Origin of the sequence: Paenibacillus sp. OSY-SE (genome assembly GCF_000283315.1) — a bacterium.
Lineage (GTDB): Bacteria > Bacillota > Bacilli > Paenibacillales > Paenibacillaceae > Paenibacillus_B > Paenibacillus_B profundus.
Genome location: NZ_ALKF01000177.1, coordinates 1 through 57,671, shown reverse-complemented (window position 1 = coordinate 57,671; position 57,671 = coordinate 1). Strand labels below are relative to the sequence as shown.

Below are 57,671 nucleotides of genomic sequence, written 5' to 3'. Positions count from 1 at the left end.
GGAAAAATTGAAATGAGAGGCTCGCATGCTGATTTAATGGAGCGTGTTCCGCGTTACCGGAAGCTGTACCATCTCGATCGTCCGGGCGGGGGTTCCGTGTAGACTAGCAGAGCGTCGCAATGAACGAATACAGGAGGAGCGCCACGACGATATTAACGCCGCGGCGCTTCTTTTTATTGCGCGCAACATACTGCTTATTAAGTATTTTCCATCCCAGCACATTGGATTCTGATTGTATCCTTAATTGCCCGTGCGTCTAAACCATGATTTAAGGCTTGTGTTGATGCTGGAATAATCAATGCTTGATTATCATTCTCGTTGTAACTATAATAGTTACATTGGGGTTTAGGATGAAATAAACATATCACTTGCGCGTATTTGCATGCTAGCTCGTGTTTCAGGGGAATATAATTCAGATTTTTACTTACGAGAGGAATGATGGATGATGGCTAATCAAATGGAAAGCCGCACTTTAGTCGAAGCCATTCAAGGCAGACGTTCGATTCGCGCTGTAACGAATAGCCCGAAGGTGGAGAAGGAGCGCATTGATGAGATTGTTACATTGGCTCTTCATGCGCCATCTGCATTCAATATGCAGAGTGGTCGGCTGGTCGTGCTCATGGATGAGAGTCATGAACAATTGTGGGATCTCGTGAAAGAAACGTTGCGGGCTATCGTGCCTGCTGATAGTTTTGCAGCTACGGAAGCGCGCTTGCAAGGGTTTAAGGATGGATTAGGGACCGTGTTGTTCTTCGAGGATCAAGCGACGGTGGATACTATGAAAGAGAAAGCCCCTCTCTATAAGGAGCACTTCAACAATTGGTCGCAGCAAGGCAGCGGCATGCTGCAATATGCAGTATGGCTAGCGCTCTCTGCGGAAGGCTTCGGCGTCTCGCTGCAGCATTACAATCCGCTCATTGATAATCAGGTGAAAGAGAAATGGAGCATTCCGCAGCAGTGGACCTTGATCGGGCAAATGCCGTTCGGATGGCCTGCGGAGCAGCCGGGGGAACGTTCCTTCTTGCCTCATGATGAAGTAGTGAAGTTCTACTAAAAGTGCATGTTCAAAATTGGTCACGGGGGCCTATTGAACAACCTCTAACAGACACAATATAACGCTCTGCAGCCAGACTTATGTAATGAACGGGGTGACTTCAATGGCTGAAGCCACCCTTTTTATATGATGAAAAGATTTAATGTTATAATGAAAATCAACAGCTAGACTGTATGAAAGAAAGGTGGAAAGCCGGAAATGAACATACGCACGAATCGTCTGGATACTCCCGGGCCTTCTTCCACGCGTTCCACGCGCAAGCAACGGTTGTCCATGGCTATGATTCTCGGGTCGATGACGGCTATCGGCCCGCTCTCCATTGATATGTACTTGCCGTCGTTGCCAATGCTCGCGAATGATTTGAATACGAGCACATCGCTGGTTCAGCTCAGTCTGACAGCATGCTTGCTCGGGTTAGCAGTGGGGCAGCTGTTTCTCGGTCCGCTCAGTGACGCACGCGGTCGTCGAATTCCGCTCATTATTTCACTAATCGTTTATGCGATCGCGTCGTTCCTTTGTGCTGTCGTGCCTTCTATCTGGGGACTTATCGTTCTGCGCTTTGTTCAAGGAATGGCTGGATCCGGCGGGATCGTCATCGCACGCGCGATGGTGCGTGATATGTATTCCGGGACGGAGCTGACGAAGTTCTTTTCCTTGCTGATGCTCATTAACGGGCTTGCGCCCATTCTTGCGCCGATCGCAGGCGGACAGCTGCTTAAGGTGACTTCATGGCACGGTGTGTTCGTCGTGCTCGGACTGCTAAGCATTGTGATGATTATATCAGCTGCGCTTGGTCTTCCAGAAACGCTGACTCACGAGCGCCGTTCAAAGGGTGGAATGAAGTCAACTTTATCGACGTTCCGCGGCCTGATCGGTGACCGCGTGTTTATGGGTTATGCTTGCACGCAGGGCCTCGTAACGGCCGCAATGTTCGGCTATATTTCAGGCTCTCCGTTCGTCTTGCAGGATATTTATGGCGCATCGCCGCAAGCGTTCAGCATGTTCTTTGCGATAAATGGCTTCGGCCTCATTCTCGCTACCCAAGTGACGGGTCGGCTGGCTGCAAGGTTCCACGAGTCCAGACTGTTCCTGACCGGAATTTTGCTAGCTGCCTCTAGCGGTGTGGCCTTGCTAGTGGTCATTTTACTGCAGGCTCCGCTAATTGCAGTCTTAATCTGCCTGTTCGTCATGTTATCCAGCACAGGGATGGTCAATACCGCCGGGTTCTCGCTGGCTATGCAAAATCAAGGAAAGACGGCAGGCAGCGCTTCGGCTATGCTCGGCCTGCTGCCGTTCATCGCTGGTTCTGCTGCGGCCCCTCTGGTCGGCATCGCGGGCAGTCAGACTGCCGTTCCGATGGGAGTGGTCATCGCTTGCTGCGGCATGGGTGCCGTCACGTGCTATTTCTTTATGATACGCCGCAGCCAAGCTCCTTCTGCATCAGCCGCAACGAGAGACACAGCCGGGTGAACGAAGCAGCAATAGCGCGATACAACGAACAAGAGCCTTCCGTCAGGAAGGCTCTTGAGCTTGTCCAGAAACCCAAAACAAAAAGAGCCTTTGCGCATCAATCAAGGGCTCTCCAATCAGAGTATTATCTGGGGACAATACAGTCCTCACACCCGTATTTGTTTCGTTTTCAGCCTTGCTAGGGTTACCCGGACAGCCTAGGTCTCCAGACTGTCTCTCTTCTTATAGAAATCAGCGAGTTGGCTCTGCTCGAAGGCATACCCGGTCCGGATAAGCTGATCCTCCCGGTACAAGCCAGCCACCAACTGCAAGCCGACGGGGAGCCCCTCGCTAGTAATGCCGCACGGGATGGACATCGCCGGCACCTCCGCCAAGCTGAAAATACCCGTATATCGAGTCATTGTATCGAATATCGTCTCAGTTACGGAGCCGAATTGCACTTCCTCCACGCCGATTTTCCGCGGCGGAATCGGCAGGGCAGGTGTGGCCAGCACGTCGATGCGTTCAAATACCCGTTGAAATTCCCGGATATAGCCTTCTTTCTTCTTCAGAGCCGCAATATACTGCACCGCCGTAATGTTCGCGGAGGATTCCAGTATCGCCCTTACGTCGGCACCGTACTGAGAGAGGCAGCACTCCATTCTGCTCTGGTGCACATACCCGCCTTCGGCCGTCGCAATGGTCAGTACGGCCTCCTGATTGCCTTCCAGAAAGGGAAGGTCGACATCGATGAGTATTGCGCCAAGGCTTGACAGTGCTGTAACGGCTTGCAAATACAACTTGTATGTCTCTGGATCGATGCGCTCATTGAAATAATTCGCAGGCACACCGATGCGCATTCCACGTATGTCTTCCACGAGGAACGAGGTATAGGCACGGTTCGTCAAAGCCTCCATCATGACCGCGAGATCGTTCATATTGGCTGTAATCGGTCCGACCGTATCGAGCGTCCACGAGATAGGGAATACTCCTTCCGTGGATATCGTTCCATAGGTCGGCTTGAGACCGATGACGCCGCAGGAGGCTGCCGGTATCCGCACCGAGCCCCCCGTATCCGAGCCGAGCGAAGCCACGCACATATTGGCTGCGACTGCCGCTCCTGATCCGCCGCTTGATCCGCCGGGCGTATACTGGGGATTCCATGGGTTGCGGACGGGGCCGTAATGCGGATTGTTAGACGTAATGCCGAACGCATACTCATGCATGTTCGTCTTTCCCAAAGTAATAGCATCTTCTGTGGCCATCTGCTGCACGACGGCGGCATTCTTGTCCGGAATGAAGTTCCGGTCGATGAAGGAACCACTTGTGGTAAGGATGCCTTTCGTTGCGAAATTATCTTTATAGGACAAGGGAACTCCGAACAGCTGTCCCGTCTGCTCGCCAGCCATCAGCTTCATTTCGAGCATTTGGGCTTGCCGAAGAGCGAGCTCCTTCGTAATGGTAATATACGCGTTGAGCTTCGGATTTTTCGCTTTAATCGTCTTCAAGTATTGTATCGTAATCTCTACCGGGGTGAACCGCTTCGCCTCATACCCGGACACAAGCTCCATCATTGTTCTTCTTTTCAACCCCACTCTCTCCCTATCAGAACATATAAGCCGTCGCAGGGCTCATATCTTCGTGCTATTCATATTAAGTGTAATGAACACCATTTATAAATATGACAGCAGAAACAATCGGCGTGGGGTTGTACAACTGGACAAAGGTCTGTTTTCACCAGTAAGGAATCAATCGATGTGTATTCGCTCGCAAATGGTCTGAGCTGTCTGCACGTGCCACTGTTGATACGCCATCAGGAAATATACAGAGCCGCCCCTCTCCAGTGTGCTTACCGGAAAGAGACGGCTTTTGTTGTTCATAACTCACATTTCATATGTGGATAAAGGGGGATAACTGTGTCTGAAAAAGTTGTCCACATGTGGATAGCGTTGCTACAAGTATTTAACTAACTTTGCTGCCATAGCGGCATAACCTTTACTTCGGATGCAGCTATCTATCCAGCCGCGATCGGCTGTGGGCGTTGCATGTTCTTCATCGCATTGCTGGAAGCAGCAGAGGTCGAAGCTGCGGTGCTCCGGCCCAATTCGTACGGCAGGCACAGAGGAACGCCAGTGCGCGGGTCAGGAATGATGTCCGCTTCAATCCCGAATACTTCCCGCAGTACATCATGGGTCATAACCTCTGCCGGTGATCCGCTGCAGACGACTTGACCGCGTTTGATGGCGACCATATGCTGGGCGTAGCGGGTAGCGTGATTGAGGTCGTGGACGACCATGACAATGGTGCGTTGCTGCTCCGAGTTGAGCTTTTGCAGCAATTTCAGCACTTCCAGCTGGTGAGCCATATCGAGAAATGTCGTCGGTTCATCCAGGAACAAGATGTTGGTTCCTTGCGCAAGCGCCATCGCAATCCAGGCGCGTTGTCGCTGTCCGCCGGACAGTTGATCGACGGGGCGGTCACAGAACTCGGCCATGCCTGTCATTTCAATGGCCCATTGCACAATCTCTTTATCTTCTTTCGTTAAAGAGCCGAAGCCCTTCTGATGCGGGAACCGCCCGTAGGTAATGAGCTCTGACACGGTTAATCCATCAGGAGCCACCGGATTCTGCGGCAAAATGGCCAACTGCTTGGCGACGTCTTTCGTCGATTGTTGATGAATCGATTTTCCGTCTAGAAAGACATTTCCGCCCTTTGGCTTCATAATACGCGCCATGGCCTTCAGAATGGTCGATTTGCCTGAGCCGTTAGCTCCGACCAGCGCTGTAATCTTTCCTGAAGGAATGCCAATATTCAGGTTTTTGACAATCGACAGTTCTCCATATGCGATATCGAGTTGCTCCGTGTATAAACGTTCCACGCGGGATTCCCCCTCTATATTCATAATACTCTATTAAATAGCGGTTACAGTAAGCCGCAATCACAATAACGGTATACAAGATGATAACAAATAGTTGATAAGGATTATCATTATCATTATAAAGGTGTGAATCATCCATTTCAACCCATACAAGTATCATTTTCTTCAAAAGTGTTAGGTGAAACGCATACATAAAGCAAGAAATTGGAAGTGTCTGTAATGGAATACATATGATTATATAAATTGGATGAAACTATAAATTGTAATTTAATTCCCTTTATGATTAAATGTTTGTAGTTTTGTGCAAAAAACGAACATCAGGAGCTGGGTACATCATGGGGAATGCTGTAACGCAACAACGGCAAGCGTCGGAGCCGACAGAAAGCAAGGGGCAGCGTTATAAGGCGCTCATCGGCTCTGTCCTAGGTTACGCCGCAGAAGGATTGGACATGCTGCTCCTGTCCTTCGTGCTTGTGTTTATTATTCGCGATTTTTCACTAAGCCCGGTGCAAGCCGGCAATTTGACATTGGCGACGACTATCGGAATGATGGTCGGTTCATATCTGTTCGGTTTTTTGGCTGATTTATTCGGCCGGATTCGCGTGATGACGGTGACCATTTTGCTGTTTTCCGTCGCCACGGCGCTCATTTATTTTGCGGATAGTTACTGGCAGCTTCTCGGCCTGCGCTTTCTGGTCGGCATGGGTGTCGGAGGTGAGTTCGGAGTGGGGATGGCCATCGTTACCGAAACCTGGTCGAAAAAAATGCGTGCAAAAGCAACATCTTGTGTCGCTCTCGGGTGGCAGCTGGGGGTGCTTGGCGCTTCCATCATCCCAGCGCTCGTCGTGCCGCAATTCGGCTGGAGAGCCGTATTCCTGTTCGGTCTCATACCAGCATTGCTGGCCGTGTTCGTACGAAAGAGCATTTCTGAACCGAAGCTGTGGGAACGGAAGCAGGAGATGAAGCGGAAACTGCAGCAGAAGGAAGCGGCAGGTACGATAACCGCTGAGGAACAACAGCAGCTGAATCAGGTCCGGAAATTCCCGTTGAAAAAATTGTTTGCCAACAAGAAGATTACGATGACGACCCTCGGTCTTATCATTATGTCCTTCATTCAGAATTTCGGATATTATGGGATATTTACATGGATGCCAACGATTTTATCGCAGAAATACGGTTATTCTCTGGCAAAAGCAAGTGGGTGGATGCTCATTTCTACGGTAGGGATGCTGGTTGGTATCGCCATCTTCGGCATTTTGGCGGACAAGATCGGCCGCCGCAAAACATTTACCATCTATTATATAGGCGGTACGGTATCTTGCCTTATTTATTTCTTTGTCCTTCAGAGTGAATCCGCCTTGCTGTGGGGAAGTGCGCTGCTCGGATTTTTCGCTAACGGAATGATGGGCGGCTTCGGCGCGATTCTGGCGGAGAATTACCCGTCGGAGGCCCGTTCCACGGCAGAGAACTTCATTTTCGGTACAGGGCGCGGCTTGGCGGGCTTTGGACCGACCATTATCGGCGCGTTGGCGGTCGGCGGCAATATTATGGGAGCGATGTCGCTTGTATTCATCATCTACCCGATTGGACTGCTCACCATGCTGCTGTTCGTGCCGGAGACGAAAGACAAAGTGTTGGATTAAAAGATTAAAATATACAGACGCCCGGACTGCTGTAAGAGCAATCCGGGCGTTTGTATTAGAACTCCAGACCGAGCACCGCTGGAATGCCTTCCTCATAATAATGCTTCACTGGCTGCATTTCCGTAACCAGATCGGCGATATCATTAATTTCTGGCAAGGCCGAACGTCCGGTGATGACGACATGCAGCTTCTCTGGACGCTGCTGAATCACATCGGTGATCTCAGCCAACGGCAGCACATCATCGATCGGAAAGCTGGTAATCGCCAGCGCATTGTTCAATTCGTCTAAGATGATCATATCGTAGCTTCCTGACGTGATTTCCCGTTTCGCCTCCGCCCAAGCTTTCGCGAAAGCTTCCCGGTGTTCCTCCGGGGTCTTGGTCCAAGTAAATCCGATGCCGAGCTGTCTGACCTCCACTCCGAGCTTCTCGAGGGCAATCTGCTCTCCATATGTGCGCTGCGGACTTTTAATGAATTGAAGAATGAGCACTTTAAAGCCACGGCCAACGGCCCGGACGCACAGGCCGATTGCGGCTGTCGTCTTCCCTTTCCCATCACCCGTATAGACGAGCGTCAATCCTTTTGAACGGTTTGCCATTATGATTTCCTCCTCGTACAGCCGGATCATCATCGTTCCGGGCGGTATGTCGCTGCGTGCCTATGTTTCCTGAACACGTATTTATACTATCACCGGAACGCAGCCGATGTCGACCGCGGCACTCCGTCACGACCGGGTAAGAGGGATGGCGTAATTACCAATTAATAACCTATTGAATATATACCTCTGAGCCTAATACATCGACGCTTAAGCCTAACGCGGTATGAAACAGCTCTGCATCGACCCAGACGCTTCCGTCTTGCTTCAGCACCGTATGGGAATACGGCTTGCCGTCTACGGCAACCGTGCCATCTGCAAGGGATACGATAGCTTCTGCATCATTCAGTTGAATGGCGAATTGCTGCTTCGCATCGTCCCACTTCACTTGGCCACCCATAAATTCCGTTACGCTGCGTACTGGCACTAACCACTCGCCGTTGCTGTTCCATACGGCCTGTTGGTTCCGCAGCTTGACTTGCTTCACATAAATCGACGGCAGCGAAGTGAATTGAACTTGTTGGTCGATAGCTTTGACGACTTCAACGGCGAATTCCGCCCCGTATTGACCTGCTGTCGTCAAATCTTCAATCGTATCTCCCGACACTTCTGAGTTCGAGATCGTTCGGAGCGACAAGTATGGAACGTGGAACGCCTGCGCCACTTGAGCTACCGCTGCTGCTTCCATCTCTTCTGCGCTTGTGCCGAGCTTATCATGGAACCACTGAATCCGGTCGACTTCCCGGTTCCACACATCGGCGCTGCCGATAAAGCCTTCTGTCACTTTGCCATGCTTGTACGAAGGAGCGGCGCTTAGAGCGGCCTTGACGAGCTCGGGATCACTAGAGAAGGTCTCATAGGACGTTTCTTGGTCATGCTCGCGTATCGAAGTCTCCTGAAAAATCCACGTTTCCGGCTTAATTCCTTGACCGTTGGCAAGGCGTTCGGTTCGATAGTTTCCGATATTCATCACTTTCGTGCCTACGACGGTATCGAAGACGTGCAGGTTCGGATCGTGTCCGCCCGCCGTGCCTTGGTTAACAATCGCTTTCGGATGATATTTCTCGATAAGCAGCGTTGTCGATGCGGCGGCATTGACCATGCCGACTTCGGTTCTCGATACGACGACAGGAACACTGTCGATGAAGCCAATATAATAGGTATAAGAGCCGTAGGTTTCCGTTCGATAGCTTCCCATTTGCTTGAGCAGCGCCGATACTTCTACATCCATAGCGCCTTGAACGGCGATTGGCTGGTCATCGCTGCTGGCCGCTGCCGCTCCGTAACTTGGCAATCCGATACATATCATCATCAACATGGATAATAGCATTACTACTTTTTTCATAAGCACACCCCTTGAGCGGATTCTAGTATGTCGTTGTGATTTACACGATTAACATAATAATTAATATTCGTGTTTTTGTCTATATATTTCTTTTTTAGAGCAATAATAAATCAATATTTTCAAAATTATAACTAGAAACACGATTGATACGGGTATTTTTAATATTAATATTCGTAATTGGGAAAGTGGAACTATTCGAATCAGTTATGATGGGGGCGGAAGTAAGACAGAAGAGAAATGGAAAGAATGCAATCGAAACTGACAAGTAAACTAATGGTGCAACGACATGACGCCGCTCATATCGCCCACATCGCGTACCTGCGGAGCCTGTTCATTTCGAGCTGTATCAAGCCATTCCCCATCGCCACATGAACCGGGGGCCCTATGATCAACATAGGCCGATTCCGCAAGACGTCCTTCAATCTCTCTATGGATTGAACCGGGAGTTGTCCTTGAACCTGACTCCTTATTTCGGAGATAAGCTGCGTGATATGATAGGCGAGCCCGGCTGGGACAGTGTTATACAATTCCGGATGGGTTACCCGAAGATGGAGGCGCTGCCGAGTCCAAGACGACCTGTCAATGAAGTGCTCATTTCTCGTATGTAAGAACAAGTAGAACGGATGACGCGAATTCAATTTCAGCCGTTCTACTTGTTGGTTTAGGTAACCGACAGAACCTCGATATATACGCCGCCTTCCTGCAGCTTTGCCCGCACTACATATTCTCCGCGCTCCACTGCGCCGAACAGATACAGGCCATCTTCTTGGGTCATTTGCACTTGAACGATTTCCTCGCCTTCCCCTTTTTTCCGGTATAAGAAGACGGGGATACTGGATGCAGGCGAATTATTGATTTTAATAACTCCGCTGATAGCCCCGGTTTCGACCATCGCTGCCGTTCGAAGACCCATATTGACTTGGATCCGATCATTCGGATGAAGCTCGACAGAGAACGTGTCAGAATCGAGGTGTCCTGTTGCCTTCGCAATGATGTCATAATGGCCGGGCGGTATATGGTAGAACAAGTATTCTCCGTTCTCATTGGTTATCGTTTCGGCATAAGCTGTCTCATCGGGATGTGATAGTACAATCGTACAATAAGACAATGGCACCCCTGTTTCTTGAGCGACTATTTTCCCATATATAATTCCATAAAAGGCCAAAGGATTGAATGCAAGTTTAAAGTTATCTGTGAGAGGCACTCTTTTTCGAATCGAGAAACTTCTGACTTCAGAGAGTAAATAGTTTTCCGCAACGGCCGCAACCTTGTATGTTCCGGGGGGAATGACGTTTACGAATGAATAATTTCCCTCTGCATCGGTCAGTGTGTGATAGAGCGGTTCCAGATCCGAACTGAATACTTTAATAGTGGCTCCTTCGATAGGCTCTCCGCCAGCTGCTTTGACTACTTTTCCGGATAGGAGGGTGTTTAAGCTGGGCGGCACTTTCGTCAGCAGGAGACTTATATCCTCTGTTTCTCTTGACTCTAATGAAAAAGGCGCACTTGCCGTCAGTGTGTAAAGGTCTCGTATTGTCATAGGAATCACTCCGACACCGCGTGAACGGTTGCCTTTACTTTATATTGCCCTTGCGGAAGATTTCCGAACATATATAATCCGGCCGCATTCGTTCTCGTAATTAACGTTAGCGTTTCGATAGAACCAGTCAGTTCATATAAAGCGACAATCGCATCGGCAATCGGTGCACCGCTTACCTTATCCTTTATCATCCCGCTGACGGTTCCAGTATTTACGTTCTCATCGACGTTCAGGTGGATGTTTACAGAGGCATACTCCTGTGCAGCTAGATGGATCTGATCGCTCTGGTTTGGCAAAAAGTCGGATTTCGTTGCTACGATATAATATTGTCCAATTGGTAAATCAGCAAATAAATACTGCCCTTCGGCATTGGTCACGACAAGCCCTTCACTGAGCGATTCGCAGCCTTGCACCCGGAACAGCTCGACCGTTGCATTATTGATAGGCAGGTTGGTTGAAGTATCTGCAACAATCCCGTACAGTGCATTCTGATTGACATTCGGGTCCGGATGCACCGTTATGTTCGTACGATCCGTTTGATTGCCGACGGCGCTGAGCCCCTCCATTTCCTCGTCCTGCCCAGCATTGAATTTAGGCTGGCTCTGCTGTAGGACATGTTCATCCTCAATAGCCATTCATCATTCCCCCATTAATAGAATTACCGCATGAAGAGACAATCTGAATTATTCTATGTACCGGAATAGGAAAGAGACTCGGGGATTGTCCGTGTAATCGTAAAAAGGCGCTTGCCGCCTGATCAAGCATTCATTGTTATGCCTCATCTAGCGGAAGCAAGGGGTGCGATGGTATTTTCGACGGAAGGTGCATTTTGTCCCTGACAAGCGGCATCTGCTCTGCATTAAATGTAGAGAATTCACCAGAGGGGGAGCGCCATGTTCTGGAATAGAGGAGGGGATGGAACGCATGAAATACATCCTTGGTATCTTTTACGTTAAGGTACCGGAGAGTGGGATTGGCAGGATATGAAACCATGTATACCGTCCTTGGAGTCACACACCATAACGACGGGGCGTCGACGGTGAAATCAGATCCGCTTCTCACCCATATTCATCAAGTTACGTTCCCTTTGTATTTTCGTTACTACGAGATGAAGTGGGGAGGCGTCTTGGGACAGGAGACCTATCTCGTACCTTTCGGTCACTATCCTCTCAATCCGGTGCAAGACTATCTCGGCATGTTTGCCGAAAGGACTGAACCGCAATGAGAGCTCATTTATCATTCTGCCCTTGCAGGCATGTCATGGGAGAGGTAGCAAAATGAAAAACTGTATTGTATTTGGGAACTGCCATGGATTTCCTATTCGCAGATATTTGGCGTCCTCCAGAACATTTCAGCAATCGTACCAGCTGGTTGATGTTCCTCCAATCCAAGCATGCAATCAGGCAATCGGTGTAGGCGATCACTTGTTGAATCAGTGCGATGTGTTCATCTATCAGAGAACGAGCAGTGCATTCGGCCCCTACTTGTCCACCGAGTATCTTTTAAGCAGGCTTCCCGAACGATGCAAGCGCATCAGCATTGGCAATGCTTACTTCATGCCTTATTATCCTCAGTTCACCCCGGACAACAAAGAACCGTTGTTCGGATACGGAGATCAGAATGTGATTCAATTACTGCAGGGCGGAGTGAGCAAAGAACGAATCGTTACTCTATTGTCAGACGAACAATTCTACTCTTCTCAGGATTTAAAGCAGATGTATGCGAACTTCATGGCGGATCTGCGAACCAGAGAAGTCGGCATCGACATCCCGCTTACCGATTTCATCGAGCGCCATTACCGGGAAAGCCATTTGTTCTGCACGGTATGTCACCCCAGATACCACATCATCCGATACTTGGCGATGAACATCTTGGAGCGGTTGGGCATCTCAGGCCAAGAGGTCGCTCACGTTCTTCATGATGTTGATTTTATTGATTTGATACACCCGATATACCCAAGTGTCATCAAGCACCTCGATTTGCGCTTTGTGCGGCTAGGAGACCGAAAATATACACTTGGCAGCGAGATGCTGACATTTCCAGAGTATATATCGCGCTATGTTGATTATCATAGCCATCCTAAACAGAATGGGAGTATGTCTTGTTCGATTTCATGAAGGAAAAAGACAACCTCAGCCGGCGCATCTCCGGACCAAGGTTGTCTTTCATTAGAGAAAGCTTCAGAACTCAAGAGCATACGTATCAGGATCGGTAATAAAGGGACTCAACTCTCCGACGGAATAGATGTGCAGCTCATGCATGGCCCGGGTGCAGGCGGTGTAGAACAGCTTGCGTTCATCCTCTTCTCCGTACTGTGCATGGGAACCGTTGTAAATGACGACTGCATCGAACTCGACACCCTTGGCGAGATAGGAAGGAATGACGAGCGTCCCGGATTCGAAGGAGGTCGTTTCTTTCCCGATCAGGCGCAGCGGCGTAAACTCTTGCAGCGTCTCATACGCTTGGCGGCTCTCCTCGGCTGTCTTGCAAATGACCGCAATCGTGCGATGTCCGCCCTCCTGCAGCGCGTGGATACGATGTGCAATCCTGTCGATTAGCTCCGACATATCGGCGACTTTTGTTACTGATGGTATGCTGCCATCACGGTTGAATGGCTCTATCGCTTCTCCCGTATCGAGCAACCGGCGTGTAAATTCGACGATCGGCCTCGTAGAGCGATAGCTGCGCGTCAGCACGAACATCTCGGTCTCATCGGCCCCGAACAACGAAGCGAGCGGTGCGAGACCGGATCCGGCGGTGCTATGGGCATATATCGCCTGATTCAAGTCGCCAAGCGCAGTCATCTTGCTGCGCGGGAACATCCGCTTCAGGAAGGCGAACTGGAACGGGGAGTAGTCCTGCGCTTCATCGATGAATACGTGCCGGACGGATGTATTGGTCCGGAAGCCTTCAATCCGCTCTTGCAAGTATAAATAAGGCGTTGCATCTTCATGTGCCAGTTCCGAACGTTCCAGCTTACTGGCTGTCTGCATACAGATGGATGTCCACTGCTGCGGCAGCGCGCCGTTGGGAGCGAATGAGATGGCGAATTCCGGATCCGCAAATAGCTGCTTGTAAATAGCGGGAATGTCAATGAACTTCAGCCGCTTCACCTGCTTCAGCAACGGATGGAATTGCTCCTTCACGATCATGGCGGCCAGCAGCTCCTGCTCGCGGCTGAAATCGTCGAACGATTCCTCGGTATAGCGCTTGTTCCGCTGCAGCTTCTGGAAAGCACGCAAGTAATCTTCTTTATCAAGCAGCTCCATTTCCTCTTCTACCCACGGTTTACTGCGTTCACGACGAGCCAGATTCTTCAACTCCCCAAGCAGCCACTCGGCCAGCAGTCCGATTCGGTTCGGAATCGGCAAGGAGCCATCGATGGCGTAGAAGCGCGTCTTAATGCATTCCCCAGTAATCAGCACTTCATCGCGGAACGTTACATCTGTGAATTGCATGCTTTCCTGCAGCAGATACGTGAGATACTGATCAACAACCTCCATAAAGTCACTGGAAGCTTTATAGCGAATTCCTTCGATACGTGCTCCATAGTCGGCATCATTTCTCGCAGTAAGCACATATTCGATCTGCGCAGACGGATCTTCGAGTTGATAGGTCTGGCCAAGCCGATGCTCCAAATATTCCTGGAACGTCGTCTGCTGCATGTTCTCTTCTCCGAGTTCGGGCAGTACGGTGGAGACGTAGCTGTTGAACATCGGGTTGGGGGAGAATAGAACGATATGCTCTGCCCGCAGCGTGTCCCGGTAGCGATAGAGCAAGTAGGCGACCCGCTGCAAGGCGGCGGACGTCTTGCCGCTGCCTGCCGCGCCCTGAACGACGAGCAATCTGCTGCGTTCATTGCGGATGATTCGGTTCTGCTCCTTCTGAATGGTGGCGACGATGCTCTTCATTTGTGCATCTGCCTGTTTGCTGAGCGCTTCCTTCAACAGCTCGTCGCCGATAGTTACGCCTGTATCGAACAGGCTGCGGATACAGGCTTCCCGAATGATGAACTGGCGCTTCAGATCCATCGTGCCCGAAATGGTGCCCCCTGGCGTCTCGTAGTGAGCTGGTCCAGGCGGGTAATCGTAATACAGGCTCGACACCGGGGCGCGCCAATCGTAGATGAGAAATTGATCGCCGCTCTCATTGAGGAAGGAGCCGATGCCGAGGTAGACGCATTCTCCATTCTTGTCTCCATCCTCCGTGAAGTCGATGCGCCCGAAATAGGGCGTGTCCTGAAGCCGCTGCAGCGTGGTCAGTTGATTGCGGGCATGACGATGAATGCGTTCCCGCTCTGACAGTACTTCTGCCTGCTGCTTCATGCTCGCATAGGTCTCCACCGCATCATCCGGTTCGTCTAGATTCACGGTCACATCGTCCCAGAAAGTTTTACGGAAGTCCACAATATCCTTGTTGATGTCGCCGACCTGCTGCTCAAGGACAGCCATTCGCTTGTGAATCTTGCCGACAATCCGATCGACCCGCTGTTGTTCTTCACGCCAAGTTTGCTTCGTCGTACTCATGGTACCGCTCCTTTGCTTACGATTTTAGAGAAAGGTTTGACAAGCGAGCCCTTTTGTGATAATATAATATTGGGATAAAATAATATCTTTCGTGAGATTCGCTGCCACTCTTTATTGTAGCATGCAATGCCACGATCGTTCAATAGCATACGGTGAAAATGCAAACGGAGACGCCCTGGGCGCCTCCGCTTTTTATTTATTTTTGCTTCACTTGGTCCATCAGGCTGGAGGTTACACGGATTTGAGCAGACAGCGGTAGTGGGCTTTCATATAATCGGTAATTTTGTCGGCGATCAAACGGTGGCCCAGCTCGTTCGGATGAATGCCGTCGGAACAAATGAATTTGCGGAAATCGTATGCCTGTAGAAAGGCTCCCCTTACATCAATCCACTTCGTGTTCATTTCCTCCGCCACTTGAATGATGGCGGCGTTATAGCGCTCATGCCACCAATAGATGCGGCTGACGCTGCCCAGCCAAGAAAGAATGTTGGCCGCGGAAGATTCGTTATTGTTGCTTATCCAGCGGAAATATTTATCCGCATCAAGCGGTGGGAGAGACATGAGCACAGGAACAATGCCGTTGTCTTTCAAGGTGGCAATCATGCTTCGCAACGTGTTCGTGTACCGATCCAAGTTCGTGCGAGGCTCGTGTTGTTCGGACGGATGCTGCGCGATTTGACCCCAATCGAAGTCACAATCGTTTCCTCCGAATTCCAGCAGTACGATGTCGGGCCGCTTGTTCAGCACATCATGCTGCAGCTTCTCCGCCCCTTTTGTAATCAGACAGCCGAACCTTCCGGCATTGTGCAGCATTCCTTTGAGACGATGCTGCACGATTTGGGCAAAGCTGTTGCCAGACATCGAGTACTTTCCCTTCTCATCATCATACACAATCCCTTTGGCAATCGAGTCTCCATATAAGACAACGTTGTAGTGCTCCTTAAATTGCATGCTTCCATCTCCCCTCCAATTAAATGATACATCTATTAATATGAACATATCGGTATGTAGTATTCAAAACCACGTAAAGTAATAACTGTATTATATCATGAAATATAGATGTGTAAATATCAAATATTATACACGCGCAATGTTGTTTGAATATATTAGTTCGTAGTATGATGATGGGAAACAGAGACGGAGATCACGTAAACGGGATCAAATAAGAGGAGATAATGATGAACGAACCTATTCAAGACTTATTACGGGAACTCGTGAATACACCGGAGATTGAAGTATCCGACATTCCGAAGCTTGATTTATATATGGACCAGGTCATTACGTTATTCGAGAACACGTTGGAGCAGACGAAACGGAACGCTGATGACAAGCTGTTGACCAAGACGATGATTAACAATTATACGAAGGATAAGATTTTGCAGCCGGCTCAAAACAAAAAGTATTCGCCCGAGCACATCATTCAGATGGTTCTTATTTATCATTTGAAGCAATCGCTCTCTATCGGAGATATTAAGACCCTCTTCCAAAGCACGCTTCATCAAGACGGTGTCGACTTGTGGCAGGTGTACCGTGATTTCTTGGAACATAAAGGAGAGCAGTCCAGACAAATTGAAATGCAGATGAACGAACAGATTGCGGCGCTGGAGCGTGTGGATAATGAGCAGGAACGAATGCTGCTGACGGTTCTTGCCCTGACTCATCATGCTAACATCTATAAACGTCTGGCCGAGAAACTGATTGATCAACTCAAATAACAGTTGTGAACCGGTAGCAATATGCTATCGGTTCTTTTTTTGTACAATTCGGGGTGGAAGATGTCTTCTATCTTCCTGAAGAAGGTATGCCCGTTCGATTCTTTGCCTCACTCTCCCCTCTATTCAGAACAGCAGCAAGCCGCTCTCTTGGTTGTTTCACGTTGTTTACAACTCTCCATACAGTTGGAAAGGATAATACCGAGGATAAGGCAGATTTCGTTCACCATGATTTGAAGCGGCCGATTATGACGGCAGTTAGCCTAACGGGGTCCAGAGTCGTTATTAGATTTGCTGCCTTCTGATGGAAGGGGAGAATGAAGCAAAAGGGCGGATGGAGCGAAGCACCTTCTGTCTGAACGAAGGGCACCTAAGTTTATCTATGACGCTGCAAGGAAATAATGTATCCAAAAATGCTTTTTAAATAAGGGAGAAGCAATGGAAATCAACTTCGATGAGGCAGCGCTTGCCCCGGATCAGGCGCTTGAGGCCACAACACATCCGCTACAGACCAGCCTGCAAGCAAATTTGCAGCATATTCAAGAGACAGTCGGGAATAGCACCGACATCATTATAAGGGAAGTGCCCATCGGCAAGACCGGTGAACAAAAAATCGCGGTTATTTATACAGATGGCTTGGCGGACAGTAAAGTTGTTATCGACTTCATTATGGAGACGTTAATGCTGGACGTAAAGCAGCTGGATATGAGTGAAACGGCAATTTCAGCACCGAATATCGTTCAAATTTTGAAAGATTATGTGATCACGGTAGGTGAAATCAAAGAAGTCGCAGATTTTGAGTCGTTGTTCAATTCGATATTGTCGGGAGACACATTTATTTTGCTGGACGGTTATGCGACGGGGCTCGCTGTCGGCACTCAAGGATGGAAAGACCGCGGAGTGAGTGAACCGTCGAGTGAATCCGTTGTACGCGGACCGCGCGAAGCCTTCTCGGAAACGCTGCGTACGAACACTGCCTTGCTGCGGCGCAAAATCAAGAGTCCGAATCTCTGGTTGGAAACGAAGCAAATCGGGCAGGTAACGAAGACGAACGTCGCCGTCATGTACATCAAGGGTATCGTCGACGACAAGGTTGTCAAGGAGGTTCATGCGCGTCTGGACCGAATCGATACGGACGGCATTCTGGAGAGCGGATATATCGAAGAATTCATTCAAGATGAGACGTACACACCATTCCCCACCATTTACAACTCGGAACGTCCGGACGTGATTGCCGCGGAACTGCTGGAGGGAAAGGTAGCCATTCTGGTAGACGGCACTCCATTCGTTCTTGTCGTTCCAGCCTTGTTCGTCAGCTTCCTCCATTCAGCAGAGGATTATTATTTTCGCGCTGATATCAGCAGCCTTGTCCGTATTTTGCGCTACATCGGCATCTTTATCGCTTTGCTCGGTCCGTCCTTGTACGTCGCGATCACGACGTTCCACCAGGAAATGCTGCCGACGCAGCTGTTGATTAGTCTGGCGGCGCAGCGGGAAGGTGTTCCGTTTCCCGCCTTTATCGAGGCGGTCATGATGGAGGTAACCTTCGAGATCTTGCGGGAAGCCGGTCTTCGCATGCCGCGGATGATTGGACCGGCGGTATCTATTGTCGGTACGCTCGTTATCGGACAAGCGGCTGTAGAGGCGGGAATTATTTCGGCAGCGATGGTTATCGTCGTCTCGACAACGGCCATATGCAGCTTTGTGTTCCCTTCTTACAGCATGTCTAACTCGATTCGAATGCTGCGATTTCCGCTCATGATTCTGGCCGCTTCCTTTGGGTTGTTCGGCATCATCATCGGGCTTATCGCGATTGTGCTTCATTTGAGCAGCTTGCGTTCGTTTGGTGTTCCCTATATGAGTCCATTTGCGCCGTTAATTCCGACGGATCAGAAGGATGCGATATTCCGGCTGCCGCAGTGGGCTTTACTTTCGCGTCCGCGTCTTATCAGCAAGAAGAACTTGATTCGCAAGCAAATTCCTGAAAATCAGAAGCCCAAATCAAGAGAATGAAGCACTTCAGAGTCATCGGCAGAAAAGGAGTTGGGGCCGTGAAGCGCAAGGCAGCCTTGTTAATATGTGTTCTGTTGGTATTCATCGCCGGATGCTGGAGCCGTCGTGAATTGAACGATCTTGCGATTGCGGTGGGATTCGGCATCGATCGGTCGGGGGAGCAATATGAGGTGTCGGTCCAGGTGGTGGATCCGGGCGAAGTGGCCACCAAGAGGCCGGGCAGCCAGCGTTCTCCGGTCACCATGTACCATGCAAAAGGAAAGACGGTGTTCGAGGCCATTCGGAGAATGACGACGGTCACTCCGAGAAAGGTTTATTTTTCCCAACTTCGGATGTTCATTATCGGGGACGAACTAGCCAGAGAAGGAATCAGGGAAGGGTTGGATTTCTTGTCGCGGGATCACGAGCTGCGCACCGACTTCTACATTGCCGTAGCCAAAGATTTGACTGCGAAAGAAATATTGTCGTTCTACACCCCATTAGAGAAAATACCGGCCAGCAAGATGCATAATTCACTCGACGTGTCGGATAAATCTTGGGGACCGACCGCAGCCATGAAGCTGGATGAGCTGATTAAGGATCTTGTAAGCGACGGGAAAGAGGCGGTATTGACGGGGATTACCATTCTAGGGGATCCGGAAGAGGGCACCAAGAGAAAGAATGTGCAAATGATCGATTCGCCTGCATTTTTAAAATATTCAGGAATTGGCGTATTTCAGGAGGACAAGCTGGTCGGCTGGCTAAATGAAAGAGAAAGCAAGGGATACAGCAACATTACGGACACGTTGAAAAGCACGATTATTAATGCGCCTTGCCCCGAGGGGGGAAGGGTGGGAATTGAAGTGATTCACTCCAAATCGAAAATGAAAGGAAAGGTCAGAAACGGCAAACCGGAAGCAGAAGTTGAGATCCGCACTGAGGCCAATATCGGCGAAGTTGAATGCAAGCTGGACCTGACGAAAGAAAAAACGATCAACAGACTGGAACAGGAATTCGAGAAGATCATTCAACAAAATGCGGAGCAAGCAATCAAAAAAGCGAAGTCTTTAGAAGCGGATATATTCGGATTCGGGGAAGCGATCCACCGAAGCAATCCACGTTATTGGAACACGATCAAGAATGATTGGAGACGCCAGTTCGTCGATTTGCCCGTACACATCAAGGTGGATGTGAAAATCAGACATATGGGGACAGTCAGCAGCCCGTTTTTCAATCAATTAAAGGAGTAACCGGACATGTGGTCAAGCTTGGCAATGATAGCGGTTGCTGCGGCGATTCTGAAGCTGGAGGCCCCATACCTAAAGAAGAGACAGTTGACAAAAGAGCTGCGGGTATTTTACTTTCTTCTCTTGTCGGGAACGATTTTGAGCATCGCCATGCTGATGAATGTGGAACTTCCGAACCCGATGCGCTTGGTTCATGCGGTCTATAAGCCCTTGAGCGATTGGTATACCAGTGTGCTAAAATAGCGGCTTCTAGCGGTTTGTGGAGGAAGGAGGGAAGCATATATGCTGGACAAAGGAAAAATCAGCACGCGTCAATTGACAATCATCGTCGCCTTATTTATGGTCGGAAGCTCCATCTTAATCATTCCGTCATATCTTGCGACTTATGCGAGCCAAGATGCTTGGATCTCGGCACTTTTGTCGATAGCGACGGGGTTGGCGGTATTGCCCTTATATATTGCACTGGGCAATAAGTATCCCGGCAAGACGCTGGCTCAATTTATGGAAGATATCCTCGGCATGTGGCTCGGAAAGGCGGTGTCTCTTTTCTTTTTGGCTGCCTTTCCATTTACCATGGCTGCCTTTTCATTGAGAAATATCGGGGATTTCATGACGACGCAAATTATGCCCGATACTCCGATTCAAGCCATTCATATTATATTTCTGATCGTGGTCATCATCGGAGTGAGACTGGGATTGGAACCGATTATGCGGGCAGCGGAAATTATCTTTCCCTGGTTCATTCTGCTATTTGTATGCTTTGTCATCTTCATTTCTCCGCAAATTAAGTGGGAGAACATTTTGCCGGTGCTTGAAGGCGGCATTAAGCCGGTCATCGGAGCGGGAATCCCGTTCACCGCCTTCCCGTTTATGGAGACTGCAGTATTTTTGATGGTTTTTCCGCATGCCAATCGCCCAGATAGGGTAGGACGCGCCTTGTTCTGGGGAATTGTAATTGGGGGTGCAGTATTGTTCATTATTACAATGATGTCCGTGCTGGTAATGGGCCCAGATACGACCGCCCGCTTAATATATCCGAGTTATGCGCTTGCAAAAAAGATAAGCATCGGCAATTTCTTGGAACGTATTGAAGGGCTGATGGCCATCATTTGGTTTTTCACGATTTATTTCAAACTGACGCTGTTGTACTATATTTCGGTTATCGGTTTCGCCCAGAGCTTGAACCTGAAAGAGTACCGATTTCTCACCATCCCACTGGGGATTATTCTCATCGTTTACTCGATCTTGATTTCTCCGAATACGTCCTTTTGGTTCGAAATGTATACGACCTGGGCGCTGCATGCCATTACGTTAGGACTGGTGCTGCCGGCACTGCTGCTGGCTGTGGCCGCCATTCGCGGCAAAGGCGCGGCGAAGGCGGCTGCAACTTCAGCTTCGGAGGAACAGACTCAGCCCGACACGTAATCAGGGGTGCGGGTGCTCTCTGCCGACACCGGAATATGCGCAAAGGTAGAGAAATCGAATAATCCCATATCCGTCAGCTTCAGCTCGGGTATAACGGGCAGACACAGGAAGGACAACGTGACAAACGGATTGAACTCGCTTGAAGCGCCGATCTGGGATAATGCTTGATTTAGTTGTTTCATATGGTGAAGCGCCTCGACATAATTGCCGGTGGACATTAATCCGGCCAAGGGCAGCTCGATGGCCGCGAGCACGATGCCCCCGCTCGCAACGGCCAATCCGCCCTCCATATGGCGCAGCGCCTGAACGGCGGTAAGCATATCCTGATCATTGCTTCCCGCCACGACAAGATTATGGGAATCATGGGCCACGGTAGAAGCGATTGCACCAGATTGGATGCCGAAGCCTTTGACGATGCCGAGCCCTATGCATCCGGTATGGTGATGCCGTTCCAACACGGCGATCTTCAGTTGGTCTCTATCCACGGATGGGTGGAAACATCCGTCCACCGTATCGACTTCCTCAATGAGATGCGTCGTAATGAGGCTATTCGGATTGATGCCGATAATATGGCAGCGGCGATCTTCATGCAGCTGTATCTGCAATTCCCGTTCCGTTATCTCGGGCAGGTGGAACGTCTTCAGCAGCCGGGACGGAATTTCGGCGGCCTGCAACTGCGGCCCGGTGTATTGACCGTTCGCGCCGACCAGAATGCCTGCTTTATACACCTGGGCAATCGAGAGATGCTCCAGGTCGTCGAGCAGCAGCAAGTCGGCCTCATATCCGGGAGCGATCGCCCCTTTGGCATGGAGTCCGAAGCACTCTGCCGCATTAAGGGAAGCCATCTGTATAGCCTGTAGCGGATTAAGCCCGCAGCGTATAGCCAGACGCGCGTTATGATCGACGCTGCCTTCCTGCAGCAGCTCGTCCAAATGCTTGTCATCGGTGCAGAATACACAGCGGCGGGCATTGCTCGCGGTAACCACAGGGATGAGCGCTTCGACATCCTTGGCGACGGAGCCTTCGCGAATCATAACGTACATGCCTCGCTGCAGCCGAACCTTGGCTTCCTCGGCCGTAACGCACTCGTGGTCGTTGCGAACCCCGACCGCACGGTACACATTGATGGCCTCTTCATCGAGTCCCGCGCCATGACCGTCAATCATCCCGCCATGTTGGTGCGAGGACAACAATTTATCAAGCATTCCGTCATCGCCGCGGCGCACGGAAGGATAGTCCATCACTTCGGCCAATCCCAATACGCGGGGATGGGAGTAGAACGGCTCTAAGCTGGCTGCGTCTAGCTTCGCGCCGGCATGCTCGAACGGAGTAGCCGGGACGCAAGATGGCAGCATGACATATACGTCAAGCGGCAGATTGTCAGAGGCATCGAGCATATATTGAATTCCGTCCGTGCCCGCCACATTCGCGATCTCATGAGGATCGGCAATGACGGTCGTGACGCCGTGAGGGAGTACGACGCGAGCGAACTCTGCCGGCGTAACCATAGCGGATTCAATATGAACATGAGTATCGATGAAAGATGGGGAGATGTAGCGCTGCTCCGCATCGATGACACGGGCGCCTTCATAACTGCCGCCAATGCCGACAATGACGCCGTCCACAATCGCGACATCCCCTTCGATAATTTCCAGATTGAATACATCGATAATTCGTCCATTCGTAATGACAAGCTCGGCAGGTTCTGTTCTGCCAGCGGCAGAAATTCGTTTCTTCCAATGCTGCTTGCTCCCATTCATTCTATTCTCATTCCTTTGCTCGTTATAGGATGATAGCTTTGATTTACCATTTACCTGTTCCAGATCGATGCGAGTACAACAAAAAAACTCTAGTTCAGCAACTAGAGTTTGACGGCAAGGAACAAGAACACGCCTGTCGTTGCGGATATGAAATTCCGCGCACAAGCGCTCTCTTCCTCGTAGTCAAACTATTTACGGTAGTTTGGTAGAGACGGCTGGACCATATTTCCAATGTTATACGAAGAACGGTATATTCGGTTGAATTCCCTACATTGTATAAGCCTGCCATATTTACGTCAACTCAACAGGAAAAAATAGGCGGCGGAATGCGTTTGACATTGATTTTATACGGAAATATAATTAGGTTACTAAATAAATTGGATACCTAATTAATAGGTATACTAACTAATGTTCAAGGTGGTAATTGAGATGACGGATAACACAACTGCGCATAAATTGCTGCAGGCTTTTATGCAATTCAACAAGGCGGAGTGGAATCGTCGTACGATAGAAGGCCATAAGCCGAGTGAGATGACGGTGATGTTCTGTATTAAAAAGAAAATGAAGCCGAACACGCCCGGCATGATGGTGTCGGAAATCAGCAGTCTGCTGCACGTAACCTCGCCGACGATTACGCAGCTTATAAAAGGCCTGGAGACCAAGGGATTGGTGGAACGCACGATCGACCCTTCCGATCGCCGTGCGGTTCGCATCAAGCTGACCGACAAGGGGGAGAAGGTGACCGCAAAGGCAGAGGCGGTATTTAACTTGTCTTTTAATGGACTAATTTCGTATTTGGGAGAAGAGGAGAGCAATCTCCTCGCGGATTTGTTGTTCAAAGTATTTACGTATTACAAGGAAAATCCCGTATGTTTAGAGGATATCGAGTCGAGCGGAGATGATGAAGCATGATGAAATTGTTTCGATTTTTACGACCGTACCGCATTCCGATCGGATTTGTGCTTGCGCTTGTTTTTGTGCAGTCACTGTCCGATTTATACTTGCCGACACTGATGTCGGATATTGTGGATACGGGGATTGTGCAAGGGGATACGCCCTATATTTTGAGAATTGGGGGCTTTATGCTGCTCGTTGCAGCTGGGGGCATGATCTGCTCGATCGGAGCGAGCTATTTGTCATCCAAGGTAGCCGCGGGATTCGGCAGACTGCTTCGCGGCAAGGTGTTCGCCCATGTGGAGAACTTCTCGTTGCAGGAGTTTGACAAGATTGGGACCGCTTCGCTTATTACGCGGACGACCAATGACATTACACAGCTGCAGCAAGTGTTGATTATGATACTGCGCATGATGGTCAGCGCACCGATGATGTGTATCGGCGGTATCATTATGGCCGTATCCAAGGATGCGAAGCTGACGCTTGTGCTGGCGGTTGCCATACCGCTGCTTGCTCTGGCTATCTTCGCGGTGGCAAGCAAAGGAATTCCACTGTTCAAGGCGATGCAGGTGAAGCTGGACAAATTGAATCTGGTGCTGCGCGAAGGTCTTACCGGCATCCGGGTTATCCGCTCCTTTAATCGCATCGATCACGAGAAGGAACGCTTTAATGAGGCCAACCAGGACTTGACCAACACGGCGGTGAAGGTCAACCGCATCATGGCTTCGCTCATGCCGCTCATGATGTTGGCGATGAACTTCTCCACCATTGCGATTATTTGGTTCGGCAGCATTCGCATCGACAATGGACATATGCAGGTCGGGAGCTTGATGGCGTTCATTCAATACGCTATGCAAATCATGTTCTCACTCATTATGGTTTCAATCATCTTTGTTATGATTCCGCGTGCTTCCGCTTCGGCCGCCCGGATTAACGAGGTGCTGAACATGCAGTCGGAAATCAAGGATGCTGCGCAGGTGAAGCAAGCGAATCGCGAGCGTGGATACATCGAGTTCAACGATGTAACCTTCAGCTATCCGGGCGCGGAACAACCGGCAATTTCCAATATCTCTTTCAGCGCAAGCCCAGGCGAGACGACGGCAATTATTGGCGGCACCGGCTCAGGTAAATCTACGCTGCTCAGCCTCATTCCGCGCTTCTATGATGTGGACAGCGGCAGCATTATGGTTAACGGCGTAGATGTACGCGAGATGGCGCAGCAAGACGTGCGCTCGAAGATTGGATTCGTTCCACAGAAGGCCGTGCTCTTCACAGGCACGATTAACGATAATATTTGCTACGGCAAGCAAGACGCGACAGACGAAGAAATACGCCATGCTGCGAATATTGCTCAAGCGACCGAGTTTATTTCTGCCATGCAGGACGGCTTCGACTCTGAGATTGCGCAAGGCGGATCGAATGTATCAGGCGGGCAGAAGCAGCGCTTGTCCATTGCGCGGGCGCTAGTAAGGAGACCGGAAATATACGTGTTCGACGACAGCTTCTCCGCACTGGACTTCAAGACCGATGCGAAGCTGCGCGCAGCGTTGAAAGAAGAGACGACTGAATCCACTGTACTGCTCGTAGCACAGCGTGTAAGCACGGTCATGGACGCCGATCGGATCATCGTACTGGATGAAGGTCGCATTGCAGGGATCGGCACGCATAGGCAACTGATGGATTCCTGCAGCGTATACCGGGAAATCGTATCCTCACAGCTGTCAGAGGAGGAGATTGCATGAGTGAACAACAAAGAGGGCCGAAGCCTGGCGGACATAGAGGACCGATGGGTCCAGGTATGTCGATGCCGGCAGAGAAAGCGAAGGATTTCAAGGGCACATTGAAAAGACTGATGGGCTATTTAAAGCCTCGCAAATACCAATTGATTACCGTATTTATTATGGCGGTGCTTAGTACCGTATTCACCATTGTCAGCCCGAAAATTATGGGTAAGGCGACGACCAAGCTGTTCGAGGGTTTGATGACAGGCACGGGTATCGATTTTGAGTACATCTGGCAAATACTGCTCGTCTTAATCGGACTGTATCTGGTAAGTGCCATGTTCAGCTATATTCAACAATATTTGATGGCTGGCGTAGCGCAGCGCATCGTGTACGACATGCGGAAGCAGGTCAATGCTAAGCTGTCGCGCTTGCCGCTGAAATATTTTGACTCGCGCACTCATGGTGAAATTTTGAGCCGGGTGACGAATGACGTCGATAATATAAGCAGCACGCTGCAGCAGAGCTTGACGCAGCTCATTACATCGGTAATTACGATTATCGGGGTTATTGTGATGATGCTGACGATTAGTCCGTTAATGACGCTCATCTGCATCCTGACGCTTCCGCTCAGCTTCGTGGTCACGATAATGATTGCTAAGCGTTCGCAGAAGCATTTTAAAAGTCAGCAGACTTCGCTCGGACATTTGAACGGACATGTCGAAGAAATGTACACCGGACACAAAATCGTTAAAGCATTCGGCCGCGAAGACAAATCGCTAGATGAATTCAATAAAATTAACGATAAGCTGTATGATTCCAGTTGGCGCTCTCAATTCATTTCCGGTATGATAATGCCGCTCATGTCCTTCATTGGCAACATTGGCTATGTGTTAATTTGTGTTGTCGGCGGCGTTCTTGTCACGAAGAGAACGATTGAAATCGGGGATATCCAGGCATTCATTCAATACGCCAGACAGTTCACCCAACCGATTGCCCAAGCGGCCAACATCGCCAATATGATTCAGTCGACCATCGCTTCTGCGGAACGGGTATTCGAAGTGCTCGACGAGGAAGAGGAGGTGCAGGAAGCGGCCAACGCTGCAACGATTGCTCAGCCGCAAGGCGATGTTCGCTTCGAGCATGTTCAGTTCGGCTATAAGGAAGATGCGATGTTGATTGAAGACATGAATATCGATGTGAAGCAGGGCCAGACGATCGCTATCGTCGGACCGACAGGCGCAGGGAAGACGACGCTCATCAACCTGCTCATGCGCTTCTATGAGATTAATGACGGGGCAATCACGATTGACGGTGTGAACATCACTGACCTGAAGCGCGGCAGCTTGCGCAGCATGTTCGGCATGGTGCTGCAGGATACGTGGCTATTTAACGGAACCATTCGTGATAACATCGCTTACGGCCGAGCAGGGGCTACAGAGCAGGATGTAGTCCGGGCTGCTAAGGCAGCGCATGCCGATCATTTTATCCGCACGCTTCCAGACGGCTACGATACGGTTCTGAATGAAGAAGCGTCAAATATATCGCAAGGTCAGAAGCAACTCTTGACGATTGCCCGCGCCATCTTGGCCGACCCGGCCATATTGATTCTGGATGAGGCGACAAGCAGCGTAGATACGCGTACCGAAGTATATATCCAGAAGGCAATGAATGAGCTGATGAACGGCAGAACGAGCTTCGTCATTGCCCACCGCTTGTCCACGATTCGTGATGCCGATCTCATTCTCGTCATGGATCGAGGCAGTGTCATAGAGAAAGGCAACCACGAGCAGCTGCTGGAACAAGACGGGCTCTACGCCGATCTGTACAACAGCCAGTTCTCGGGCGGAGGGGTCCGGAAGGAAGTCGTTTAAACGCAAATTATTTGCTTGCAGGGCGTGCTTCAAGCCTATCCTTATCCTTATCCTGTGTGATGAGGAGGAGGGGCTTGGGCACGTCTTTTGTGTTGGTAAAATATCGGTTATGATAAATGTAGGACTTCAAGGGTGATTATAAGATTCGATGTCGAATGTGCTTCTAGATTGACTTCGTGCTCAAAAGTGAGCTTTTTGAGCAACCTCTTTAGAAATGCGAGATCAAAAAGGTTGCTTTTCAGCACCAAGAAGGTTGTAAGAAGCCGAAGAAGGAGAGCGGAGTGTAGGCGAGACTACATGAGCACCGGACTTCAAGGGTGATTGCAAGATTCGATGTCGAATGTGCTTCTAGACTGACTTCGTGCTCAAAAGTGAGCTTTTTGAGCAACCTCTTAAAGAAAACGTGGAAGGGGATAGAGTAGTGGCACTGATCAATTGCAGTTTTTATTCCGAAGCATTAGGGTTTAATACGTCCATGACCGTCATTCTGCCACAGAACACGACGACTCAGTACGGGATGGAAAATGTCGCGGTGTCCAAGCAGCTTCATCCTACGCTGTTCCTGCTGCATGGACTGTCGGATGATGATTCGACTTGGCTGCGGCGCACCTCGATTGAGCGGTATGTCGCCGCACTGGGGATCGCTGTCGTCATGCCGCAAGTGCAGCGCAGCTTCTACACCGATATGGCTTATGGGTATAAATATTGGACATTTTTGACGGAAGAGCTGCCTGCGATTGCACGGGACTTCTTCCCGTTATCTCCAGCGCGCGAACATAATTTCGTCGCCGGGCTGTCCATGGGCGGTTACGGCGCATTCAAATGGGCGCTGTCCCATCCAGACCGTTTCGCGGCAGCGGCGAGCTTATCCGGCGCGGTCAATATGGCGAACCCGTACTTCCGCGATAATATGATGCCGATGGATTATAAGCTGGTCTATGGCCAAGCGAAAATATCGGATACCCCGAATGACTTGTTTCACCTGCTCGCACAATGTGAGCGGACAGAAGGCGCAAAGCCGATGCTGTATCAATGCTGCGGCACCGAGGATTTCTTGTATGAAGATAATGTATTATTCCGCGATGCGGTACGGCAGACGGCTCTTGATTACACATACGATGAGGGTCCAGGTACGCATGATTGGGCCTATTGGGACGCCCGGATTCAGGATGTGCTTCGCTGGCTGCCGCTGAACAACAAGGAACAGTCATAGAACAGGAGAACCATACGAATGTGGATGTCAGAAGCAATCAACTTTTTGGCGAAGTGGATTGTCGTTATCAATTTTTTGTTTGCGGCGGTCATCATCTTTCTGGAGCGGCGCAACGTCGGCGTAACATGGGCGTGGCTTATGCTGCTGCTATTCTTGCCGTACGTTGGCTTTCTCGTTTACATTTTAATTGGACAAAATCTGGCGCGCCGAAAAGTATATAAAATAAAGCCGCGCACCGAGCGGCTCGTACGAGATGAAATTGCCGTTCAGGTGCGGCAGATGCAGCAAGGGGAGTTTTTTTATCGACAGCCTTCCAATCAGAAATATGAGCAATTAATTTACATGAATCTGGCGAACAACTACTCGCCTTTAACGCAGAACAATGAGGTCGACATTATAACGGATGGTCATGAAAAAATTGATGCGCTCATTGCACGCATACATAGCGCTACGAACCATGTTCATCTGCTCTATTACAAATTGGCAGGGGATGAGACGGGCAGAAGGGTCATCGATGCTTTGACAGCCCAAGCAGAGCAAGGGCTCGAGGTGAGGCTGCTGTACGACGACATCGGTTCGCCTGGTTTGAAGGAGGACGCGTTGCAAGGCTTGCGGGCAGCAGGGGGAGAGGTTTATCGATTTTTCCCGTCCCGGATTCCGTATTTAAATCTGCGAGTCAACTACCGCAACCACCGCAAAATTGCGGTCATCGACGGAGAGGTAGGCTTTGTCGGCGGGTTCAATATCGGGAATGAGTACTTGGGACTGGACCCGAAAATTGGGCATTGGCGCGACACGCACCTTGTGCTCAAGGGAGATGCCGTTCACCGGCTGCAGGCGCAGTTCATGCTTGATTGGTCGATTGCGGCGCAACAATATATTCCGTTTGCTCCAACCTACTTTCCGGATATCAATACGAACGGCAGCAAGGCTGTACAAATCGTGGCGAGCGGACCGGATTCGGACAAGCAGCAAATCCGCAACGGCATGATCAAACTCTTTTTTGAGGCGAAGGAACGCATCTACTTGCAGACGCCGTATCTAGTGCCAGATGACAGTGTGCTGACAGCGCTTAAGGTCGCCGTCCAATCGGGGGTGGATGTGCGCATCATGATACCGAGAAAAGGAGACAGCCGGGTTGTGCAGTGGGCCTCCAATTCGTATCTGGGAGAGCTGCTCCGCGCGGGAGCGAAGTGCTACTGGTATGAGAAAGGATTTCTCCATGCCAAAACGGTCGTGGTGGACGGGCAAGCGGCTTCTGTCGGCACGGCCAATATGGACCACCGCAGCTTCGAGTTGAACTTCGAAGTGAATGCCTTCGTCTATGACGACGGGATCGGTGCGCGGTTGGAGCGTATATTCGAAGACGATATGCGGGATGCGCGCCTCTTGACGTGGCCCGAATACAAGCGGAGAGGCATCGGCAGCCGCTTCGTCGAATCGATCTCCCGCCTGCTCTCGCCGATATTGTAGAATGTAAGTTGGAGCCTGTTCACGTACAGTTTTATTAATAACAGCGAGCCATTCCCCTTACACAAGCGATGGATGGAGGTGGCTCGCTTGTTGAGCATAATCATACCTAAATATGGACATACTTGACATGTCCTGCGGTTTCACACTACAATTCGTAGTGGGGAGGTCGTGCTGTGATGAAGATTCAGAACTTCAAGTTTCACGAGAGCGGAATGAATCGTTTCTTCGGGCCGCTGGAAGCCAAGATTATGAACATCTTGTGGGATGGCAACGAAATGACGATCAAAGATGTTCAGAAGAAGCTGGAGCAAGAGAAGAATGTCAATTTCAATACCGTTATGACGGTGATGAACCGGTTGGTAGAGAAGGGGATTCTGCTCAAGCGGACGGAAGGAAGAACTTCGTTATTTCGCCCGGTGTTGTGCCGCGACTCATTCCTGGATACCCAATCCAAGGAGCTGACGCACGAGCTGATGGATGAATTCGGCCCTCTTGTGGTCAATCACATGCTCGATGCATTGGAGGATGTAGATGAAGGACTGTTGGATAAGCTCGAGCAAAAAATAAAACAGTGGAAAAAGGACACGTAATCCATGTGGAATAATCGATCAAAGCTGATTTTTGGGTCGTCCGTTCTGATTGCGGCAATTGTTCTATTTCAGATGGGGATGTACTCGATGCAAGTTCTCGCAGGCTGGGAACTGCATTTTAACCTCGTCGAGGTATGCTCGACGTTGATGCAGAATTACGGCTTGTCCACGTTTGCTTACGCTCTTGATGCTTTAGTCTTTTATACGTTGTTCTTAATGCTGTTCGCTGTAGTGAGACAGATCGTGCTTTCCAAGAATGCCTATAAAAGATTAAAGACCTATCGGCATGAATGGCACACCGCAGCCTTCAATTACTCCTATAACGGTGGTAAAGAACGCATCATCGTCATTGATCATCACGCGCCGATTGCGTTTACGATGGGCTTGTGGAAGCCGAGAATTATTATTTCCACCGGGCTGATGGGGCTGTTGGACAGCAATGAGCTCGAAGCGGTCATCTATCATGAGATGTATCACCAGAAGCATAGAGACCCGATTAAGACCTTTGCGGTATCACTGTTCGCATCGGTTATGTGGTACCTTCCGATCCTGAAATGGTCTAGACAAAAATATAAAATCGTCAGAGAAGTGCTGGCGGACCATTATGCGATCAGTCGGCTTGGGACACCGGCACACTTGGGAAGCGCCCTGTTCAAAATGCTAAAACGCGGCCAAACGGCACCGATGCCGTTCTCCTATGTGTCATTTGCTGACACGTCGATCAACTACCGCATTCAACAGCTAGTCGAACCGGAGACGGATGATTCGTGGAAGCTTCCGTTTACGCCGGCGATGATCTCGCTGCAGGTGCTGCTTGTGTTGTGCGCTATGTTTATTGTTGCGTTGTCCTAATTTTTTATCATATAGCACTACTTTTTATCATATAGCACTACAGTATGTAGTTTGAAAAATGTACAATCATTCAAATGAGGAGGATTTCATTATGTTTGCAAACAAAGGAACAGGTTCTTTAATTATTCGTCTGGTGCTTGGCATTATTTTCTTCGTGCACGGATTGCAAAAATTCCAGGGTGGGATTGAAAATACGTCCGGATTCTTCGACAGCGTAGGTATTCCTGGATTTATGGCGTATGTCGTTGCCGCGATCGAGCTGGTAGGGGGCATCTGCTTGGTGCTTGGCCTCGGTACGCGCATCGTTTCCGGTGCATTTTTTATCATCATGCTGGGCGCGGTTGCGACGGTCAAATGGTCAATGGGCTTCGTCGGCGGTTACGAACTCGATTTGGCGTTAATGGCGATGTCTCTGCATTTACTCGTAAGCGGCAGTTCCTTGCTTTCTCTTGACCGGATGATGTTCGGCCGTGCTGCAGACCAAAATAACGCCTAATTGGATATTGAAAGGTTGTTCAAATTGAACACGGACTATAAGCAATAAGCTTCATCCCCTTCTCGTTCGTCCGCAAGCCGGTGTCTGTATCAACAGATGCCGGCTTGTTTTATGATCGGCAACCGATTTGTAGTTCAAAACGTAATCCATATATACTTATCTGTGTGCAGAGAAAATTACAGTCCCGGAGGTCGCGATGTTCAAGGATCGGAAAACGTTATATTATTTAGGTTTATTCACTATTGGCTTGGTGCTGTACAAGCTTGTTGACAATATCGATAACGTAATGGGCGTTGTCGTTTCTTTTTTAACCATGCTTACGCCGCTCTTCATTGCTTTTTTCATTGCGTATTTGCTGCGGCCGCTCGTGAACGTATTGGAGAGAACATTGCTGGCTAAGACCCGATTGAAGCGAATGTACAGCATATTGCTCGTGTACACGTTATTTTTGGGAATTATCGTGCTGTGCATCACGGTGATTACGCCAAGGGTCATCACCAGCGTCAGCAATCTTCTTACCAACATGCCGAGCTATCTGGCGAGCACTGACGTATGGATACGATCGAATGTGCTGGAGCAAGAATGGTTTATCCGTTCGGGATTAGGCGAGAAGCTCGGATCGTACTTGAGTTCCGTCTCTAGTCAAATCAGCGACTTTCTCAAGTTGATTTTGAACAATTTGCTGTCCAGTCTGCTTTCACTCACTTCCACGCTGCTTAATTTAGTCATCGGCTTTATCATTTCGATTTATCTGTTGAAGGATAAGGAGAAGATTGGCGGGGGCTCTACCAAAATATTGTATGCGCTGCTGTCCAAGGGGCGGGCTGACTCGATTATTGCGATCGTCAAGCGGACGGACAACATCTTCTCGCAATATTTCGTCGGCGTTATCTTGGATGCGACGGTTATTGGCACCATTGTGTTTGCAGGCCTGCTCATCCTGCAATCGCCGTACGCGCTTCTATCCAGCCTGATTGTGGCGGCAACGAATGTCATTCCGTATTTCGGGCCGTTCATGGGTATGGTCGTTGTCGGCATCATTACGTTGTTCGTGTCCCCTGCCCAGACGTTGTGGATTGTCCTGTTCATTTTCCTGGTGCAGCAATTGGACGGGTACCTCATTGGACCCAAAATTTTGGGCAACAAGGTGGGGATTGGTCCGATCTGGATTATACTCGCAATTATTATCGGCGGCGGATGGTTCGGCATTATCGGCATGTTTATATCCGTACCGATTGTGGCCGTCATCAAAGCCGGCTTCGATTCTTTCATAAGCCGGAGAATTGCCGCCCGCTGACAGCGGACGGCTTCCCTCAATACTAGACGGAGTCTCTGCCAATATGGCGGACTCCGTCTTTTCGCAGATCATGATGCTTTCACCCAGCGCGGTTATGTACCCAACACCTTCTTTTCACGTGGTTCCCACTTGTAATTCCTTCAACTCTTGTTGTTTAAAGTGGATGATTCAGAATGGACCGGCACGATGGCGCAGATTTCTTCTCTCCTAACGCACATGATCGATCGTATTATTGCGGATGACGGTATGGAGCGGCTTGACGTCAGGCACTCCTTGCGTCTCGCTTCCCTCACTGGTTGGTTGGTCATGACGGCATTTCCCACTGGATTGTTTTTTAGTAGTCGTCGGTGTTTCGTCATGTCAATACGTACCTTTCAAAATCAGGTATACTATTGGCAATGGGACTATAGAGGAGGATTGCTGTGCATACGAAAGCAAGCTTGATGAAGCAATTGGAGCAACTGGACATCGACAAGCATGGCACGCTGCTCGTTCACTCTTCGTTAAAGAGCATGGGCGAGGTGGAACACGGAGCTAATACGGTGCTCAATGCACTGTCGGAGTATATGAAGGATGGATTGCTGGTGCTTCCCACCCATACGTGGGCAAATATTAATGTGGACAACCCGAAGTTCCATGTGGATGCTTCTCCGTCCTGCATAGGCATACTTCCGGAGTTGTTCCGCAGACGTCAAGGCGTGGTTCGTTCTTGGCATCCGACGCATTCGGTAGCAGCATTAGGAGCAGATGCAATAGACTTTACAACTGGAGACGAACGTTGCGATACGCCTTGCGCAAGGGAATCGGTCTGGGGAAAGCTCTTGGACCGGGAGGCTGCCATCCTGCTCATTGGCGTCGATCTGCGGCGGAACACGTTCATGCACGGGGTGGAGGAATGGGCCGATATTCCCGGGCGGGTGTCTGATGAGCCAGAATTGCTGTACACCGTACTGCCTGACGGTACGGAGATACCGGTCCCTTCCCGGAGACATTACGGGAAGAATTGGTCGGAGCATTTCTGGAAGGTAGAAGATGTATTCGAGCAAAGAGGCGTCATGTACAAGGGAACATTCGGTGATGCAGAAGCGCGAGTATGCAATACGGTGCGAATGACAGACCTTTTGTTTGAAATGCTGCACGTATTCCCGGATTTGTTCTCGGATAATGAGCCTCTCAGCGCTGAATTTACGAACCGTTTTATGAGCGAGTAGCTGTCATCCCCGTCATACTTGTTTGCTTTTCGCTTGATCTTAAGTTTCTCCACATGTCCAGGGGCTGCTGCGCCCCTTTTTGGACTGTGCGCCGATGGTGTTCGTGCGCAAAGTTTATTGTTCTTGTGCAATCGATGATATAATGGACGCATGAGTCTAAAGTCTTATTTTTACAATGATGAAAGCAGATGAAATGAAATGAGTGACAGACTGAGCTTTTCCAGATGCCTCAAGACGATGATGGACATTACTGGATTGACGGCACGGCGTTTGGCGCATGCGCTTCACTTCGAAGTGTCGTCGGTATATAAATGGATGACCGGGCAGCGGTTGCCGCAGCAGAACAACATGACGAGCCTGTGCCATTCCATCGCCGCTGAAATCGCCGGGCTCATCGTGCCCGATTCCCCGATGGAGGACCGAATCAGACCGCTGCTGCTGTGCTACGCTCCCGAACCGGAAGAAAGTCATTCTTCCATGCCTCGGAAGAAACAATACGAGCAATGGGTGGAGCACGCTTTGCAGCACGCGTATACGCTCTCCAAATTTTCCAAGCGCAATCACGCATCATGGCCGTTCCAAGCCAACGAAGCAGATGAAGCCAGTCCTTTCTTGGCGGAAGCGGATGGACATTCAATCCAACCTTTGCATGGGACATGTCATCTTCCCATTGGTGCCGAAATTTGCTGCAATTCGCAGAGCTACCATCAAGCGCTGCTTGATATGCTGAAAGAAGCGGGCAAGGCCGAAGATTCAGCGGACAAACAGTTAGTCAGCATAGTGCGGTGGGGGAGTGATTTGCTGAATGAACCTGAAGACATGCGGAAGGGCCTCATCCGTCAGCTCAAGCAGCTATCGCAGCAAGGATGGGAGCTTGGTGTCGGGTATATCCACGATTTATATGATGAGATCTCGTACGACTCGTTCAAAAGGCTGATAGCCGTGTATCTCGAATGCCCCGAAATCAACTACTTCATGCCGAATAGCAACTATAAGATGGTATCCATTGATAGAGTAACCGTCATATCCGGTGTTGGAGCATTACTAAGTTATAATCTGCAGGAACAGGGATTTGATCTGACGATTATCGTGCGCAACACAGAGGCAGTAAGCCAGATGCTGACCTATTATCGCAATGTTTTGAAGACATTCAGGCGGCTCATCCGCACGTATGATCAAGATCCGGCAATCACCACCGATGCGGAGCATTGGAACTATCTGGCGGGTGATATGTATCTGTTAACTCGCACCATTCCATCCATATTCATGCCTGACAAGCTGTTCGAACGCATGCTGGAGCATCTGAAGGTTCCTTCATTTACTAATAGCCGTGATGAACTGATTCATAATATGCGAGAAAAAAGAGCGCTCATGTTAACCCAAATGTCCAGTTATAAGTTTTACTGCAAGCTGGCCAAGAGCAGCTTCATACAATTTGTGCGAACCGGAAAAATGACGTTGTTCGGTGTCGATCTGTGTTTCTCGGTACAGGATCGTATCGAATGCGTCAAACATATTATACATATGCTGGGGTATCCCACCGTCAATTTGCTTGTGTACAATCTACAAGATATGGAGCATAAGCGGGTGAGCAGGCTCATCCTGTTTGAAGACAATCAGTTGAAAGTGCAGCTCCGTGTCAAGCCATCAGGGCACAAAGCGTTCTCTGGGGAAGAGAACGTTCATATTTCGATTGAAGATCCGTTCATTGTCGGCTTGTTCAAACAGAGGTATTTGTTGAACTGGGATCATGCGGATTGGAAGTCCAAAGATAAAGCCCATTGGATTCGCTGGTTAGAGAAGCATCTGGCCTGGTTGGAGGACAACAAGACAACATTGGACAAATTGAATTGAATCCAGTAACCACCAAGTGGAACTATTGTCGATTACACACATCGGCAGTGGTTCTTTTTTGCTGTGGACAGGTTGAGGACAGACGGCCGGGCTTGCGGACTGAAAAACGCATGAACATCGTCTGTGGACGGCGCTTGGACAAAACGGTCAGATCGCTATGCATCGGAACGGTCTTTTGTTACGGTGGAAGCAAATGGCTTAGGAAGGGAGACACTGCATGATAATGGAACTGTCGAGAAGCTTCTATACGAACATGAAGCGGAATCATCGCCAGCAGATCAAGTGGCAGCAGGCCCAGGCTTTATTTGAAGCGTTGAAATGCCGGGATGCCGATACGGCAATGCATTCCCTCGTTACGGGATATGCGTCGGTTCAACTATTGATTTACTTACGGTTCCAAGGCGCATTTCTGCAGCATATGCGCATTGATGATGTGTATCTCGGCGGGCTTCTTCATGATATCGGTAAGCTGTCCATGGGGGATGATATATTAAAATCGGATAAGAAGCTGGACCAATCCCAGCGGGATGAGCTGGAAGGGCACGTGGCGGAGGGAGTGGGCATACTGCGAAAGCTCGGTATGGAGAAGGACATTGTGGACCTCTGCCTATATCATCACGAACGCGCAGATGGAAGCGGATATCCAGCCGGCCGGATGGAAGTGCCAGCGATTGGGCGGCTGGCTGCCGTCGCGGACGTGTATGCGGCAATGAAAGTGCCCAGAGCGTATCAGGATATGGAAAGGTCTGACGCAGATATAATGGGTTATTTCTATTCCAATCATGAGCAGTACGATTTGACCATCATCGATGCATTGGCTGAAGTCGTGAAGCAACTGGCACAGAACGGGGGTAAATCGGGGAACATTGGAGAGGTGCATGATGAAAAAGGTGCTCGTCGTTGACGATTCGCTGTTTATGCGGCATGTATTAAAAAATATATTAGAGCGCAATGGTTATGATGTGATAGGCGAGGCGGCCGATGGCAACGAAGCGGTCTTGCAGTACGAGCGTCTCAAGCCCGAGATTGTAATGATGGACATTACGATGCCGGGCATGGACGGATTAGCTGCGCTGCGTCAGATCCGCATGAATGATGAACAGGCCAACGTCGTCATGGTGTCAGCGATGGGACAGAGTTATTTTATAAGGGAGTCCTTCTGCGCCGGAGCGAAGGGCTTCATCATCAAGCCATTTCAAGAAGAGCTTCTCGTGGAAACGATAAGCAACTTGTAAGTTTTATCGACTTTCGATTTGACATAGATGGAATGGCGATCTATAATTATCTCGAGTTCAAGATAAGTGTTGAACTCGTTCTTTTTTGACAGATATCTCGAATTCGTAATTATAGATTTCGTGATAATTCATACTTCATAGACAATGGGTAACAATGATGAAAGGTGGTGTCCAAGATGAAACTTCGCGTTCTGACTCCAGCCGAGCAAGGCTCTGGGGAGTTCGATGGAGGCATGATTATCGAGCAGAAGCCCATTGGATTTTCCGGAGAAGGATCGGCCATACATCGACTGGGTCCGCTATTTTACTGGGCATGGGCGCATGCGGAAGTGGAAGGCTTTATTGGCTCGCATCCCCACCAGGCGTTTGAAATTCTCACTTATGTCATTCACGGGCAAGCCTATCACGGAGATTCGCTCGGAACGGAAAGCATAGTTGGTCCTGGCGGCGCCCAACTCATTCAGGCGGGTTCTGGTGTATATCATCAGGAACGACTCGTAGGCCCAGACGCTGAGCTATTCCAGATCTGGTTTGAACCGAATATTCGGGACGCGCTGCGCAGAGATCCACAGTACGCCGCATATGAGGATCATAAGCTTCCCAAGCAAGAGCAAGAGGGAATGACGGTGAAGACCGTCATCGGCGGGTCATCTCCCATTCATATCGTGGCTGATGCCGGGATGTGGGACGTATCGTTGGCGCCGGGCGCTTCATACGTGCACTCTCTACGCCCTAACCGAACACTGGCAGTTCTAGCCGTAAGAGGCGGCGGGAAGTGCTCCGCCGATGATGCTGGCGCACAATCATTCGAGGAGAAGGATTTCCTCGTTCTTCGTTCGGAAGAAGACGGTCAGGTCCATTTTGCCGCCCAAGGCGCCAACGGATTGCAGATAGTCCTCATTGAAGTTCCGACAGAAGTAGACTATCCGTTATATCCGAAGAAACCATAAATCAAAACGTTTAAAGGAGCGTGTCTTACATGTCCAATGTCAAATTAGCGATTATTTATTACAGTTCCACTGGAACGAACTATCAATTGGCACAAATGGCAGCAGAAGGTGCGAAGGCAGCGGGAGCAGAAGTGAAAATAGTGAAGGTGCAGGAGCTGGCTCCAGAATCCGTGATCGCTGGCAACCCGGCTTGGAAAGCCCATGTGGATGCCACACAGGACGTGCCAGTCGTGACGCATGATGACCTGACGTGGGCTGATGCGATCATATTCAGCATTCCGACCCGATTCGGCAATATGCCGGCTCAGATGAAGCAATTCCTCGATACGACAGGCGGCTTATGGTTCCAAGGGAAACTCGCTAATAAGGTTGTAAGTGCAATGACCTCCGCTCAGAATCCACATGGCGGCCAAGAGCAGACCATTCTGTCTCTCTATACTACGATGCACCATTGGGGAGCAATTGTAGCTACACCTGGGTATACGGATCCTAGCATCTTTGCCGCAGGCGGCAATCCATACGGAACTAGTGTTACGGTGGACCAGGATGGCAATATGGTAGAGAATGTGCGCGAAGCGGTCATGCACCAAGCGAAGCGTACTGTAACGGTTGCCGAGTGGGTGAAGAAAGGCTTGCAGGGCTAATATTTTGTCCCATTGGAAAATATACAGTAGAATGTATCGATTGAGCGGCTAAACGGCATGTGGACTGTATTTTATACAGTGGATCTGGCTGGGTTCAGCGAATTCTGCGGAATAAATGGCAAAGTACTGTATGAATTCCAATGGAATCTACCGTAATGAGGTTCAAGAGCTGTTTTCATTGTACTAAATCCAATGGGTGAGACAAGAAACAAAGCTGGAACGCCAAACCTTCGGCGAACCTAATAATAAAACTGATCCAAATCAATTTTTAGATGTAAGCATGATACATCAAGGTCGGGGGATAATCCCCGGCCTTTTTTGCCGATTGGGAGCCTAAATGAAAAAAACGTGGTCCAAGCTGGTAACGACGTTTGTGAAGCACCTTCATAGATAGGCAAGAGGAATAATGTAAGGATGGCGAACCATAATAAGGGAGATTCACATCTTACGTAAAGGTTGGTCATCCTTATGAATCTGTTCACTCCATCTATTCCATTTCAGCCGGCTCTCTCTGGAGTGGAGGATGCGCTCGCGCTCCTCTTTTACTTTATGCTCTACTCCTTTGGCGGATGGGTATTGGAACAAGTATACAGTTGGTTCACGACGGGAACCTTTTGGAAAGAAGGCTTCCTATGGGGACCATTCAAACCGATGTACGGTATTGCACCGGTCCTCTTGTTGCTCTACGCGGAGCGGGGAGCGCATTGGAGCACCATGCTCCTCTTATGCTTCATCATCCCCTCGGCCGTTGAATATATAAGCGGATTGATGCTGCAGAAAGTATTTTACCGTCAATGGTGGGACTACTCGGAGTATCCGCTTCAGCTGCACGGACATATATGTTTGCAGTTCTCACTTTATTGGCTCCTCCTGTCCTTTGCCGTCGTACACTGGGTTCATCCTTGGGTAGCGGCGCTATATGGTCATTTGTCGGTCGTATGGAACATGCTGTGTCCTATGTTTATGCTCTATTTCTTGACCGATGTGGCATGGACCTTCTGGAGCCGCCGGAGACGGGGCAAATGGATGATGTCTAATCGGTAAAAGGTGATACATATCGGTGCTGAAAAGTGTCCTTTTTGAACAGGCACTTTAACTCATTGGGATGAAACTGTACGGGGATGGCTCGGATTCAAAGGCGATCGCCTGGTCTCTCCAGCGGCCCCCCTCCACCCCTATTTGTTTCGTTGTCAACCTTAATGGGGCTTCACAATAGCCTAAACCAGCCTAAAAACAGGCTGCTTTATTTTATTCTATTTTTTTTACTAAAACGCACATGTGAGATATAAATGCGTCACCTTATTGGTAAAAGTTTTACTAAAAGATATTGATAACAAGTAAAACAAATGGTAAAGTTTCATTGTAAACGATTGCAATTAAGAGGCTGATCAAATATTTACACTTCTCTTCAACGTGCTCGGTTTCATTATATTTATGGGCTTTGCGGTTATTCGCTGGCGACGTTATGAACGTAAACATATTTATCCACAACAGGGAAACAAAGGGAGGCTATCTAACATGAACAACGTAAAAACATGGGAAAATATTTCGATTTCTCATGTCAACCGGATGAAACCAAGGGCATTCTTTTATTCATATCCAGATAGACAGAAGGCGTTATATAATCAACCGGCCTATACCCATCATTTCAAAAGTCTAAATGGCACTTGGAAATTCAAATTCCTTGAAGCGCCCGAGTATTCGCCTGTAGATTTTGAACAGCCTTCGTTCGATTGCATGGGTTGGGATAAGATTACTGTTCCGAGCAATTGGCAGCTTGAGGGCTACGGAAACATGCACTATTCCGACTTGTGGTACAACTTCCCGATCCGTCCTCCATATGTACCGACGGACAACCCTACCGGTATTTATAAACGGAACTTTACCATGGGCGAGGACTGGCTCCGTCATCAGCAGGTGATCGTGCGGTTCCATGGCGTGGACTCGGCCTTTCACGTGTGGGTGAATGGCAAGGAGGCCGGCTATAGCAAGGGCGCTCGCCTGCAGGCGGAATTTGATATTAGCGGCTATGTTCATCACGGAGACAATGAAATTACCGTCCGCGTATACCAATGGTCGGACGGCACGTATCTGGAAGACCAGGATATGTGGTGGCTGAGTGGGATTTTCCGCGATGTCGATTTGTACACGCAGCCGTTGGTGGGCTTGGAAGACTATAGCGTCGTCACGGATTTGAACTCTGATTACACAGCAGCGGAGCTGCAGATCAACGCCGCAATCCGCGGGGCCAAGCCTGGTCTTACGCTGGCTTACGAGCTTCTGGATGCTTCCCGCCGACTTGTGCTATCCGGTGAGATAGAAGCGGGGGCAAGCGCAACTATTCGGGAGCATGTCCAAGCGCCGGAGCTGTGGAGCGCTGAACAGCCCTATTTGTATACCCTGCTATTAACGATTAAGGAAGGGGATACGGTTGTGGAAGTCGTGCCGCAGAAGGTCGGATTCCGCAAAATCGAGACAAAAGGGGATACGTTTACCGTCAACGGCGTCGCGATTAAGCTGAAAGGGGTCAATCGGCACGATTATCATCCGGTAACTGGCCGCGTGGTAGCGAAGGAAGATATCGTAAAAGATATTGTGCTTATGAAGCAGCATAACATTAACGCGATACGTACGGCGCATTACCCGAACTCTCCGTATCTTTATGAGTTGTGCGACGAGTACGGCATGTATGTCATTGACGAGACTGACCTTGAGTGCCACGGGTTCGAATTAACGGGCAATTACAACTGGCTCTCCGACGATCCGGCTTGGGAGCTATCCTATGTCGATCGAATCGAAAGGATGATCCACCGTGACAAGAACCATCCTTGCATTGTAATGTGGTCGTTAGGCAACGAATCTGGCTTCGGGCATAACTTCAAGGCGATGGCACAGCGTACGAAGGAACTGGATCCGACCCGCTTAGTGCATTATGAAGGGGACTATGAGACGGAAGTGACGGATGTATATTCGACGATGTACTCGTGGCTGGAGCACCCGACGAGGAAGACGATGCAGAACATTATCGAGACGTCCACGAAACCGCACATTTTGTGTGAATATGCCCATGCAATGGGGAACGGTCCAGGGAACTTGAAGGATTATCAGGATCTGATCTATGCCCATGACAAGCTGCAGGGCGGCTTCATATGGGAATGGTTCGACCACGGCATCCGGAGCGTCGATGAACACGGTCGCACGTATTACCGCTACGGCGGTGATTTCGGGGACGATCCGACGAACGGGAATTTCTGCATCGATGGACTCATCATGCCAGATCGCACGCCATCGCCGGGGCTGTTGGAGTATAAGAAGGTCATCGAACCCGTGCATACCCATGCGGTCGATCTGCGCCAAGGCGTGATTACGGTCGAGAGCAAATATGACTTTGCCCCATTGGATCATCTGACGCTCATCTATTCCATCGTGAAGGACGATGAAATTCTGCAGACCGGGCAAGCGGACCTGTCAAGGATTGAAGCCCGTTCCAGCCGTGACATTCAGCTTGACTATTCGCTCGACTTTGAACCGGAGCTTGGCACGGATTACTATTTGAATATATCGTACATTTTGAACCGTGAATATCGCTGGGCGCCGAAGGGACATGAGCTGGCGACGGCCCAATTCATGCTGCCGATTCAGACCGAACCATTCGTGATTGAACCGAGCGGCACCTTGCAGGTTGAAGAGCAGCACTGCGAGCTCATCGTGCGCGGGGACGACTTTGAAATTCGCTTTGATACAGTCAAAGGCCGGATGACATCATGGAAGCGCAACGGCACAGTCATCGTGGAGCAAGGGCCGCAGCTTCAATTTTGGCGGGCAACGATCGATAACGATATGGAAATCGTACAAGATTATAAAAAGAAAACCTTCATGCATCTGATGCATGAAATGGTGGAGGATGTGTCCTACGAGCATGCCGGGGACTATGTGCGGTTTACTGCAGCGACCATCAACGGCACGACGAACTCTGCGTGGCACTATCGTTCCCGTTATCATTACCGGATCTATCCGAACGGCGACCTGCTCTTTGAAGTGAGCGGCGTGCCTGAGGGCATGATTCAAAATGCGCCTGAAATGATACCGCGCATCGGAGTGTCCATGCATCTGAATCAAGCATGCGAATTCGGAAAATGGTACGGCCGCGGGCCGGGAGAATCGTACGTCGATTCGAAGCAAGCGAATCTATTTGGCGTATATGAGCGGACAGTCGATGAGATGTTCACTGACTATGTGTATCCGCAGGAGAATGGAAATCATACCGATTGCCGTTGGGTGCGGCTTGCGGATCGTTATGGAGCGGGACTGATGGCTGTCGGTTATCCGCAGCTGGACTTCAGCGCAGTGTACTATGAAGTGGATGACTTGGATGCTGCCAGGCATACGATCGACTTGCAGAAGAGAGATTATATCGTGCTGAATCTCGATTATAAGCAGAATGGGCTCGGATCTAACTCTTGCGGCCAGAACCAACTGGATAAATACCGTTGCAAGTTCGAGCCGTTCCAGCTCAGCTTGAAGCTATCCGTGTATTCCAACAAGGAAGTATCCGATATTATGAAGGCTAAAGAAACGCTGAAAACGATGGAATAAGCCCCATTCCCGCTATCCGACAGGGTGGCGGGTTTTCGTTGTTATGGGTCTATTTACTAAATCATATTTATTTTTACTAAAAAACAAAGTACAATCAAGGTGATAGCTGTGCATGACAATGCGTGATAATGAAAGTATTGGTATATGGAGTTGATATATAGTGGCAACATTGAAAGATATTGCGGAACGGGCCAATGTGTCTATTTCTACCGTCTCCCGGGTTCTGAATTTCGATCAGACGTTATCGGTGTCGGATGAGACTAAGCGGCGCATCTTTGAAATAACGGAAGAACTGGAATACCGCAAATTCAAACGGGTCAAGAGCAGCGACGGCGCCGACAGCCGGAACTCGTCTTCATCGAAGACGGTTGTGAAAAAGAAGCAAATTGGCATTGTAATGACCTATACGAAGAGCGAAGAATTGAATGACCCCTATTATTTAGCGATGAGACTTGCGATAGAAGGGGCTGCACAGGAGTATGACGTTCAGCTGTGGGAGGGATTCAAGGACGATCCGGAACTGTCTGCCCCATCGATGTCCGGCTTGATCGTCATCGGTCCCATCAACGAGGAACAGATCCGTCAACTATGGGGCTTAACGCCCAATATCGTGTTCATCGATGCCGTTCCGTGGGATCACCGGTGTGATATTGTCATGGTGGATCTGTACGATGCGGTCAATCGGACGCTGACGTATTTACACGATCTCGGACATCGACGGATCGCTTATGTTGGCGGAAGAGACGAAGTGGACGGGCAGGTGCTGGCGGATCGGCGGGAAGAGGCCTACGAACGGTGGATGAAGGATGCGAACCTATTCGATGCCGCACTGGTGCAGATCGGTTCCTTCTCGGCAGAAGACGGGTACCGGCTCATGAACAGCCTTCTGGCTTCCGGCACGACATGCACCGCGGTGTTAGCCGCCAACGATTCGATGGCAATCGGCGCAATCCGCGCGATTCAAGAGCAGGGTCTGCGCGTGCCGAACGATATTAGCGTTATTGGATTTAACGATATAACCGTAGCCCAATTTATGATGCCGTCCTTGACTACCGTGAAGCTGCATAGCGAGTTTATGGGGGAGACGGCGCTGGATCTGCTGCTCGAACGCATCGAGAAGAACCGCACGATCGGCAAAAAGGTGCTAATTCCGACGGAGCTAATTATACGCGAAAGTTGCAGCGCCGTTATGGATGCGGAATAAGGCTTACTTCTCTAACCCCGACGTTAGTCTAGGTTATATTCCCGACGCAGGATTGTGTTGGAAAGCTCATTCAACCTATACAATGAAGAAACAAAGAAATATATGGGTTGGTGAGTATAGTGAGCGACAGGAATATTTATATTCTTCTTACAGATACAGGGACGTTGCTGTCCAAAATGATAAAAATGTATACAAAAGCTCCGCTTAATCATGTGTCGGTTGCGTTCGATGCAGATTTGAAAGAGATATACAGCTTCGGGCGCAGACATTCGGTCAATCCGTTTGTTGGCGGATTTGTGAAGGAGCAGGTTCATGGCAGCCTCATTCGCGCTGACAGGCGGCCTACATTGTGCGCTCTATATCGCTGCAGCGTAACGAGCGACAGATATGAGCAGATCCGCAGGCGCGTACAGCAAATGGAAGAGAGCCAGGAGCAATATAAATACAATTTGCTGGGCCTGTTCGGCATTCCATTTAACCTACATATTGAGCGGGAGAACGCATATTTCTGCTCCCAATTTGTCGCGGCGCTGTTTCAGGAGAGCGGAATGAAGCTGGTCAACAAATCCGCGGCGCTCGTTACGCCAGATGATTTCAGAAAGTCGGAGTCGCTCCAGTTGGTATTTAAAGGCGACTTGCGAAATAAAATAAATCATCAAGTTGGATCTGCGCGCTCTCCGTTCCAGCACAGATGGTATCGTAGTGCGTAATCCCAATAATGCTGACGCCTAAGCCAATAATAAGATACAGAAGGGCCTCGCCTATATCGCTGCTCCATCTTTCTTTGCTGAAGTGGATGATGCTGTTATAAGGAAGGCCTTCTTTGTTCAATCACGAGGATAGCATAGCACGACCCACGTGACCGCATTGGGGGAAATCTCCTGGAACGGCCACCGCTACTCCGCATCACGCAATGCTTGATCACTGCCCATAACAGCACATATCCCTGTAAATACGAATCCGATACATGCAAACAGTGTCGTTCTCAGCAGCAGCGACATCCATATTCGTCCCCAAGGCGCGGCTGTATGCTGCGGCAGACCCCGCGTCCGCACGGCGCCGATCCCTGACTTCATCATTTTTCACCTTTTGAATGCAGCTCATCTTATCTGCGAATTTGCCGTTTCTTGTTTTAGAGTCAAGGAAAATATACCATGTGGCAGGCAGGAAGCTCTCACGCTGCAGGATGATCCCGCATCTGGCTGCAGAAGCAAATTTGCGCGTTCATTGCAGCTTGAATTGCGGGGATAAACGTGGTAGCTTTATAAATGATAATTAATTGATAATGATTATCATAATCACTTATGAAAGTGATTAATGGGGGGAGCTTGTATGGAGTTTACGATAGATCTCGCAAAGTATAAGCAGCATTATCTTGAGTTCATAGATAACCGGAAGACGCTCATTATCAGCTCGACGGATGAGCGCGGGGAGCCGTTTGTAAGCTACGCCCCTTTCGTCAAGAAGGACGGAAAACTATACATATACATTAGCCGAATCGCCGATCATTACCGCCTTATCGAGCACAGCACTTGCCTTCACGTCATGCTGCTGGCGGATGAATCGGAATCGCCGAACTTGTTCGGCTTGGAGCGCGTCCGCTTGAGATGCGTGCCGAGGTATATCGGTAACGAGGGATCTGATTCCATCTTTGAACTGTTCGAGGAACGTCACAGCGCAAAGCTGATGAATGTCCTGCGCGGTCTCGACTTTTCCCTATTCGAGCTAAAGCCGGGACAAGGTCGCTATGTCGTCGGATTCGGCAAGGCGTTTGATGTGGACCTGGACGGCAATCTGTTCACGCAGGCGGTAGCTGATAAGAAGAAGTAGCGGTGGTTTGGCGCAATATGCTGCCGCCAAGCATGATGGGACGCGGTCACGTACAGCGCGCCGAGCGTTATGAATCTACTGCCGGACGGATTGGCGGCACAAGCGAGAAGCGGTGATTTCGATGGCCAAATCATCAACTACGTGAATCCGAAGGACGCTATTGGAGCGGGCCCTTTCGAGGAGTATGAGCGTCATGTCGGAGCCACCTATTATTTGGGGGAGGACTTCGAGACGGCCAATGGCAAATATGATGGCATGCGCGGCTGCATTGCTCGCTTCATCGACTCCATTTCCGGCGATAATTATCGCTCGATGGAGCACTACATGTTCAACGCAGACGGCTCGTATCGATTGCGGAGGAGACGACCGGAGAATTGCATCGCATGAAGGAATGGTATGTGGATCATGAATGCGCTGAACAAGCAGGGTTAATATCAGGAGTAAAAGCAAAAGGGAGGCTGTGTCCCGATATCCACGCGGTGACAGCCTCCTTGTTTAGCGCCTTAACGCCCATAGTACGAGCCGTTCATACCATTTCCAAGGAAACAATCGGATAAGGCGCAAGGGAGCGGCGCCCCGACCCATGAAATAGCGCAGCTTCGGTCTTGGGGTACGCGCAATTTTGATGATATGACGCGCAACCTCCTGCGGAGGCGGAGCCGTCTCGGCGCTGCGCTTCGAGAACTGCAGCACCGCTTGGAGCGGCTTGCTGTATGGTGAACCGTCGCGTGCTTGGATGGAAGAGAACCCTTTTCCCCATATGTCGGTCTTGTAAGCACCCGGTTCGATAAGCACGGCATACACGCCAAAAGGCAGCATCTCGAGCCGCAGCGCCTCTGTGAAGCCTTCGACGGCGAATTTGGAGGCGGCATAAGGGGCATAGCCCGGAAAAGCGTACCGGCCGCTAATGCTGCTTACATTGACAATGGTTCCGCTGCCTTGTTCCCGCATCATGGGCAGCACCGCGCGCGTTACGGCGACCGTGCCGAAGAAATTGGTCTCCAACTGGGCGCGCCAAGCGTCCATGTCCACTTCCTCAATGTACCCGCCTGCCGCATAGCCCGCATTGTTCACCAGCAGATCGACCTTGCCGTAGTGCTGCCGGATATGGGCGAAGGCGGCTTCAACGCTCTTCGCATCGGTAACATCAAGGGGCAGCACATGGATGCGTTCGGAGCCGCCGCCTGCCAGCGCTTCTGCCTGCAGCTTCTCTTGCTTGGCCGTGTTGCGCATCGTCGCCACGACATCATATCCGGCGTGCGCCAGCGCGACACTCGTGTAGAGGCCGAAGCCGCTGGATGTACCGGTGACGACAGCGATTGGCCGCGAAGGGGAAGCTGCGGGCCGGTTCGATTCTGTATTTGGCGATGTCAACATGATTCCTCCTTCCTCTTCACTCTTTTTGTGCTCATAATTTGTTGCGTTCCATCAGTGGAACTCCGATACGATTGGCGACAAAGGAGACGAATGACCAGCAGCTTCGGCGGTACGTTGGCAGATGCCGGTTCATGACGGCGGAATATTCCCAGTGCCCAACAGCCCCCCGGTTGCGCTTGAATTGCGCCGCGCCTGAACTCTCGTTCCACTGCATGCCGAGTTGCTGCGCCTCGCGGAACAGGACGGCGGATAGCATGCGGTAAAGACCAGTCTCGAGCGGAAGGGCGGTATCGTAGCCGAAGATAGGCGTCGTCAGAATGCCGCCGCGGCAATAATAACCTAGGATGCCGTCAATTCGGCCCGCAGCTGTGCGCAGGGCAACGAAGCGCAGCGTTTTGTCCGCCAATGCGTGGGCGAAGAAGCGTTCATTGAACTGCGGGTTGTACGGCGAATATTTATCGATATAAAGCAAGTTATAGAGCTGAACCAAGCGTGGAATATCAGCTGGGATCAGTTCGTCATGCTGAACCGTCTCGTATCCGTGCTTCGCAAGCAGTCCTTCATCCCGCTTGATTAACCACCTTGCCTTGGCATTTTGGGTGCGGGAATGGCGTGTATCCAGGTGATAGATTTGGCGGCTTGGCACAAGCAAGCATCCGGCTTCCTCCATGCTTTGGCATAGCTCGGGATAATAGCAGCGGTTCAACGAACGGAACACGATCGCGTAATCCGGGAACCGAGCTTGCAGCATGGCGATAATAGCTGTTACATGCTCTGCCGTCATGTGAGGATACAGGTTCGTGGACAGCAGCCAGTTGTTCACATGCACGACGCGATTGCACCGTGCGAGCTTCATGCCTTGCCCGATGCCGTGTAGCAGCCACGCAAGCGGCCGTTCCAGCAGCGGCTGCTTCAGCATTCCGAGCTCTTGCTTCGCATACGAGACATAATGCGTATATGGCGAGCACACGTATGCGTTGTCGTACTCTTGCTCATTGACGGTAATTGGAAGCACATATTGGCCTTCGATGACGAGCGCCATCATACGGGTCTGAATATTGTCTACATAGTGTTCTGGCCCCTGCTGTATCCACGGTTCTATCCACGCCTGGGCTGCTTTTCCCTCTTCATCTTTCGGCCACGGCAGCTCGCCAATATTGGTCGCGTCATATAGAACTACGGTGCTCATGGTCTGAACTTCCTCTCGATCCGGCGCAGCTTGTGCCCCGCAGGTGGCTGCTTCCAATCGGTAAATGTGATGTCAGGCGCTGCACAATGAACGATTTCACACAATTTGCTCAATTCTTGCGCAATGTTCCGTTCGCATTCCGCCCGGTGTTCCACAGGCACTTGTAGCGCTACCGTAATATGCTGCGGCGCATGCTGAACCGCGGCATAGTGCTCAATCTTGGAAGAGGCGGACATGATCGCACGGCGAATAAAGTCGGGAAAGACCATCGTGAGCGTCCCGTCCAGCAGGGAAGGCATGTAGAACATATCGTCGTGCCGCCCTTCGATGCACTCTAGCGCGGTAAATGGTGAGCCGCACGGGCAAGGCTCATTTCGCTCCGTTAAGACATCGTCCAGCCGATAGCGGATCATCGGCTGGGTCAGACGCCGGAAGTCGGTAATGACGGGTGTGAACTTGCGTGAATGCTTGTTCAGCCATTCCTTCTCTATGCAGACGAGGTCTTCATTCAAGTGGAGCGTCCCGTGCTCGCACGTGATGCCGAGAAATCCTTCCGTGCATTGATAGATTTGGTGTACAGGCTGCTTGAACGCTGCGCTTATAATTGCTTCATCCAGCGGATCCAGCACCTCCGCTGCGGCAAAGAGCTTGCGCGGATGTATCGCGATCTGGCCCTGTGCCAGCGCGTCCGCGAGCATGCGGAGCATGGACGGGGGCGCGACGAGCAGCGTAGGAGCGTATGCGTTCAGCCGCTTGACGTGCTCCCCGAACGGGGCGAGCAGGTCGAAAAAGGCGAACTGCAGCCGCCGCTTGCTCACGCTGCCGTACAAGTTGCTGTCGGCTCGCAGGAATAGCGCAATGCGCTCCCGTGCCAGTACGGATCCAGGCAAGGCCTTGGCGAGCATCGCCCCGGACCATGCCATGCGCTCTTGCGCGCTGACGAGGAAGAGGCCGCGATTGCCCGATGTGCCAGAGGACATGCCCACGGTAATGCCGTTCCATTCGGGCGTGAAATTGCGGCTTTCCTCTGCGGCCAGCGCCACGGCGAACGCATCCTCCTTCCGAATGCCGACGGTATTGAGCGTATCGAAATGCTCCATCATCGTCGACTTATTCATAATCGGCATGTCGCGCCATTGTTCAAGGGGAAGTTCACCCAAGCGCTCGCGGAAGAAGGGAGAATGCGGCACAATTCGCCGCAGTTGCTTCACCACATTACGATGCTGCCACCGCTCCAGCGCTTCCCGGCTGCTCCAACGCCGCCCGTACTTCGTGCGGATGTATTCCCAGGCGGCGGTCATCGCTCCTTTATCCACGTCGGGCATCCCCCTTAATTTCAGACCCTAATACATATCGCTGCTCTGCTTCCCGGCAGTGCGTCGGAATAATGCGCAGCTCCGGCCGTTGACGGTGCAGAACGTGCAGCCGGTGAAGGTTGTCCTTATATTGTCGCCAATCCGCTTTTATCCACTTGACGATCGGCTTCGGGAGCCGGTGCGATGCATAGGCAGTTGTCGACCACGCCGCGTCGGCGCAGAGGAAATATTCCTGCCCCGTGGCGCGCAGAAGCAGGCCAAGCTGACCTGGCGCATGCCCCGATACGTCGATGCCGATGACACTGCCGTCTCCGAACAGATCATATCCTTCCGTGAAGGGTGCATATCCCTCGTTCAAGCTTATTTTGCTGCATGTCTCTTCGATCGGACGGGATCGTTCTCCGAACCGGTCCGGCAATAGCTCAGGCAGAAAGCCTGCCTTCGTGGCTCTGAAAGTGGACATGTCCTGAAGGGGGCGATAGGCTGTGCGCAAATAATAGAACTCGGCATTCGGGAAGTCGCGCACACCGCCAATATGATCCGCATGAAAGTGCGACAAAATGATCTTCTGCACGCGTTCGGGTGGTACGCCGAGCGCACGCAGCTGGTGGGCCGCAGTTTCTTCCTCGCAGATATAGACCGGCGTCGTCCACCGATACAGCTTCGCAGGAAAGGCCGACGTCGCCTGGAAGAAGCGCTCGGAATATCCTGTATCGAACAGGACGGTGCCGAGCCGCGGGTGTTCGATATAAGCGAACATGGCGGGAAAGCGAACGGAACCGAAGCTGCCGCCTTGGATCGTAAGCCATTCCCGATGTGTGCAGTAGCCGGCAGTCATCAAGTTCAATTGGACTTCCGTTCTAACCTCTAGGTTATCTCCCATGAAGCGCTGCACCTCCTTCCTGTGTCCATGCTTCGGCAAATTGCCTCATGCCTTCCTCAATGCTGATCCTTGGTTTATATCCCAGCTTCTCGCGAGCTGCCGTAATGTCGAGCGTCTGGCTGCGGCCGATAAGCCCGACCGTGTAGCGGGTCAGCCTCGGCTCCTTGCCTCCGGCAAGCCAACGGGCGTGAAGCTCCAGCAGGCCGGCCGCCGCCGAAGCAATCGGGTAGGCGAGCGGGATGGGGCGGAACGGCGCATCAAGCAGAGCGAACAGCTTCGCCAACATATCGCTCAGCAGCATCGGTTCGCCGTTCGTAATATTGTACTTCCCGCCGAGTGCGGCCGGAGAGGCTGCGGCGCTGAGCAGCAACGCGTCGACGACGTTGTCGACGTACGTGACGTCGAGCAGCGACCGGCCGCCGCGAATGAGCGGCATATAGCCGACCCGGTTCGCCTCGATCAGGCGCGGGAGGATGGCGCGGTCGCCCGGTCCGAAGATGGCACGCGGCCGCAGCGTGATGGCGTGCAGCCCCGCTTCTTCCACGGCCTGATCCACTTCCCGCTCGGCGAGCAGCTTCGTAGCGGCGTAGGCATTCGCCTGCTTCGGAGGCAGCGGCTCCGCCTCCGAAATATTCAGGCGGTCGCGCCAATTCCAGTAGATGCTCGGCGTCGACACATGCACGAGCCGGGCTCCGCCGCTTACGCAGCCTTGCACGACATGGCGCGTGCCGATGACATTGCTCGCATAGAAGTCCGCGTATGCACCCCATGGGGCAGAAAGCGCCGCACAGTGGAACACGGTATCGTGACCGCGGCATGCCTCCTTGACCCGAGCAGCATCGCACAGGTCGAGCGGAATGAACTGGACACCCATGAGCTCTAGTTCATGGCCTGCGCGAGCATTGCGGCCAATGGCGCTGACCGCATATCCCTCTTCGAGTAACCTGAAGGCCAGACGCTGCCCGAGAAACCCGGTTCCTCCCGTCACTAACGCTCGTCGGCTCATCATTCACCATTCCATTCTATATCTGATGTTGTTGCTTCCATTAGCGAGATGGAGCGTCTGCGGCTCTCCCGCCAGAAGCCTTGCAGCATGACGACTTGCGCAACAAGCGGCTTCGGGTCCTTCCAGCGGAAGATGACGTCGCGCCCCTTCCACAGCTGCGTCAGCCAATAGATGCGCCGCGGATGCTTCCAGCCGTATGCCAGCATAGCGGCCGTCAACATGGCAGGACGGGCGGACGTTGGTTCGATGGGGCGGGATTCACCGCGATTCACACCAAGATGCGCACCGTGACTCGCATCGTGACTCGTACCGTCATCTGTGCAATCACTCGTCCCGTTATCCGTACCGTGACCTGCACTATCATTCATTCCGAAGAATGCCTTGTCCAGCCGATCGGAATCCGTAAAGCAATGGATGCCGCTTGTCGCGCGGGGATTGCATTCGATCGGGTAGATGTCCCGTTCCGGCGTGACGATAAAGTCAAACGCAATCTGCCCCGTATAACGAAGCGGGGCGACAAACCGGCGCACCCATGCCAGCAAATCCGTCTGCGGCTCATGCTTGAAGGCGATGCTGGCGCCCACGCCCGCCGTGAATTCGGAAGCGTAGCAAGCATGCGCACGTACAGCTCCGTCGCGTACGATGCTGTACGTGCAGTACAGCGCGCCGCGAATATATTGCTGCCCGACCCAAGGGTGGGCCGGGGATATATGCATGCCGGCAGGCAGGTCATGGTCAGCGCTTACGAATAACACGCGACTCGCGAAGCGCGAGTAAGCCGGCTTGAGCACGGCGGTGTCCGCCCCAAGCTTCCGCACATAGTCGCTTGCCTCTTCTCTTGATGCCAGCAGCCGCGTCGCCGGTGTCTTCAAGCCAACTTGCCGGACCAGCTCAATGAACTCTCCTTTATGGTGCAGCTGTCTGAGCATCTCCCATGGCGGCGCGAACAGCTCGCACCCGTCAGGCCATGTCCGTTGCCTCTGCGCCAGATAGAACACTTCCTCGCAGGTCGGAATTATGTAATCCACCTGCTCGTCTATCACGATGCGCTCTACTGCGGTATGGAACGGCTCTGGTTCGTGGCGGGGCGGCGGGTAGCGGTAATGGCGCGAGACATAGCGGGAGGCGGATCCAAGCGTCATGCGCAAGCTGTCCGCCATGATGATGCGGTGCCCGGCATCGCCCAATAGCCGCGCCAGCGCCAAGGAGACGGGGGCGCGGCTGCCGGTAATAAGGACGGTGCGAGCACTGTCCCGCGGAACGCCACTAGACACGCTGCTAGTAGTCAAGCACCAGCCCTCCCAGCGACAGTCCGGCAGAGGTGCCAAGCAGCAAAATGCGATCGCCGCGCTGCATCCGCCCTTGGCGAATCGCCTCATGCAATCCCATCGGAATGGAGGCGGCAATCGTATTGCCATGATCCGCCGTAATGTTCATGAGCTGTTCCGTCGCAATGCCCAGCTTGCGGCTAATTAGGCGCATCGCCATGGCGCTGCCTTGATGCGGGATAATGAGCTGAAATTGCGACATCGCCGTATTCCCCGGTCCGAGCAGCCGTTCAAGGAAGTCGGGCAATAGCTTGGAGGCCATTTTATAAATCGCATGTCCGTCCATATGGAACATATAGTCGTGCATCCGAGTATCGTCATAGTGCTTGGCGTGCAGTCCTGTCCCGCCGCCGCGTATCTCGGAATACGAGGCCCCAGCGCTATAAGTTTCCATTAAGGAGGCGATGATTCGCGATTGCTCGTGCTCTTCCGATATGCCGACGATGACCGCAGCGGCGCCGTCGCCGAATAGCACCGCACTTTCTTTATGCTCCCAGTTCAGGCCGACCGAGGCGACCTCCGTCGATATAATGAGAATACGCCGGTAGCGTCCCGCGGCGATCAGATACGACATGACGTCGAACGCCGCCAAGAAGCTGAGACAGGTCGAATTAATGTCAAAGGACGGCACCCCGGACTGCCCTTGCCCCATTGCTTGTTGAATCAATGCGGCTGTACATGGAATCGGCTGCTGCATCGTTCCGCTCGCGCATACGATGCAGTCGATGTCAGCGAACGTGAGCCCCGCGTCCTGTAGAGCGGCTTGCGCAGCGAGTGCTCCCATCTCGGCAGCCGTTTCATCTTCAACGAAATATCGCACGCGCACATCTGACTTTTTCAAGGACCAACCGGCGGGAACGCCGAGCTTCAGATCCATCTCCTCCGAGGTGATGCGCTGCTTCGGCAAATATGCCCCCGTGCCGATTATTTTCAAATTTCTCTCCATACCCATCGCTATCATTCCTCTTGTTGATTATCTATCATGACATGAAACTTACACTCATTACCCAAAAGCCTCCTCTATTGTAACGCGCATTGGCTTGGAAACTCTATCATTTTCTCGCATACGTTCGTTCGGCTTTCTTTCAGTGTGAAAAAGACGGTACATCATCACAGAGCACCGGAAGTGGCTTTTTGAGCGGCTATCCTGTAACATGGGGAAAACGGTGGGAAGTGAGTGGTGAAGCACAAACAAAATAAAAAACGCTCTCCCTGATGGAAAGAGCGTATACACTGTTATTTGGATTGAATAAACCCTTCTTCATGCAAATATTCCACGGCTTCTTCGTAAGTTTCAAAGGCCATTTCCAAATTGGACATAGCATAGACGTTCCATAAATCATGCTCATGAATGAGCACCAGCGTCTCTTTGTCTTGATTGATCCAAATCTTCTCGCCCAAGCCTCTCAAGGCGGATCCTTCCGCATACGCTCCTGGTGCGAGCGAATCGATGGATGCCCGAATCAAGGCGCGAAGCTCTTCTTCCGTATAGTCCCGAATATTGACCATGCCCTTCGGGTATGTGGCATATCCTTCCAGATTCCCGGCGTATACGAAGCCATTTCCGTTCGGATGCAGGTGATATACGACCGTTTTTTTATCCAATGCGCTTTCTTCATAATGGAAGTTCACTCGTCCAAGCGAGACGTCCTTGCGCTGCAGCTCGGAGAAGGACTCGATCACCGCTAATTTTTGTTCAAACGTCAGCATGTTTCCTCCTGAATATGGATCGGAATCCATTTTGCCTGTTCATTATACCATATGCATAATAACGTGTATAATATGGAGGATAACGTTGGAAAACAGTAGCTAACATCGAAATTAAAATGCGGTTTTTCGCTGGACAGGAGCTTTAGGTTACGTATGGTAAATAACGGACAGCATCGTCAACATATTCATGCCGGTCTGGAAGTGGACATTGTGTTAAAGCAGGACCAACGAACAGGGAAGACGACTCGCGGCAAGGTGAAGGATATATTAACGAACTCACCGTACCATCCGCACGGAATCAAGGTACGCCTGCAGGACGGTCAAGTCGGCAGGGTCAAGACCATTATTCACACAACGCAATCGGGCGGCAATTCGTCTGAGAGTTAAAGAAAAGGGGTGGCCTATCTGTCAGGCTTCATACAACTAGGGGTTCAGCAGGAACTTAATCAGACTTTGAAAAAGAACGGCATTGCCGTTCCGACGCCCGTTCAGCAACAGACAATTCCCGTTGCGCTGGCGGGCAAGGACGTCGTGGCGCAGGCGCAGACGGGTACAGGCAAGACGCTCGCATTTCTGCTTCCGATGCTGCAGCGAATCGATGTGAGCAAGCCCTATGTTCAAGGGCTTATTGTGGCGCCGACACGCGAGCTGGCTCTGCAGATTACGAAGGAAGTCCGCAAGCTCGTCGACAATCAGAACGGCGTAAAAGTGTTGGCCGTATACGGTGGACAGGATGTAGAGCGTCAAATGCAGAAGCTTCAGGGCGGGCGGCATCTCGTCATCGCTACGCCAGGCAGACTGCTCGATCATTTGCGCCGGGGCACGATACAATTGTCGCATGTGGACACACTTGTTCTTGATGAGGCTGACCAAATGCTCCATATGGGCTTTCTGGCCGAAGTGGAGGAGGTAATTCGAAATACGCCTTCCAGACGTCAGACGCTGTTGTTCTCGGCTACGATGCCGGGAACGGTGCGGCAGCTCGCAGAACGCTTCATGCGCAAGCCGGTCGACATTCGGATCCGCAGCGAACGCGTCACCTTAACAGGGATTAGACAGATCCTCATCGATACGAGCGACCGGGCGAAGCAGGCGACATTGTGCCAAGTTATTGACGAACACCGTCCGTACCAGGCCATTATTTTCTGCCGGACGAAGCGCAGAGCGAGTACGTTGAACGAAGCGCTCCTTGCGCAGGGATACGATTCGGATGAGCTGCACGGCGATCTGTCGCAAGCGAAGCGAGAGCAGGTGATGCAGCGCTTCCGCGATGTGAAGATGCAGCTGCTCGTTGCCACAGACGTGGCCGCACGCGGATTGGATGTCGAAGGTATAACACATGTGTTCAACTACGACATTCCGCAAGATGCGGAAAGCTACATTCACCGAATTGGACGGACGGGACGAGCTGGCAACAACGGGTATGCAATTACGTTCGCCGCGCCGAGGGACCGTGTGTATCTGGAGCTCATCGAGAGAGGCATCGGGCAGAAGCTGGAGAAACGCGGAGCAAGCGGTGGAACTGATTCGACTGAGTCAACTGATGGGTCTAGTCGGACTGGTCGGACTGGTGGGTCTGGTCGGACTCGTGCGACTGACAAGCGCCGCAGCAATGAAGCCGATCGCGGACGTCGCGGCGAACGTTCCCGAGCCCACGGCAGCAAGCCGGGATCATCGAAGCGGGAGCACGCTAGGAGCGAGAAGCCGCAGCGGGATCAGCGGAAGCAGGCACGGCCAGGACAATCTGGGTCTGAACGCCGCA

The 57,671-nt window shown here is 51.0% G+C and carries 53 protein-coding genes and 1 riboswitch (1 of these 54 running past the window's edge); of the genes, 35 read left to right on the top strand and 18 right to left on the bottom strand.

Translation table 11 applies throughout. From position 1 onward, the window contains the following. From cydC to A372_RS0112895, 3 genes are all read left to right on the top strand, one after another. On the top strand, positions 1-102 hold the 3' portion of the coding sequence (gene cydC / locus A372_RS0112905) for a thiol reductant ABC exporter subunit CydC (protein ID WP_019421271.1). 1,656 nt of this gene lie to the left of the window's left edge; the window shows 102 of its 1,758 coding nt (coding positions 1,657-1,758); its start codon lies off the left edge, out of view; it ends in the stop codon at positions 100-102. Between the two features lie 340 nt (positions 103-442). Continuing rightward, the gene (locus tag A372_RS0112900) at positions 443-1,054 is read left to right on the top strand and encodes a nitroreductase family protein (protein ID WP_019421270.1); all 612 of its coding nucleotides are present in this window, start codon (positions 443-445) and stop codon (positions 1,052-1,054) included. 198 nt (positions 1,055-1,252) lie between these two features. Next, positions 1,253-2,524: a Bcr/CflA family efflux MFS transporter gene (locus A372_RS0112895; RefSeq protein ID WP_019421269.1), complete on the top strand. Its 1,272-nt coding sequence runs from the start codon at positions 1,253-1,255 to the stop codon at positions 2,522-2,524. A 197-nt stretch (positions 2,525-2,721) separates the two neighbouring features. Here the strand turns inward: A372_RS0112895 and A372_RS0112890 are convergent, their stop codons facing one another. Then, positions 2,722-4,092 (bottom strand): amidase, encoded by a 1,371-nt coding sequence (locus A372_RS0112890; protein WP_157259541.1) that lies wholly within the window; start codon positions 4,090-4,092, stop codon positions 2,722-2,724. Positions 4,093-4,517: 425 nt separating this feature from the next. Then, entirely contained in the window at positions 4,518-5,381 is an 864-nt protein-coding gene (locus A372_RS33865) for an ABC transporter ATP-binding protein (RefSeq protein WP_019421267.1), read from the bottom strand. 335 nt (positions 5,382-5,716) lie between these two features. Here A372_RS33865 and A372_RS0112880 point away from each other — a divergent pair, with 335 nt between their 5' ends. After that, positions 5,717-7,024: an MFS transporter gene (locus tag A372_RS0112880; protein WP_019421266.1), complete on the top strand. Its 1,308-nt coding sequence runs from the start codon at positions 5,717-5,719 to the stop codon at positions 7,022-7,024. Positions 7,025-7,079: 55 nt separating this feature from the next. Here the strand turns inward: A372_RS0112880 and cobO are convergent, their stop codons facing one another. Together cobO and A372_RS35450 are read right to left on the bottom strand one after the other, a co-directional pair. After that, a complete protein-coding gene (gene cobO / locus A372_RS0112875) occupies positions 7,080-7,622 on the bottom strand; it encodes a cob(I)yrinic acid a,c-diamide adenosyltransferase (RefSeq protein WP_019421265.1) in 543 nt (180 codons plus the stop codon). Positions 7,623-7,791: 169 nt separating this feature from the next. Then, a complete protein-coding gene (locus tag A372_RS35450; RefSeq protein WP_019421264.1) occupies positions 7,792-8,964 on the bottom strand; it encodes a phosphorylase family protein in 1,173 nt (390 codons plus the stop codon). A gap of 452 nt (positions 8,965-9,416) precedes the next feature. On the opposite strand from A372_RS35450, the gene A372_RS37345 reads away from it, so the two are divergent. Then, on the top strand, positions 9,417-9,572 hold the full coding sequence (locus tag A372_RS37345; RefSeq protein WP_157259540.1) for a hypothetical protein: 156 nt from the start codon (positions 9,417-9,419) through the stop codon (positions 9,570-9,572). 53 nt (positions 9,573-9,625) lie between these two features. Here the strand turns inward: A372_RS37345 and A372_RS0112865 are convergent, their stop codons facing one another. Further along, on the bottom strand, positions 9,626-10,504 hold the full coding sequence (locus A372_RS0112865) for an MSCRAMM family protein (RefSeq protein WP_019421263.1): 879 nt from the start codon (positions 10,502-10,504) through the stop codon (positions 9,626-9,628). 5 nt (positions 10,505-10,509) lie between these two features. Then, a complete protein-coding gene (locus tag A372_RS33855; RefSeq protein ID WP_019421262.1) occupies positions 10,510-11,139 on the bottom strand; it encodes an MSCRAMM family protein in 630 nt (209 codons plus the stop codon). A 338-nt stretch (positions 11,140-11,477) separates the two neighbouring features. On the opposite strand from A372_RS33855, the gene A372_RS0112855 reads away from it, so the two are divergent. Both A372_RS0112855 and A372_RS0112850 read left to right on the top strand, forming a co-directional pair. Continuing rightward, entirely contained in the window at positions 11,478-11,729 is a 252-nt protein-coding gene (locus A372_RS0112855; RefSeq protein WP_019421261.1) for a hypothetical protein, read from the top strand. A 52-nt stretch (positions 11,730-11,781) separates the two neighbouring features. Then, a complete protein-coding gene (locus tag A372_RS0112850; protein WP_019421260.1) occupies positions 11,782-12,621 on the top strand; it encodes a WcbI family polysaccharide biosynthesis putative acetyltransferase in 840 nt (279 codons plus the stop codon). 63 nt (positions 12,622-12,684) lie between these two features. Here the strand turns inward: A372_RS0112850 and helD are convergent, their stop codons facing one another. Together helD and A372_RS0112840 are read right to left on the bottom strand one after the other, a co-directional pair. Beyond that, positions 12,685-15,030 (bottom strand): RNA polymerase recycling motor HelD, encoded by a 2,346-nt coding sequence (gene helD / locus A372_RS0112845; RefSeq protein WP_019421259.1) that lies wholly within the window; start codon positions 15,028-15,030, stop codon positions 12,685-12,687. 231 nt (positions 15,031-15,261) lie between these two features. Next, on the bottom strand, positions 15,262-15,981 hold the full coding sequence (locus A372_RS0112840) for an SGNH/GDSL hydrolase family protein (protein ID WP_019421258.1): 720 nt from the start codon (positions 15,979-15,981) through the stop codon (positions 15,262-15,264). Positions 15,982-16,205: 224 nt separating this feature from the next. On the opposite strand from A372_RS0112840, the gene A372_RS0112835 reads away from it, so the two are divergent. From A372_RS0112835 to A372_RS0112815, 5 genes are all read left to right on the top strand, one after another. Further along, the gene (locus A372_RS0112835) at positions 16,206-16,745 is read left to right on the top strand and encodes a DUF1836 domain-containing protein (protein ID WP_157259539.1); all 540 of its coding nucleotides are present in this window, start codon (positions 16,206-16,208) and stop codon (positions 16,743-16,745) included. 435 nt (positions 16,746-17,180) lie between these two features. After that, the gene (locus A372_RS0112830; RefSeq protein WP_019421256.1) at positions 17,181-18,755 is read left to right on the top strand and encodes a spore germination protein; all 1,575 of its coding nucleotides are present in this window, start codon (positions 17,181-17,183) and stop codon (positions 18,753-18,755) included. A 38-nt stretch (positions 18,756-18,793) separates the two neighbouring features. Further along, positions 18,794-19,984 carry a Ger(x)C family spore germination protein gene (locus A372_RS0112825; RefSeq protein WP_019421255.1) on the top strand — a complete coding sequence of 397 codons (1,191 nt, stop codon included), beginning with the start codon at positions 18,794-18,796 and terminating at the stop codon, positions 19,982-19,984. 6 nt (positions 19,985-19,990) lie between these two features. Continuing rightward, complete coding sequence (locus A372_RS0112820) at positions 19,991-20,224, top strand: hypothetical protein (RefSeq protein ID WP_019421254.1); 234 nt, start codon at positions 19,991-19,993, stop codon at positions 20,222-20,224. A gap of 39 nt (positions 20,225-20,263) precedes the next feature. Continuing rightward, entirely contained in the window at positions 20,264-21,406 is a 1,143-nt protein-coding gene (locus tag A372_RS0112815; protein ID WP_019421253.1) for a GerAB/ArcD/ProY family transporter, read from the top strand. On the opposite strand, the gene ade is transcribed toward A372_RS0112815, so the two are convergent. Then, positions 21,391-23,166: an adenine deaminase gene (gene ade, locus A372_RS0112810; RefSeq protein ID WP_019421252.1), complete on the bottom strand. Its 1,776-nt coding sequence runs from the start codon at positions 23,164-23,166 to the stop codon at positions 21,391-21,393. The two genes, A372_RS0112815 and ade, sit on opposite strands and share 16 nt — an antisense overlap. A gap of 160 nt (positions 23,167-23,326) precedes the next feature. Continuing rightward, positions 23,327-23,428, bottom strand: a riboswitch (purine riboswitch). Positions 23,429-23,595: 167 nt separating this feature from the next. Between ade and A372_RS0112805 the strand changes: the two genes are divergently transcribed. The 19 genes from A372_RS0112805 to A372_RS0112715 all read left to right on the top strand — a co-directional run bounded on the left by A372_RS0112805 (position 23,596) and on the right by A372_RS0112715 (position 45,980). Next, complete coding sequence (locus tag A372_RS0112805) at positions 23,596-24,078, top strand: MarR family winged helix-turn-helix transcriptional regulator (RefSeq protein ID WP_019421251.1); 483 nt, start codon at positions 23,596-23,598, stop codon at positions 24,076-24,078. Then, positions 24,075-25,802 carry an ABC transporter ATP-binding protein gene (locus tag A372_RS0112800; RefSeq protein ID WP_019421250.1) on the top strand — a complete coding sequence of 576 codons (1,728 nt, stop codon included), beginning with the start codon at positions 24,075-24,077 and terminating at the stop codon, positions 25,800-25,802. Before A372_RS0112805 ends, A372_RS0112800 begins: the two co-directional genes overlap by 4 nt. Beyond that, entirely contained in the window at positions 25,799-27,655 is a 1,857-nt protein-coding gene (locus tag A372_RS0112795; RefSeq protein WP_019421249.1) for an ABC transporter ATP-binding protein, read from the top strand. The genes A372_RS0112800 and A372_RS0112795 overlap by 4 nt, the downstream gene beginning before the upstream one ends. 421 nt (positions 27,656-28,076) lie before the next feature. After that, complete coding sequence (locus A372_RS0112790) at positions 28,077-28,868, top strand: alpha/beta hydrolase (RefSeq protein WP_019421248.1); 792 nt, start codon at positions 28,077-28,079, stop codon at positions 28,866-28,868. An 18-nt stretch (positions 28,869-28,886) separates the two neighbouring features. Next, positions 28,887-30,341 carry a cardiolipin synthase gene (gene cls, locus A372_RS0112785; protein ID WP_019421247.1) on the top strand — a complete coding sequence of 485 codons (1,455 nt, stop codon included), beginning with the start codon at positions 28,887-28,889 and terminating at the stop codon, positions 30,339-30,341. A gap of 176 nt (positions 30,342-30,517) precedes the next feature. Next, positions 30,518-30,931, top strand: a complete 414-nt coding sequence (locus A372_RS0112780) for a BlaI/MecI/CopY family transcriptional regulator (protein ID WP_019421246.1) — start codon at positions 30,518-30,520, stop codon at positions 30,929-30,931. A 3-nt stretch (positions 30,932-30,934) separates the two neighbouring features. Next, a complete protein-coding gene (locus A372_RS0112775) occupies positions 30,935-31,783 on the top strand; it encodes a M56 family metallopeptidase (RefSeq protein WP_019421245.1) in 849 nt (282 codons plus the stop codon). A gap of 91 nt (positions 31,784-31,874) precedes the next feature. After that, positions 31,875-32,279, top strand: a complete 405-nt coding sequence (locus A372_RS0112770; RefSeq protein WP_019421244.1) for a DoxX family protein — start codon at positions 31,875-31,877, stop codon at positions 32,277-32,279. A 196-nt stretch (positions 32,280-32,475) separates the two neighbouring features. After that, the gene (locus tag A372_RS0112765) at positions 32,476-33,576 is read left to right on the top strand and encodes an AI-2E family transporter (RefSeq protein WP_019421243.1); all 1,101 of its coding nucleotides are present in this window, start codon (positions 32,476-32,478) and stop codon (positions 33,574-33,576) included. 422 nt (positions 33,577-33,998) lie between these two features. Beyond that, positions 33,999-34,787, top strand: coding sequence for an AAC(3) family N-acetyltransferase (locus A372_RS0112760; RefSeq protein WP_019421242.1), 789 nt, complete (start codon positions 33,999-34,001; stop codon positions 34,785-34,787). Between the two features lie 198 nt (positions 34,788-34,985). Continuing rightward, positions 34,986-36,641 (top strand): hypothetical protein, encoded by a 1,656-nt coding sequence (locus A372_RS0112755; protein ID WP_157259538.1) that lies wholly within the window; start codon positions 34,986-34,988, stop codon positions 36,639-36,641. Between the two features lie 217 nt (positions 36,642-36,858). Then, the gene (locus tag A372_RS0112750) at positions 36,859-37,545 is read left to right on the top strand and encodes an HD-GYP domain-containing protein (RefSeq protein WP_019421240.1); all 687 of its coding nucleotides are present in this window, start codon (positions 36,859-36,861) and stop codon (positions 37,543-37,545) included. Then, complete coding sequence (locus A372_RS0112745) at positions 37,520-37,876, top strand: response regulator (protein WP_202803270.1); 357 nt, start codon at positions 37,520-37,522, stop codon at positions 37,874-37,876. The genes A372_RS0112750 and A372_RS0112745 overlap by 26 nt, the downstream gene beginning before the upstream one ends. A 176-nt stretch (positions 37,877-38,052) precedes the next feature. Next, a complete protein-coding gene (locus tag A372_RS0112740; protein WP_019421238.1) occupies positions 38,053-38,826 on the top strand; it encodes a pirin family protein in 774 nt (257 codons plus the stop codon). A 29-nt stretch (positions 38,827-38,855) separates the two neighbouring features. Beyond that, entirely contained in the window at positions 38,856-39,470 is a 615-nt protein-coding gene (wrbA, locus tag A372_RS0112735; protein ID WP_019421237.1) for an NAD(P)H:quinone oxidoreductase, read from the top strand. Positions 39,471-39,938: 468 nt separating this feature from the next. Then, a complete protein-coding gene (locus A372_RS0112730) occupies positions 39,939-40,514 on the top strand; it encodes a putative ABC transporter permease (RefSeq protein ID WP_019421236.1) in 576 nt (191 codons plus the stop codon). Positions 40,515-40,988: 474 nt separating this feature from the next. Continuing rightward, a complete protein-coding gene (gene ebgA / locus A372_RS0112725; RefSeq protein ID WP_019421235.1) occupies positions 40,989-44,066 on the top strand; it encodes a beta-galactosidase subunit alpha in 3,078 nt (1,025 codons plus the stop codon). 160 nt (positions 44,067-44,226) lie between these two features. After that, on the top strand, positions 44,227-45,270 hold the full coding sequence (locus A372_RS0112720) for a LacI family DNA-binding transcriptional regulator (RefSeq protein WP_019421234.1): 1,044 nt from the start codon (positions 44,227-44,229) through the stop codon (positions 45,268-45,270). A 119-nt stretch (positions 45,271-45,389) separates the two neighbouring features. Beyond that, complete coding sequence (locus tag A372_RS0112715; RefSeq protein WP_019421233.1) at positions 45,390-45,980, top strand: hypothetical protein; 591 nt, start codon at positions 45,390-45,392, stop codon at positions 45,978-45,980. Positions 45,981-46,166: 186 nt separating this feature from the next. On the opposite strand, the gene A372_RS0112710 is transcribed toward A372_RS0112715, so the two are convergent. Continuing rightward, positions 46,167-46,349, bottom strand: coding sequence for a hypothetical protein (locus A372_RS0112710; protein WP_157259537.1), 183 nt, complete (start codon positions 46,347-46,349; stop codon positions 46,167-46,169). 253 nt (positions 46,350-46,602) lie between these two features. Between A372_RS0112710 and A372_RS0112705 the strand changes: the two genes are divergently transcribed. Further along, positions 46,603-47,100, top strand: a complete 498-nt coding sequence (locus tag A372_RS0112705) for a HugZ family pyridoxamine 5'-phosphate oxidase (protein WP_019421231.1) — start codon at positions 46,603-46,605, stop codon at positions 47,098-47,100. A gap of 69 nt (positions 47,101-47,169) precedes the next feature. Next, the gene (locus A372_RS33850; protein WP_019421230.1) at positions 47,170-47,487 is read left to right on the top strand and encodes a hypothetical protein; all 318 of its coding nucleotides are present in this window, start codon (positions 47,170-47,172) and stop codon (positions 47,485-47,487) included. Between the two features lie 108 nt (positions 47,488-47,595). On the opposite strand, the gene A372_RS0112695 is transcribed toward A372_RS33850, so the two are convergent. From A372_RS0112695 to A372_RS0112660, 8 genes are all read right to left on the bottom strand, one after another. After that, positions 47,596-48,477, bottom strand: coding sequence for an SDR family oxidoreductase (locus tag A372_RS0112695; RefSeq protein WP_019421229.1), 882 nt, complete (start codon positions 48,475-48,477; stop codon positions 47,596-47,598). Between the two features lie 31 nt (positions 48,478-48,508). Next, complete coding sequence (locus A372_RS0112690) at positions 48,509-49,666, bottom strand: GNAT family N-acetyltransferase (protein ID WP_019421228.1); 1,158 nt, start codon at positions 49,664-49,666, stop codon at positions 48,509-48,511. After that, on the bottom strand, positions 49,663-50,991 hold the full coding sequence (locus tag A372_RS0112685; protein WP_083858844.1) for a F390 synthetase-related protein: 1,329 nt from the start codon (positions 50,989-50,991) through the stop codon (positions 49,663-49,665). The genes A372_RS0112690 and A372_RS0112685 overlap by 4 nt, the downstream gene beginning before the upstream one ends. Next, positions 50,975-51,865, bottom strand: coding sequence for an MBL fold metallo-hydrolase (locus A372_RS0112680; RefSeq protein WP_019421226.1), 891 nt, complete (start codon positions 51,863-51,865; stop codon positions 50,975-50,977). The genes A372_RS0112685 and A372_RS0112680 overlap by 17 nt, the downstream gene beginning before the upstream one ends. Then, positions 51,855-52,871 carry an NAD-dependent epimerase/dehydratase family protein gene (locus A372_RS0112675; RefSeq protein ID WP_036704101.1) on the bottom strand — a complete coding sequence of 339 codons (1,017 nt, stop codon included), beginning with the start codon at positions 52,869-52,871 and terminating at the stop codon, positions 51,855-51,857. Before A372_RS0112675 ends, A372_RS0112680 begins: the two co-directional genes overlap by 11 nt. Beyond that, a complete protein-coding gene (locus A372_RS33845) occupies positions 52,871-54,160 on the bottom strand; it encodes an ATP-grasp domain-containing protein (protein ID WP_019421224.1) in 1,290 nt (429 codons plus the stop codon). The genes A372_RS0112675 and A372_RS33845 overlap by 1 nt, the downstream gene beginning before the upstream one ends. Continuing rightward, positions 54,150-55,151, bottom strand: coding sequence for a beta-ketoacyl-ACP synthase III (locus A372_RS0112665; protein WP_019421223.1), 1,002 nt, complete (start codon positions 55,149-55,151; stop codon positions 54,150-54,152). The genes A372_RS33845 and A372_RS0112665 overlap by 11 nt, the downstream gene beginning before the upstream one ends. A 284-nt stretch (positions 55,152-55,435) precedes the next feature. Continuing rightward, positions 55,436-55,909 carry a hypothetical protein gene (locus A372_RS0112660; protein ID WP_019421222.1) on the bottom strand — a complete coding sequence of 158 codons (474 nt, stop codon included), beginning with the start codon at positions 55,907-55,909 and terminating at the stop codon, positions 55,436-55,438. Between the two features lie 153 nt (positions 55,910-56,062). On the opposite strand from A372_RS0112660, the gene A372_RS33840 reads away from it, so the two are divergent. Both A372_RS33840 and A372_RS0112650 read left to right on the top strand, forming a co-directional pair. After that, complete coding sequence (locus A372_RS33840) at positions 56,063-56,296, top strand: YwbE family protein (protein ID WP_019421221.1); 234 nt, start codon at positions 56,063-56,065, stop codon at positions 56,294-56,296. A 66-nt stretch (positions 56,297-56,362) separates the two neighbouring features. Next, a partial coding sequence (locus A372_RS0112650; protein WP_237728530.1) for a DEAD/DEAH box helicase occupies positions 56,363-57,671 on the top strand: 1,309 nt, incomplete at its 3' end.

Excerpts from the sequence above, each read along its gene's own strand:
- A372_RS33840 (WP_019421221.1), top strand. The coding sequence starts at position 56,063 with ATGGTAAATAACGGACAGCATCGTCAACATATTCATGCCGGTCTGGAA.
- ebgA (WP_019421235.1), top strand. The coding sequence starts at position 40,989 with ATGAACAACGTAAAAACATGGGAAAATATTTCGATTTCTCATGTCAAC.
- ade (WP_019421252.1), bottom strand. The coding sequence starts at position 23,166 with ATGAATGGGAGCAAGCAGCATTGGAAGAAACGAATTTCTGCCGCTGGC.
- A372_RS0112745 (WP_202803270.1), top strand. The coding sequence starts at position 37,520 with ATGATGAAAAAGGTGCTCGTCGTTGACGATTCGCTGTTTATGCGGCAT.
- A372_RS0112665 (WP_019421223.1), bottom strand. The coding sequence starts at position 55,151 with ATGGGTATGGAGAGAAATTTGAAAATAATCGGCACGGGGGCATATTTG.
- A372_RS0112800 (WP_019421250.1), top strand. The coding sequence starts at position 24,075 with ATGATGAAATTGTTTCGATTTTTACGACCGTACCGCATTCCGATCGGA.
- A372_RS0112680 (WP_019421226.1), bottom strand. The coding sequence starts at position 51,865 with ATGGGAGATAACCTAGAGGTTAGAACGGAAGTCCAATTGAACTTGATG.
- A372_RS0112895 (WP_019421269.1), top strand. The coding sequence starts at position 1,253 with ATGAACATACGCACGAATCGTCTGGATACTCCCGGGCCTTCTTCCACG.
- A372_RS0112765 (WP_019421243.1), top strand. The coding sequence starts at position 32,476 with ATGTTCAAGGATCGGAAAACGTTATATTATTTAGGTTTATTCACTATT.
- A372_RS33850 (WP_019421230.1), top strand. The coding sequence starts at position 47,170 with ATGAATCTACTGCCGGACGGATTGGCGGCACAAGCGAGAAGCGGTGAT.
- A372_RS0112815 (WP_019421253.1), top strand. The coding sequence starts at position 20,264 with ATGCTGGACAAAGGAAAAATCAGCACGCGTCAATTGACAATCATCGTC.
- cobO (WP_019421265.1), bottom strand. The coding sequence starts at position 7,622 with ATGGCAAACCGTTCAAAAGGATTGACGCTCGTCTATACGGGTGATGGG.
- A372_RS0112830 (WP_019421256.1), top strand. The coding sequence starts at position 17,181 with ATGGAAATCAACTTCGATGAGGCAGCGCTTGCCCCGGATCAGGCGCTT.
- A372_RS33855 (WP_019421262.1), bottom strand. The coding sequence starts at position 11,139 with ATGGCTATTGAGGATGAACATGTCCTACAGCAGAGCCAGCCTAAATTC.
- A372_RS0112695 (WP_019421229.1), bottom strand. The coding sequence starts at position 48,477 with ATGTTGACATCGCCAAATACAGAATCGAACCGGCCCGCAGCTTCCCCT.
- A372_RS0112865 (WP_019421263.1), bottom strand. The coding sequence starts at position 10,504 with ATGACAATACGAGACCTTTACACACTGACGGCAAGTGCGCCTTTTTCA.
- A372_RS0112750 (WP_019421240.1), top strand. The coding sequence starts at position 36,859 with ATGATAATGGAACTGTCGAGAAGCTTCTATACGAACATGAAGCGGAAT.
- A372_RS0112690 (WP_019421228.1), bottom strand. The coding sequence starts at position 49,666 with ATGAGCACCGTAGTTCTATATGACGCGACCAATATTGGCGAGCTGCCG.
- A372_RS0112850 (WP_019421260.1), top strand. The coding sequence starts at position 11,782 with ATGAAAAACTGTATTGTATTTGGGAACTGCCATGGATTTCCTATTCGC.
- A372_RS0112795 (WP_019421249.1), top strand. The coding sequence starts at position 25,799 with ATGAGTGAACAACAAAGAGGGCCGAAGCCTGGCGGACATAGAGGACCG.
- A372_RS0112840 (WP_019421258.1), bottom strand. The coding sequence starts at position 15,981 with ATGCAATTTAAGGAGCACTACAACGTTGTCTTATATGGAGACTCGATT.
- A372_RS0112685 (WP_083858844.1), bottom strand. The coding sequence starts at position 50,991 with ATGCCCGACGTGGATAAAGGAGCGATGACCGCCGCCTGGGAATACATC.
- A372_RS0112740 (WP_019421238.1), top strand. The coding sequence starts at position 38,053 with ATGAAACTTCGCGTTCTGACTCCAGCCGAGCAAGGCTCTGGGGAGTTC.
- A372_RS0112805 (WP_019421251.1), top strand. The coding sequence starts at position 23,596 with ATGACGGATAACACAACTGCGCATAAATTGCTGCAGGCTTTTATGCAA.
- A372_RS0112770 (WP_019421244.1), top strand. The coding sequence starts at position 31,875 with ATGTTTGCAAACAAAGGAACAGGTTCTTTAATTATTCGTCTGGTGCTT.
- A372_RS0112705 (WP_019421231.1), top strand. The coding sequence starts at position 46,603 with ATGGAGTTTACGATAGATCTCGCAAAGTATAAGCAGCATTATCTTGAG.
- A372_RS0112780 (WP_019421246.1), top strand. The coding sequence starts at position 30,518 with ATGAAGATTCAGAACTTCAAGTTTCACGAGAGCGGAATGAATCGTTTC.
- A372_RS35450 (WP_019421264.1), bottom strand. The coding sequence starts at position 8,964 with ATGAAAAAAGTAGTAATGCTATTATCCATGTTGATGATGATATGTATC.
- A372_RS0112660 (WP_019421222.1), bottom strand. The coding sequence starts at position 55,909 with ATGCTGACGTTTGAACAAAAATTAGCGGTGATCGAGTCCTTCTCCGAG.
- A372_RS0112900 (WP_019421270.1), top strand. The coding sequence starts at position 443 with ATGATGGCTAATCAAATGGAAAGCCGCACTTTAGTCGAAGCCATTCAA.
- A372_RS0112775 (WP_019421245.1), top strand. The coding sequence starts at position 30,935 with ATGTGGAATAATCGATCAAAGCTGATTTTTGGGTCGTCCGTTCTGATT.
- helD (WP_019421259.1), bottom strand. The coding sequence starts at position 15,030 with ATGAGTACGACGAAGCAAACTTGGCGTGAAGAACAACAGCGGGTCGAT.
- cls (WP_019421247.1), top strand. The coding sequence starts at position 28,887 with ATGTGGATGTCAGAAGCAATCAACTTTTTGGCGAAGTGGATTGTCGTT.
- A372_RS0112820 (WP_019421254.1), top strand. The coding sequence starts at position 19,991 with ATGTGGTCAAGCTTGGCAATGATAGCGGTTGCTGCGGCGATTCTGAAG.
- A372_RS0112755 (WP_157259538.1), top strand. The coding sequence starts at position 34,986 with ATGAGTGACAGACTGAGCTTTTCCAGATGCCTCAAGACGATGATGGAC.
- A372_RS0112710 (WP_157259537.1), bottom strand. The coding sequence starts at position 46,349 with ATGATGAAGTCAGGGATCGGCGCCGTGCGGACGCGGGGTCTGCCGCAG.
- A372_RS0112880 (WP_019421266.1), top strand. The coding sequence starts at position 5,717 with ATGGGGAATGCTGTAACGCAACAACGGCAAGCGTCGGAGCCGACAGAA.
- A372_RS0112675 (WP_036704101.1), bottom strand. The coding sequence starts at position 52,871 with ATGAGCCGACGAGCGTTAGTGACGGGAGGAACCGGGTTTCTCGGGCAG.
- wrbA (WP_019421237.1), top strand. The coding sequence starts at position 38,856 with ATGTCCAATGTCAAATTAGCGATTATTTATTACAGTTCCACTGGAACG.
- A372_RS0112835 (WP_157259539.1), top strand. The coding sequence starts at position 16,206 with ATGATGAACGAACCTATTCAAGACTTATTACGGGAACTCGTGAATACA.
- A372_RS0112730 (WP_019421236.1), top strand. The coding sequence starts at position 39,939 with ATGAATCTGTTCACTCCATCTATTCCATTTCAGCCGGCTCTCTCTGGA.